The 45,638-nt window shown below is 49.7% G+C and carries 43 protein-coding genes and 3 pseudogenes (1 of these 46 cut by a window edge); 30 read left to right on the top strand and 16 right to left on the bottom strand.

What is annotated here, in order from left to right; genetic code table 11:
• Positions 1 to 734, bottom strand: the 5' portion of a protein-coding gene (gene yedE / locus A372_RS0123365) for a selenium metabolism membrane protein YedE/FdhT (RefSeq protein WP_019423336.1). The gene continues 475 nt to the left of window position 1, outside the view; 734 of the gene's 1,209 nt are visible here — the first part of the coding sequence; it begins with the start codon at positions 732 to 734; the stop codon falls past the left edge of the window.
• Positions 735 to 1,166: 432 nt separating this feature from the next.
• Here yedE and A372_RS0123370 point away from each other — a divergent pair, with 432 nt between their 5' ends.
• Positions 1,167 to 1,874 carry a DNA alkylation repair protein gene (locus tag A372_RS0123370; protein ID WP_019423337.1) on the top strand — a complete coding sequence of 236 codons (708 nt, stop codon included), beginning with the start codon at positions 1,167 to 1,169 and terminating at the stop codon, positions 1,872 to 1,874.
• Positions 1,875 to 1,994: 120 nt separating this feature from the next.
• Here the strand turns inward: A372_RS0123370 and A372_RS0123375 are convergent, their stop codons facing one another.
• Entirely contained in the window at positions 1,995 to 3,134 is a 1,140-nt protein-coding gene (locus A372_RS0123375) for a Fic family protein (RefSeq protein WP_019423338.1), read from the bottom strand.
• A gap of 238 nt (positions 3,135 to 3,372) precedes the next feature.
• On the opposite strand from A372_RS0123375, the gene A372_RS0123380 reads away from it, so the two are divergent.
• Together A372_RS0123380 and A372_RS0123385 are read left to right on the top strand one after the other, a co-directional pair.
• Positions 3,373 to 3,882 carry a DUF6773 family protein gene (locus A372_RS0123380; RefSeq protein ID WP_019423339.1) on the top strand — a complete coding sequence of 170 codons (510 nt, stop codon included), beginning with the start codon at positions 3,373 to 3,375 and terminating at the stop codon, positions 3,880 to 3,882.
• A 35-nt stretch (positions 3,883 to 3,917) separates the two neighbouring features.
• Positions 3,918 to 4,112: a helix-turn-helix transcriptional regulator gene (locus A372_RS0123385; RefSeq protein WP_019423340.1), complete on the top strand. Its 195-nt coding sequence runs from the start codon at positions 3,918 to 3,920 to the stop codon at positions 4,110 to 4,112.
• Positions 4,113 to 4,210: 98 nt separating this feature from the next.
• Here the strand turns inward: A372_RS0123385 and cydC are convergent, their stop codons facing one another.
• From cydC to A372_RS0123405, 4 genes are read right to left on the bottom strand one after another with little or no spacing between them, the layout of a single operon-like run.
• Complete coding sequence (gene cydC, locus A372_RS0123390) at positions 4,211 to 5,974, bottom strand: thiol reductant ABC exporter subunit CydC (RefSeq protein ID WP_019423341.1); 1,764 nt, start codon at positions 5,972 to 5,974, stop codon at positions 4,211 to 4,213.
• A complete protein-coding gene (gene cydD / locus A372_RS0123395; protein WP_019423342.1) occupies positions 5,971 to 7,698 on the bottom strand; it encodes a thiol reductant ABC exporter subunit CydD in 1,728 nt (575 codons plus the stop codon). Before cydD ends, cydC begins: the two co-directional genes overlap by 4 nt.
• Positions 7,698 to 8,714, bottom strand: a complete 1,017-nt coding sequence (gene cydB, locus A372_RS0123400; protein WP_019423343.1) for a cytochrome d ubiquinol oxidase subunit II — start codon at positions 8,712 to 8,714, stop codon at positions 7,698 to 7,700. Before cydB ends, cydD begins: the two co-directional genes overlap by 1 nt.
• The gene (locus A372_RS0123405; protein ID WP_019423344.1) at positions 8,698 to 10,101 is read right to left on the bottom strand and encodes a cytochrome ubiquinol oxidase subunit I; all 1,404 of its coding nucleotides are present in this window, start codon (positions 10,099 to 10,101) and stop codon (positions 8,698 to 8,700) included. The genes cydB and A372_RS0123405 overlap by 17 nt, the downstream gene beginning before the upstream one ends.
• A 417-nt stretch (positions 10,102 to 10,518) precedes the next feature.
• Here A372_RS0123405 and pdxR point away from each other — a divergent pair, with 417 nt between their 5' ends.
• Both pdxR and A372_RS36625 read left to right on the top strand, forming a co-directional pair.
• On the top strand, positions 10,519 to 11,955 hold the full coding sequence (pdxR, locus tag A372_RS0123410; protein WP_019423345.1) for a MocR-like pyridoxine biosynthesis transcription factor PdxR: 1,437 nt from the start codon (positions 10,519 to 10,521) through the stop codon (positions 11,953 to 11,955).
• Positions 11,956 to 12,480: 525 nt separating this feature from the next.
• Positions 12,481 to 12,591 (top strand): annotated as a pseudogene (locus A372_RS36625) (PEP-utilizing enzyme); the annotation flags it as partial.
• Positions 12,592 to 12,600: 9 nt separating this feature from the next.
• On the opposite strand, the gene A372_RS0123415 reads toward A372_RS36625, so the two are convergent.
• Complete coding sequence (locus A372_RS0123415; RefSeq protein WP_019423346.1) at positions 12,601 to 13,800, bottom strand: oxalate decarboxylase family bicupin; 1,200 nt, start codon at positions 13,798 to 13,800, stop codon at positions 12,601 to 12,603.
• Positions 13,801 to 13,974: 174 nt separating this feature from the next.
• Between A372_RS0123415 and A372_RS0123420 the strand changes: the two genes are divergently transcribed.
• The 3 genes from A372_RS0123420 (at position 13,975) to A372_RS0123430 (ending at position 18,529) form a co-directional block, all read left to right on the top strand.
• A complete protein-coding gene (locus A372_RS0123420; RefSeq protein ID WP_026011254.1) occupies positions 13,975 to 14,565 on the top strand; it encodes a TetR/AcrR family transcriptional regulator in 591 nt (196 codons plus the stop codon).
• Positions 14,566 to 14,628: 63 nt separating this feature from the next.
• A complete protein-coding gene (locus tag A372_RS0123425) occupies positions 14,629 to 16,500 on the top strand; it encodes an alpha/beta fold hydrolase (protein ID WP_019423348.1) in 1,872 nt (623 codons plus the stop codon).
• 79 nt (positions 16,501 to 16,579) lie between these two features.
• A complete protein-coding gene (locus tag A372_RS0123430; protein WP_019423349.1) occupies positions 16,580 to 18,529 on the top strand; it encodes a GTP-binding protein in 1,950 nt (649 codons plus the stop codon).
• Between the two features lie 104 nt (positions 18,530 to 18,633).
• On the opposite strand, the gene pepT is transcribed toward A372_RS0123430, so the two are convergent.
• Positions 18,634 to 19,866: a peptidase T gene (gene pepT, locus A372_RS0123435; RefSeq protein ID WP_026011255.1), complete on the bottom strand. Its 1,233-nt coding sequence runs from the start codon at positions 19,864 to 19,866 to the stop codon at positions 18,634 to 18,636.
• 162 nt (positions 19,867 to 20,028) lie between these two features.
• Between pepT and A372_RS0123440 the strand changes: the two genes are divergently transcribed.
• The 10 genes from A372_RS0123440 to pyrH all read left to right on the top strand — a co-directional run bounded on the left by A372_RS0123440 (position 20,029) and on the right by pyrH (position 27,327).
• Positions 20,029 to 20,316, top strand: coding sequence for an alpha/beta-type small acid-soluble spore protein (locus tag A372_RS0123440; protein WP_019423351.1), 288 nt, complete (start codon positions 20,029 to 20,031; stop codon positions 20,314 to 20,316).
• Positions 20,317 to 20,532: 216 nt separating this feature from the next.
• Entirely contained in the window at positions 20,533 to 22,323 is a 1,791-nt protein-coding gene (locus A372_RS0123445; RefSeq protein WP_019423352.1) for an ABC transporter ATP-binding protein, read from the top strand.
• Positions 22,324 to 22,337: 14 nt separating this feature from the next.
• Complete coding sequence (locus A372_RS0123450; RefSeq protein ID WP_026011256.1) at positions 22,338 to 23,015, top strand: response regulator transcription factor; 678 nt, start codon at positions 22,338 to 22,340, stop codon at positions 23,013 to 23,015.
• Complete coding sequence (locus tag A372_RS0123455; protein ID WP_019423354.1) at positions 23,012 to 24,085, top strand: HAMP domain-containing sensor histidine kinase; 1,074 nt, start codon at positions 23,012 to 23,014, stop codon at positions 24,083 to 24,085. The genes A372_RS0123450 and A372_RS0123455 overlap by 4 nt, the downstream gene beginning before the upstream one ends.
• Before the next feature lie 163 nt (positions 24,086 to 24,248).
• Positions 24,249 to 24,629 carry a hypothetical protein gene (locus A372_RS0123460; RefSeq protein ID WP_019423355.1) on the top strand — a complete coding sequence of 127 codons (381 nt, stop codon included), beginning with the start codon at positions 24,249 to 24,251 and terminating at the stop codon, positions 24,627 to 24,629.
• A 30-nt stretch (positions 24,630 to 24,659) separates the two neighbouring features.
• Positions 24,660 to 25,085, top strand: coding sequence for an SRPBCC family protein (locus tag A372_RS0123465; protein WP_019423356.1), 426 nt, complete (start codon positions 24,660 to 24,662; stop codon positions 25,083 to 25,085).
• Between the two features lies 1 nt (position 25,086).
• Positions 25,087 to 25,467, top strand: a complete 381-nt coding sequence (locus tag A372_RS0123470) for an ArsR/SmtB family transcription factor (RefSeq protein ID WP_019423357.1) — start codon at positions 25,087 to 25,089, stop codon at positions 25,465 to 25,467.
• 96 nt (positions 25,468 to 25,563) lie between these two features.
• Positions 25,564 to 25,878, top strand: coding sequence for an MGMT family protein (locus A372_RS0123475; RefSeq protein ID WP_019423358.1), 315 nt, complete (start codon positions 25,564 to 25,566; stop codon positions 25,876 to 25,878).
• A gap of 172 nt (positions 25,879 to 26,050) precedes the next feature.
• Positions 26,051 to 26,272, top strand: coding sequence for a DUF6597 domain-containing transcriptional factor (locus A372_RS0123480; protein ID WP_157259669.1), 222 nt, complete (start codon positions 26,051 to 26,053; stop codon positions 26,270 to 26,272).
• Positions 26,273 to 26,592: 320 nt separating this feature from the next.
• A complete protein-coding gene (gene pyrH, locus A372_RS0123485; RefSeq protein ID WP_026011257.1) occupies positions 26,593 to 27,327 on the top strand; it encodes a UMP kinase in 735 nt (244 codons plus the stop codon).
• 290 nt (positions 27,328 to 27,617) lie between these two features.
• On the opposite strand, the gene A372_RS0123490 is transcribed toward pyrH, so the two are convergent.
• Positions 27,618 to 28,745: an ATP-binding protein gene (locus A372_RS0123490; protein ID WP_019423361.1), complete on the bottom strand. Its 1,128-nt coding sequence runs from the start codon at positions 28,743 to 28,745 to the stop codon at positions 27,618 to 27,620.
• Between the two features lie 157 nt (positions 28,746 to 28,902).
• Between A372_RS0123490 and A372_RS34630 the strand changes: the two are divergent.
• Positions 28,903 to 29,288: pseudogene (locus A372_RS34630) on the top strand (manganese catalase family protein); the annotation flags it as partial.
• Between the two features lie 166 nt (positions 29,289 to 29,454).
• Here the strand turns inward: A372_RS34630 and A372_RS0123500 are convergent.
• Positions 29,455 to 30,096 (bottom strand): NAD(P)-dependent oxidoreductase, encoded by a 642-nt coding sequence (locus tag A372_RS0123500; protein ID WP_019423362.1) that lies wholly within the window; start codon positions 30,094 to 30,096, stop codon positions 29,455 to 29,457.
• 35 nt (positions 30,097 to 30,131) lie between these two features.
• On the bottom strand, positions 30,132 to 30,779 hold the full coding sequence (locus tag A372_RS0123505) for a DsbA family oxidoreductase (protein WP_019423363.1): 648 nt from the start codon (positions 30,777 to 30,779) through the stop codon (positions 30,132 to 30,134).
• Positions 30,780 to 31,129: 350 nt separating this feature from the next.
• On the opposite strand from A372_RS0123505, the gene A372_RS0123510 reads away from it, so the two are divergent.
• The 5 genes from A372_RS0123510 (at position 31,130) to A372_RS0123530 (ending at position 34,911) form a co-directional block, all read left to right on the top strand.
• On the top strand, positions 31,130 to 31,765 hold the full coding sequence (locus A372_RS0123510) for a TVP38/TMEM64 family protein (protein ID WP_019423364.1): 636 nt from the start codon (positions 31,130 to 31,132) through the stop codon (positions 31,763 to 31,765).
• The gene (locus tag A372_RS0123515; RefSeq protein WP_019423365.1) at positions 31,762 to 32,688 is read left to right on the top strand and encodes a helix-turn-helix transcriptional regulator; all 927 of its coding nucleotides are present in this window, start codon (positions 31,762 to 31,764) and stop codon (positions 32,686 to 32,688) included. Before A372_RS0123510 ends, A372_RS0123515 begins: the two co-directional genes overlap by 4 nt.
• A gap of 91 nt (positions 32,689 to 32,779) precedes the next feature.
• On the top strand, positions 32,780 to 33,535 hold the full coding sequence (locus A372_RS0123520; protein WP_019423366.1) for an MBL fold metallo-hydrolase: 756 nt from the start codon (positions 32,780 to 32,782) through the stop codon (positions 33,533 to 33,535).
• A gap of 170 nt (positions 33,536 to 33,705) precedes the next feature.
• Positions 33,706 to 34,464 (top strand): threonine/serine exporter family protein, encoded by a 759-nt coding sequence (locus A372_RS0123525; protein WP_019423367.1) that lies wholly within the window; start codon positions 33,706 to 33,708, stop codon positions 34,462 to 34,464.
• A gap of 18 nt (positions 34,465 to 34,482) precedes the next feature.
• Positions 34,483 to 34,911, top strand: a complete 429-nt coding sequence (locus A372_RS0123530) for a threonine/serine exporter family protein (RefSeq protein WP_019423368.1) — start codon at positions 34,483 to 34,485, stop codon at positions 34,909 to 34,911.
• A gap of 28 nt (positions 34,912 to 34,939) precedes the next feature.
• Here A372_RS0123530 and A372_RS0123535 read toward each other — a convergent pair whose 3' ends face one another.
• Positions 34,940 to 35,845, bottom strand: a complete 906-nt coding sequence (locus A372_RS0123535; protein ID WP_019423369.1) for an SDR family oxidoreductase — start codon at positions 35,843 to 35,845, stop codon at positions 34,940 to 34,942.
• A 149-nt stretch (positions 35,846 to 35,994) separates the two neighbouring features.
• On the opposite strand from A372_RS0123535, the gene A372_RS0123540 reads away from it, so the two are divergent.
• From A372_RS0123540 to A372_RS0123550, 3 genes are all read left to right on the top strand, one after another.
• On the top strand, positions 35,995 to 36,432 hold the full coding sequence (locus A372_RS0123540; protein WP_019423370.1) for an RrF2 family transcriptional regulator: 438 nt from the start codon (positions 35,995 to 35,997) through the stop codon (positions 36,430 to 36,432).
• 218 nt (positions 36,433 to 36,650) lie between these two features.
• Positions 36,651 to 37,304 carry a nitroreductase family protein gene (locus tag A372_RS0123545; RefSeq protein ID WP_019423371.1) on the top strand — a complete coding sequence of 218 codons (654 nt, stop codon included), beginning with the start codon at positions 36,651 to 36,653 and terminating at the stop codon, positions 37,302 to 37,304.
• A gap of 3 nt (positions 37,305 to 37,307) precedes the next feature.
• Positions 37,308 to 38,315: an LLM class flavin-dependent oxidoreductase gene (locus tag A372_RS0123550; protein WP_019423372.1), complete on the top strand. Its 1,008-nt coding sequence runs from the start codon at positions 37,308 to 37,310 to the stop codon at positions 38,313 to 38,315.
• 256 nt (positions 38,316 to 38,571) lie between these two features.
• On the opposite strand, the gene qoxD is transcribed toward A372_RS0123550, so the two are convergent.
• The 4 genes from qoxD to qoxA are packed head-to-tail and all read right to left on the bottom strand — an operon-like array spanning position 38,572 to position 42,411.
• Positions 38,572 to 38,859, bottom strand: coding sequence for a cytochrome aa3 quinol oxidase subunit IV (gene qoxD, locus A372_RS0123555; RefSeq protein ID WP_019423373.1), 288 nt, complete (start codon positions 38,857 to 38,859; stop codon positions 38,572 to 38,574).
• A gap of 1 nt (position 38,860) precedes the next feature.
• Complete coding sequence (gene qoxC / locus A372_RS0123560; protein ID WP_019423374.1) at positions 38,861 to 39,457, bottom strand: cytochrome aa3 quinol oxidase subunit III; 597 nt, start codon at positions 39,455 to 39,457, stop codon at positions 38,861 to 38,863.
• On the bottom strand, positions 39,454 to 41,397 hold the full coding sequence (gene qoxB / locus A372_RS0123565) for a cytochrome aa3 quinol oxidase subunit I (protein ID WP_019423375.1): 1,944 nt from the start codon (positions 41,395 to 41,397) through the stop codon (positions 39,454 to 39,456). Before qoxB ends, qoxC begins: the two co-directional genes overlap by 4 nt.
• Positions 41,398 to 41,424: 27 nt before the next feature.
• Positions 41,425 to 42,411, bottom strand: coding sequence for a cytochrome aa3 quinol oxidase subunit II (gene qoxA / locus A372_RS0123570; protein WP_019423376.1), 987 nt, complete (start codon positions 42,409 to 42,411; stop codon positions 41,425 to 41,427).
• Positions 42,412 to 43,066: 655 nt separating this feature from the next.
• Here qoxA and A372_RS0123575 point away from each other — a divergent pair.
• The 3 genes and pseudogenes from A372_RS0123575 to A372_RS0123585 all read left to right on the top strand — a co-directional run.
• The gene (locus A372_RS0123575) at positions 43,067 to 43,921 is read left to right on the top strand and encodes a sugar phosphate isomerase/epimerase family protein (protein ID WP_019423377.1); all 855 of its coding nucleotides are present in this window, start codon (positions 43,067 to 43,069) and stop codon (positions 43,919 to 43,921) included.
• A gap of 25 nt (positions 43,922 to 43,946) precedes the next feature.
• The gene (locus A372_RS0123580) at positions 43,947 to 45,044 is read left to right on the top strand and encodes a Gfo/Idh/MocA family protein (RefSeq protein ID WP_019423378.1); all 1,098 of its coding nucleotides are present in this window, start codon (positions 43,947 to 43,949) and stop codon (positions 45,042 to 45,044) included.
• Between the two features lie 172 nt (positions 45,045 to 45,216).
• Positions 45,217 to 45,564, top strand: a pseudogene (locus tag A372_RS0123585) (MFS transporter); the annotation flags it as partial.
• Between the last annotated feature and the right edge of the window lie 74 nt (positions 45,565 to 45,638).

The raw sequence follows: 45,638 nt of genomic DNA on the forward strand, positions 1-45,638 counted from the left end.
AGATCGCGGAACGCAGATGTAAAGCAAATTTGCCCTCTTTCAATCAAAATGCCGAATGCGGCCCCGAATAGAGCAGCTACTCCCAACATCGTGCGGCCCGAGATGAAAAAGTAAACGATAAGGCCCGTATACAATAACGCAATGACGGCACCTGCAATGGGTTGAATCTTTCTTGTTTTGGCAGCGCTTTGCGCCATATTGCCTTTTTGCAGGACAGGCTTGCCCTTCCACCATCTTGTATTTACGATTTTAACACCCGCATAAGTACCGATTGCGGTGGCGATCATAAATATCCAAGAATGAAATGAAAATTGAGGCACGCCAGTGAAAAAGGCAGCCAGATTGCAACCTAGAGCCAAACGGGCGCCAACACCCGCGATGAATCCGCCAATCAGCCCTTGCAGCAAGCGGCGCTTTTGTTTCGGAACTCTTATTTTGAAATTATTGCTGATCAAAATCATAATCAAGGCGCCAATGAACATGCCCCACACGATCCAGCCGTCTGTTCGGCTGAATGTGGTTCCGTTCATATGAATCAAGCCATAATAGTCCCAATCTGAAATATCCACGCCGAAAAGCTGTAAAACGTGACCTCCCAAACGAGTGAATTCACCGGTTACGGCCCATACGGTTCCGGTAATTCCGAAATATAGAGCACTCAGAACGCCTGCAATCCCCATCGCGGCATAGGGGCTCCAATAATTGGTGAACAGTTTCCCTAACATGTGTTTCATTTTTCTTACCCCTTCAATCCTTCAAAATGCATTCCTTGATCGGTTTGTATGCGGCAGAACACTCCTTATGTATACGCCAAGTGAAAATGCCATCCTCCATTTTACTACAATCAGCATGTGTATGGGGAAATTCTCTTAAAAGGACTTAACTCTCGATCAGGACAAGGGGAGAGAGACAGCGGTTGAATAAATAACGATGTAACCTTTTTCGATAATTCGGGATCTAATGTATGAAACTATGAACTGAAGAGAGATTCATACGGATGGTTGCACAGAAAGGGGGGACTATGCACCAAACCGAAATCATTGACAGTCAAACCGTATATCATGAGAACGGTGGAGAATAATAAACGCGAAAAAGAGTATATCCCCGAACTTGAGTTTACGATACCGGTGCCGTAATGTTATAGGATAGCGAAAGGGGTGCGGGTGATGACCTTGGAAGAAGTGATGCGCAGGCTGGAAGCGTTGGGTTCGGAGCAGACCAAGCGGACTTTTATCCGTCACGGAGCGATAGAGCCCCTATACGGTGTGAAGATTGGCGACCTGAAAAAGCTGGTTAAAGATGTGAAGAAAGATCAAAATCTTGCACGGGCTCTATACGACACTGGAAATAGCGATGCCATGTATTTGGCAGGTCTATCCGTCAATCCGAGAACGATGCCGAAAGAAACGCTTCAAGACTGGGCGAACAAGGCGAACTGGTCGATGCACACAGAAACTACGGTAGCCGGAGTAGCCGCAGAGAGCCCTTTTGCTCTGGAGCTGGCAAGGGAATGGATGGATTCAAGCGATGAGCTGATTGCCACCTGCGGCTGGAGCACATACGGCAACTACATATCAATCACCCCGGACGAACAATTGGATATCGATGAAATACGCCGTCTGCTGCGCCAAATCGAGACAACGATTCATACGGAAAGAAACCGTGTGCGCTATAAAATGAATGCTTTTGTTATTGCAACAGGCGCCTATATCCGGGCTTTGCATGACGAGGCGCTACGAGTCGCCGATGCCATCGGGAAGGTGCACGTCAACGTGGGGCCTACCGCATGTAAAGTGCCCGAGGCGAGAGCCTATATTGAGAAGGTTGATGCAGCTGGGAAGAGCGGAGTGAAGAAAAAGACTTGTATTTGTTAAAGAGCCAAGCTCTATCCAAGACGAGTCTGTTTCCGTATTTGGGACGAAGCAGAACAAGAGGCACTCCTTCTAGGAATGCCTCATTTTCAAAAGCAATTCTGTTCGTACCGCCCCTGTATATTAATCCACAATTGAAATGATATATTCTCCGCGATTTTCCCCGGGTATAATAACCCCTAAATCTTTGAGTTTCGATATATTTTTTGCAATGCTTGATGGTGAAGCATCCAATGTCTCATCAAACAGTTGTCTGTGGAATATCTCGCCGTCTTCCATCCTGGCTATTAACTCAAACATCGTTTTTGCATGGCCTTTACCAAGCAGCTCTCTAATATGCTTAATTCTATCGTAACGTTGCAGTTCTTTTAGCACCTTAGTAAGCGATGCAATGACACACTCGAGATAGAACACGATGAATGGTTTTAGGTTCCCTTGAGTAGCAGTCATAAGTGTATCATAGTAATCCTCTATTCTTTTATCAAAGTATTCTTCCACACTGAAGGCATCCTTGATCGTGGATAGGTCATTATGAATTAAGCCAACCAATGTAGAAAATGCTCTAGCTGTTCTTCCGTTTCCATCTGGAAAGGGGTGGACATACCCTATTAAATGATGGGTAATTGCGGAAATAATAAGAGGATGCACCTTTTTTTCAGAAACTACGTTGGTCTCGTAGGGATTCGACAATCCTGTCACACTCGTAAAAAGCCAAGAGAAATATGCCCGCATAAGAAGGGGAATTTCATTACATGCTGGAGGTTGATAACTAACTTGCCCGTCACTATCTTGAAGAGCAACAGGAATACTCCTGTATCCATCAGGATAGCCAGTTAAGTTTTGCATGAGTGTCTGTTGAATTTTTTTGAGTACAGGTTCATCCATATCTGAAAAATCTTTGTTGGGATCTAAACTATAAATATATTCATAAGTTTCAAATACGTTTTTTACTTCCAGTTGGGCCTTTTGTTTTATGGTTAGCGGATTCTTTTTATAGCTTTGATAAACTTGCTCGACCTCTTTGAACTCCAACTTATTTTGTTCTATTTTTGTTGTAAAGTGCGCTGTTCTGACTAAAGAATTTCGTAAAATGGTGGGCTTTAAAGGATGGCTTTTTAAGCCAAGCCTGGCTAGTGCGCCTATATTTCTCTCCGCCTCTAATATTAGTTGTTGTATATCGTAATCAAAGAGATTTAGATTAGGACGAAAGACCATTTTATCTTCCTCATATATAAAGTGCTCATAAGAAAAATTATAAGTCATTTTTACACCGCCTATTACACTTAAAAGTTCAGCAAAATCAAGGGTTGCCATTACATTTTATTATATTGAATTACACTTATTATGTACATAAAATAATACTATTAAACCAACTATATGGGCATATGACAAAAAGACATCTATAATCATTTAAATGCAATATATATTTGACATTTAGAATCGTTTATTATACATTATTGGCAGAGTTGCTGAGGGATTCATACTGAGGAGTGGATGGGAAATGAAATGGTTGCAAGGCAAGAATAGGCCGGTGGATGAAAGAATAGTAAATATACGCAACAAAATTTATAAAGAAGCCTACGTATTCGTAGTGCTCATATGTTGTCTGTCCGTAATCGTGAAGTACATCCTTTATGGGCCAAACATAGGTGCTGTCGCAACCGAAATCATCGTTCTATTGTCCTCGTCACTGTACTACGGAATTAGATCGGCGTTCTTGGGTCTGTATTCAGACGAAGTGGAGATGCATGATCGAACGAGCAAGCTGCCATTCAGCTTGAAAAATGTTCTTATCGGTTTAGGATTCGGCTTGGCGCTAGCTTTGTTCTTTGGCATACGAAGCGCAGTCGCTTATGGAGATGGCGGTTCGCAATCTTGGTGGTATTTCACGATCGTGTTTTTCGCCTCGTTGATGATATATATCCCGCTTTTCGTCGGCATTATGGCACTTGGGCATGCATTGGCCAATAAGGCTAGTAAAGCGGCAGCTGCAGAAGATTTAGATGAATAAGAGAAACGGATAGAGGCGGGTGAGGTGATTCGGGGATGAAAAATATAAGATTAAAGCTGGCTAGGGTGGAAAAAGACTTGTCGCAGGAAGAACTGGCCCAGCTTGTGGGAGTGTCGAGACAGACTATAGGATTAATCGAGCTTGGCAAATATAATCCCAGCTTGAGCTTATGCGTTGCGATTTGCAAGGCGCTGTCGAAGACGTTGAATGATTTGTTTTGGGAGGAATAAGCGGCGGGTTTCATGAATTGAACATGGAGCGGAAGATATAATTAAGGCCATCCTATGAAGGGATGGCCTGTTCTGATCACGCCGTAAATAAGTGAGCTCTATACTTGCGATAAGGATGGGACTGCATCAAGAGCATACAACTCGCGGTAGCGCGCACTTTGCTCCATCAGCTGCGTATGTGAACCGGACATAGCGACTCCACCGTTTTCCAGGAAGATTACTTCGTCCATCTGCTCCACACCGGCTAAATGGTGCGTAATCCAAAGTAGCGTCTTGCCTTGAACGGCTTGAAACACGGTCGATAACAGCGCGTTCTCTGTCCGCGGATCCAAGCCGACCGTCGGTTCGTCCAGCACGATGATCGGATTGTCCTGCAGCAGGATGCGTGCGAGAGCTATGCGCTGGCGCTCCCCGCCGGAGAAGCGTTGTCCCATCTCATGGGTCCGTGTATGGTAGCCGTCTGGCAGAGAGGCGATTAATGGATGCAGCTGGGCCTGTGCAGCCGCCGCCTGAACCTGCTGCTCTGAGGCGTCAGGACGCCCCAGACGGATATTGTTGGCCACCGTCGTGTCGAACAAGTGCGGATTCTGATTCAGCACGGAGACCACCTGCGTTAGGTGATGTTCCAGCTCATGAATCTCCGTTCCGTTCGCTGTGATTGTGCCCTGCTCAGGCTGTATAGCTCCTTGGATCAACTTCAGCAGAGTCGATTTTCCTGCGCCGCTGCGGCCGATTATAGCGACCTTTTTCCCTGGGGGAATATCAAGCGAGATGTCTTGCAAGATCCGGTCCTCACTACCCGGATAACGAAAGGACACATGATTGAGCCGCAGGTGAACTTGCCGCCAAGTTGTCGCCACACTCTGTGTCTGCCGATCCGTTATGTCTGCAAGCCCGCTCTCCGATTCGGGATCGTTCCCGACTTCCGCAATGCGCCGCAGCGAGTCTTGATACTTCGGTATTTTCTCTACAGCCTCCGACATTGGAGCGAAAGCGTTCATGATCGTTAGCGAAGACAACACAAACGCTGCAATGACCGTTACGGAAAAATGTTCCGCCGCCGAATGGTGTCCGGTCCATATGATCATCGATACGACGGCTGCGCCTGTCACGCACTGAATGATCAACTCTCGCCATCTCGCCCAGGCATGCACACTTCGTTCCACCTGCGCGAGCTCATTTTCGCTCGTTTCATACGCTTGGATAAATTCAGCCTTTCTCCCGCTCACTAGCCAATCGTTAATGCCGAGCACTGCATCGGTCAGCTTGCGGTATAGACGGTTGCGTCCACGAGTTAAGCGAACGTGCTTCTTGCGAGTCACGGACAGGGAGACGAGGGGCAGCGCAAAAAGGAGCACCGCAGCGTATAGCGCCATAAATATAGCGAACTGCCAATCAAACATGCCTAATGTCAGAATGAACAAGCCATACATAACCATAGAGACGATGCTTGGAAATATCGTGCGCAAGTATACGTCCTGCAGATGTTCGATATCGTCTGACAGCACGCCGAGAATGTCGCCTGTCCGGTAGCGCGAACGAATGAACAGCGCTTGCGGCTCCAATATGTGATATAGGCGCACTCGCATGGCCGAGAGAATCCGCAGCACGGTATCATGTCCGATAAGCCGCTCCAAGTAACGAAAGACCGCTTGACCGATGCTGATGGCACGTACGGCTACGATCGGAACAAAGAGCAGCAAAATATTTTCGGGGCGCAGGGCCGCTTTTGAAATTAAATAACCGGAGATGAACAAAAGCAGCGCAGCAGATAAGACGCCTAGGGTGCCTAACGCGGCGGCAAGCGTTAACCGCCAACGATGCTGCCGTAAATAAGGGCGAAGCCATCCCTCTTTTCTCATCGTATCCCTTCCTTCTGCGACCGAATCAGTTCATAATAGACGCCCTTCTGCCGGATAAGGGATTCATGGGTGCCAATCTCGGCTACCCGTCCTTGATCGAGAACGATAATTTGATCCATGTGCAGCATCCAATGCAGCCGATGCGTAGCCAGGAAGACCAGCTTGTCTTCAAATAACCGGAGCATCGTCTGCTTCAGCTCATATTCGGTTTCGATATCCAGATGGGCCGTAGGTTCATCTAATAAGACGACAGGACGGTCGCTCAAGAAAGCGCGGGCAAGGGCCACACGCTGTTCCTGCCCCCCGCTGAGGGTGCGGCCCCCGTTGCCTATTGTTTCTTCATACTGATGGGGCAGTGAGGCTGCCAACTCTGCAAGACCTGCCGCAGCTGCAGCTCGTGTGACCGCATCCATGCTGGCATCTGGCACGTAGAATCGGATGTTTTCCGCCAAGGTGTCGTTGAAAATATACGGATGTTGAGGAATGTAGGTCGTCTGCTTATGCCATTGCTCCATCACGAGTGATTGGAGTTCAGGCTCATTCCAATGAATTCGGCCATTGGATGGGTGCAGAAACCCTCCCAACACATCGATTAAGGTGGATTTTCCGGCGCCGCTTTCGCCTACGATTCCGACCTTCATTGTGCCTTTAATCTCAAAGGATACATTATGTAGCGAATAGGCAGCTTCCTGCTGGTGCCTAACATCAACACCGTGCAAAGACAGGCTGCTATCCGGTCCCCAGGACGATGAACGGTCCAGTTCAGCCGCTGCTTGTACCGTATCGTAATCCAGTATCGCTTGAATGTTGTCCGCAGCAGTCCTTCCGTTCAGCGTCGCATGGTAATCCGAGCCGACTTCACGTACGGGCAGAAAGTACTCCGGCGCCAAGATAAGCACAGTCAGGGCCGGAGCTAACGCCATGCTTCCTTCCACGAGCCGCAAGCCGAGTCCCACCGCCACACAGGCGACGGATAAGCTGGTGAAAAAGTCGAGCGCAAAGCTCGATAGAAAAGCTACGCGCAGGGTGCGGACCGTCGCAGATCGGTACTGGTCGCTGACGCGGGTGATCGAGGCTTGATGCCGTCGGCTGTGTCCCAGAAATTTCAGGGTCTCCAGCCCGCGCAGCGTGTCCACGAAATGATTCGATAATATACGGTACGAGTGCCACTGCTTATCCATCTGTTTCTGGGCGGCAAGGCCTAACAGAATCATGAATATAATAATAATCGGTACGGTCACAACCAGAATGACGCCCGAGATGGCATCTTGGAAAAAAACATACCCAGCGATAACGAGCGGCAACACAGCGGTGCTCACCATGCGTGGCGGATAAAGCTCCAAAAAGATGCGCAGCTGAGCGATCCCTTCAAGTGCCAAGGTGACCAGCTTGCCCGTTCCTTCGGATCTGGCAAATCTCGGACCCAGCTCGAACAGCTTATCCAGCAACCGCCTTCTCGTCTCGGCGCCAGTCTTCTCTGCAAAACGGTAAGACACCTTCTGCCGCACCCATGTGAGTACGCCTCGGCTGAGAAAGGCGAGCAAGAAGCAAGCAAGGTCCAGATAAAAATCCTCCACAGGCGTCCCGTGAAATAAATCAGAAATAATATGGGCCAACAAGGTTGCCTGGAACAGAATACATATACTTTGCAATAATGAAATGCAGCTTAGCGTCAGATAGAGCGCTTGTATCCCTTTGTATTGAGGCATTCTGCTTTTCTTCATCAATACTCCAGATGTTCTTTATCATCAATTCGTTTGCGGAACACATAATAGCTCCAAATTTGATAGCCCAATACGAACGGAAGAATCGTCAATGAAATATACGTCATCACTTTTAACGAATACGCTCCGGAAGCTGCATTGTAAATCGTCAAGTGAAAGTCGGGACTGATCGAGCTGACCATCACCCGCGGGAACAAGCCGATGAACATGCTGACAACGGACAGGATGATGACCGCGCCCGTCATGGCAAACGCCCAACCGTCGCGTTTTTTCTTGATAAATAGGCCTGCCAGGACAAGCGCTGCGCCTGCGAGAACCGGCAATGCGATCCATTGCGCCCCATGTACGGTGTAAATGTCGGTGCTGAAATAGGTCATTACCGCAAATATGAGCAGGACGGCCGCAACGGCAGGACCTATGTCACGGGCAGCCTTCCGTGCCCGATCCCGCAGCACGCCGTTGGTGCGCAGCGTGATAAACACGAGGCCGTGCAGGATGCATAGCAGAACGACGGCCACTCCCCCGGCGAGAGCGTAGCCGTTCAGCAGGTCGAATACGCTGCCGATCATCTCCTTATGGCTGTCAATCGGCACGCCGCGGATGAGATTCGCGAACACGACTCCGAACAAGAAAGGCGGAAGCAGGCTTCCAATGAAAATGGCGGCATCCCATGTCTTTTTCCAGATTCCGTGATCCATCTTCCCTCTGAATTCAAAGGCAACGCCGCGAGCGATAAGCGCTAGCAGCAGCACGACAAACGGAATGTAAAAGCCGCTGAATAAGGTGGCGTACCATTCCGGAAAAGCGGCGAACATAGCGCCGCCAGCCGTAATGAGCCATACTTCGTTCGCATCCCAATAAGGGCCGATTGTATTGATGAGGATACGGCGCTCTTGGTCGCTCTTGCCTAGAAACCGCGATACGATACCTACGCCGAAATCAAAGCCCTCAAGGAAGAAAAAACCGATAAATAGAACAGAAACGAGAATAAACCATAACTCATTTAGCGAGAGCATGTGCTTCCTCCTTATCAAACGGATCGTGCGAAATGGAATCTTCAACCTCTTCCTGCTCCGCGTCTTTGCGAATCACTTTCACGAACAGACATGCATCGATAATGGCCAGAATCGCATAAATGCTCGTAAAGGCAATAATCGAGAAGAGCAACTCACCTGCGGATACCGTAGGCGAAATGGCATCTTCGGTCCGCATCACTCCGAATACGACCCAAGGCTGGCGTCCCATCTCGGCCATCAGCCACCCCGCCGAATTGGCCAGAAACGGGAATGCAATCGCGCCTACCATCAGCTTCAAAAACCACGGCCGTTGTTCAAGCTTCCGTGTGCGGGCCAGCACGATGCCGTAGATGCCAAGCAAACACATGAGGCCGCCGGCTATAACCATGGTGCGGAAGCTCCAGAAGGTCATTTTTACCGAGGGAATGTAGTCACCCGGCCCGTATTTTTGTTCGTACTGCGCCTGAATCTGGTTCATGCCGTCTAGACTGCCGCTGAACTTGTTGAACGATAAAATGCTCAGCATATAGGGAATTTTGATTTCGGAAGAATTTTCTTTTTCCACCGTATCGATATTGGCATAGAGGGTGAACGGCGCAGGATCCTCGCTCGTGTTCCACAATGCTTCAGCCGCAGCCATCTTCATTGGCTGCGATGTAAGGAGGTGCTGACCTTGCTGATGTCCGATAATCGCAACGAGCAGAGCGGATATCATGGCGACCGTAATCGATACATGGAACGATTTTTTGAACATTTCGAGATTTTGCCGCTTCAGCAGCTTCCATGCGCTGACGCCAGCCATAAAGAACGCACCGGTAGCGAAGGCGGCAAATAAGGTGTGCGGAAATTGCAGCCACAGCTGCGGATTGGTGATAATCGCAAAGAAATCGCTCATTTCCGCCCTTCCGTTCTGGAATACATAGCCGACTGGCGCATGCATGAAGGAATTGGCCGTCAGTATCCAAAAGGCTGACAAGACGGTACCTATCGATACAAGCCAAATGCATGCGAGGTGAACGCGCTTCGATAAGCGGTCCCAGCCGAACACCCACAAGCCAATGAACGTGGACTCCATAAAAAAGGCAAGCAAGCCTTCAATCGCCAGCGAAGGTCCGAATACGTCCCCGACGAAGCGGGAATAGTTCGACCAGTTCATGCCGAACTGGAACTCCTGCAAGATGCCGGTTACGACACCGACTGCAAAATTGATCAGGAACAATTTACTCCAAAATTTAGCGGTTTGTTTATATATTTCTTTGCCTTTCACAACGTAGAGCGTCTCCAATATCGCGATTAAGAACGCTAGCCCAATCGTCATCGGAACGAAGATGTAATGGAATAGCGTAGTGGACGCAAATTGAATGCGCGCGAGAATAACCTGATCCATAATGGCCTCCTTTAGCTGAATGCTGTTCTGTGTGTTTTTAAGGCCCTTCGGCGCCTCATTATGTGAATGGGTTCACGTAATGGTGTGAATGACGATGCGCCGCTTGTACATGATGTGAACGTCACTATACGTAACCTTAACCGTCATTTTTCATTACATTGCCTAGGCGCAGCTCGGTTCGGCACTGCCGTTAAACCGAATTTTTACACAGCGAATCGCTTCAGCATTATCATAGAGCAGAGTGGATGCCATGTCGCCATCCATTTATGTAGAGGTCAATCATCCATGTTCAACACACTGACACATAGTTGACAAGGTTTCGATGAAATCGGCCTGCGCCGACTAATTTAGTGAGATGTTATACTTAAGTCGTGTGATAAAAATCACAGACTAAGTAAATATAAGAGGTGGATTTCTATGTGGCAACCGGATCGTTCTAGCAAACAAGCGCTATATCAGCAGATTGCCGCATATATGGAGCGCAGAATTTTTTATGGGGAGTTTCCGCCCGGCAGCATTCTCCCTTCGGAGCGTAAATTCGCCGAACAAATAAACGTAAATCGGAGTACCGTCGTTCAAGCCTATGAAGAATTGCGAGCATCGGGAATTATCGAAAGCATGGTAGGAAGCGGTACGCGGGTAAGCAAATATAAATGGGGGGCTCCCAAGCAAACACCGGATTGGCTTCAGTATTTAGAAGGCGGCACCGTCGTGCAGCCGAACCAATCCTTCTTGCGGACCATCCGGGAAGAACTCGATACGGGACGTCTGCTCATCGACTTCGCAAGCGGCGAGCTGTCTCCCGACTTATCTCCAAATGAAGCCATTCGGCTGCTCTTGAGCGAGCATTCATTACATGAGGATTTGGGCTATGACAATCCGCAAGGCTATGTTCCGCTGCGGCAAGCGCTGGTCTCTTATTTGCAGCAATATCGCGGCATCCGGGCAACGGAATCCTCGATCCTTATCACCTCGGGATCTCATCAGTCACTGTATTTGATTACCCAGCGGTTATTAAGCCCGGGCGATGCTGTGGCGATCGAAGATCCGTCCTATTACTATTCATTGCCTATGTTTCATTCGGCAGGCCTTCGCTTGTTCCGTCTGCCCGTTGACGAAAAGGGTGTCTGTCCCGAGGGAATTCTATCGTTGTACCGGGAACATAACATACGCATGATCTTTGTGAATCCGAATTACCATAATCCGACCGGCCGCGTGCTTGATCCGTCACGCCGGGAGAGGCTGCTCGATGTGTGCGGACATTTGGGAATTCCCGTAGTGGAGGATGATCCGTTCAGCTTGACTTCATTCGCGGGCAATCCGCCGCCATCGCTCAAGTCGATTGATGTCAACAGCACCGTGCTCTACATCGGTTCGCTCTCCAAAACAGTGGCGTCAGGCTTGCGCATCGGTTGGATGGTCGCCCCGCAATCGGTTGTGAACCGGCTTACGGACGAGAGACAGCAGATGGATTTCGGACTTAGCGTGCTGCCGCAGCGCATTGCTGCGCAATTACTGTCCTCGGACCATTTTGACCGGCATTTGCAACGGCTGCGGCAGGAGCTGTCGCATAAGCGGAATCTGCTCATTGATGCCTTGCAGCGCGAGCTGCCTGGTGAGGTATCCTATACGCTGCCGCAAGGCGGGCTGCATCTGTGGTGCAAAATAAAGCGGCCCGTCGACGATGGCAGACTGCTGGAGGAAGGTATGAAGCGGGGGGTCGTCTTTGTTCCGGGAAGCGTGTACGGTTCGGAATCGGGCTATGTTCGCTTTACATATGCGCGGCCGCAGCCTGATGAGATCGGCCCGGGCATATCCAAATTCGCGCAAGCGTTGCGCGCTGCAGTTAAATGAATCGCTTGGAAGCCTATGGGTTCATACGACTCCATAGGCTTTTTTTGTACGCTGCCTCATCAAGCATCCACAAGCACGCCGGGACGATGAATTCCGTTGCAGCGATCATTCTGGCATGGAATCGCTCCCTGTTGGCCCCTCACCTCATATTTAAAGAAAAAGCAGGGCGGAAGGCTGCTTCGTATCCTCCGCGTCTCATTTTTCATTGGATTTTATGCAGTAGAAATATCTTGCAAATCCCGTTGCGGCATGTTTCATTGGAATTCATCCAATGGTTTGGACTCGTTTCGCCGCAGTCGCTGAAAAACAGCCAAATCCACTGCACTAAATACAGCCAACATGCCACTTGGCCGCTCAATCTGTACATTCCACTGTACATTATCCAATGGGAACTCACACTGACCTACGGAAAACAATGAAGTTCAACTTATATGTGCTACGCCTCAAGGCGTCAGGTAATGGACACACAAAAGGCAATCTCGTTTGACCAGGTTGAATATGGGCATGTTTCACTAAAGCGGAAGTATGGGGATTCCGGCAGTCGTAGGCTGCGGCAACGCCACAACAAGGCTGAAAACGGGAGATAGGGTCATTGTAGATGGCGGACATGGGATCGTGCAGTTATTGGAGCAGTAATGCCCCCTGTCACAACGGCTTGGGCGGCTTGGGCGTCCCCTCGTATTTGACGACAGGCCATTTCTGTTTGCGCAGCGCCTGCATTAGTTCGGGGCTGGCATGGAGGTGATCACGCACGAGTTCGTGAGGGGTGAGCGCCATCCACTGATTCAGCGATACATCGGCGAAGCGGTCGCTCTGGAACATCTCCAGAAACCACAGGCTTTGATTGCCAGTGTTCTGGATGTAGTGACCGAAGGCGAACGGCACATATCCGACATCGCCAGCCCTGAAGTCAAATGTCCGGGCTTCACCCTCCGCTGCGAAAGCTGTCATGCGTGCAGTGCCGGTGAGGTAGTATTGCCACTCGTCGTTGTTCGGATGCCAGTGCATTTCCCGCATGCCCCCGGGCAGAACCTCGACCAACGCTGCCGCGATGCGGGTCGAAATCGGAAAGTTGGTCGAATCAACAATACGTACCGATCCGCCAGGTGTCTTGATCGGAGTCTGGGCGAGCATGCGGTAAGTCAAGGATAGCGGCACCGTTCCATAAGGATCCGGCACTTTCTGGCTATCTAGCGAGCCGGGCACGGTGGATTGGAAAATGTACCGCTGTTCCGTCGGGATCCCGTCAAAGGCGCTTTCGGGTACGCCAAAATTAGATGCCAGCACGTCCTTAGGCGTATGCGCGAACCAATCGGTGATGGAGAACGTGTCGATATCCGAGAAGCTGCCGTCGTCGAATACGAGCAGAAATTCGCAGCCTTCCTCCAATCCTTGAATCGAGTGCGGAATTCCCGGAGGGAAATACCACAGGTCGCCCGGGCCGACATCGGCAATGAAGTTCCGCCCGTTCTGATCGACCGCGGTGATGCGTGCCCGGCCGAGCAGCATGTACGCCCACTCCGCTTGCTTGTGCCAATGCAGCTCTCGCACGCCGCCCGGCGTCAGCCGCATGTTCACCCCTGCAAGGGTCGTTGCGATCGGAAGCTCCCTGGCCGTCACTTCCCGCGACCAGCCGCCATGATTCAACTGCATGTGGGTATCGGAGAACGAGAACTTCAAGTTAGGGACCGTTCCGGCATCGGTGGCCGGCGGCACCAGCAGATCGGGATTCTCCAAATCACGCATGACATCGCGCGGGCCGAGATCGGTTGCGCCTGCCCCGTCTTTCCTGATGGGCTGCGGCACATTTGCATATGCAGGTTGCTGCGGAGGGAGATAATCCATGATGAAACACGCTCCTTTGTCGTAATGTGAGGATCGATACTTCATTTTAGTAATATGACGTGTTCAGCGGGAGTATGTTGGGTGCGCCCATCATAACGGCGGCTCGAATCCTAAGATAGCGGCCTTAAACTAAAGGGATTGATTTATTAAAAATAGTACTGTATAGTTCTAGTTATGAATCGAAAAAGAAACCAACCATCCAATCGCGATCAGGTCATCCAGACGGCAGCGCAGATGTTTCTGATGGGCGGATATGCTTATACAAGCATGGATGATGTGATGCGGAAAAGCCGTGTGTCGAAATCGAATATTTATTATCACTTCAAGAGCAAGGAGGAGTTGCTGCTGGCCGTCGTCGAATTTTGGGCCGATAGGTATGAAGCCCAGTTATTCGCCTCGCTCGGCCAAAACGACCTTACGGTGGAGAAGCGCATCCTGGCCTTCATGGAATCGCTGGCCGCAGGCTTTACGGAACGGAATCACCAAGGGGGTTGCCCGTTCGTGTCGTTATATTTGCAATGTTCGGAGCAGGCTGAGGCCGTTAGAGAGAGAATATTCCGTTTCTTTGCCGAGCTGCATCCGCTTCTGACGAAGCTGTTCGAACAAGGAGTCAAGAAGCAAGAGTTCCGGGAAGGCATCGGGGCCGATGAGGCGGCTTCGCTGTTCATAGCGGCGCTGGAAGGTTCGCTTGTATTGGCCGAAACAACCCGCGATGCCGGGGTCATCAAACGGACGGCTGTTCATTTTTGTAGAATGCTTCATTAAATGAAGCTTCTTTTTTATTCATAAATAGAACTACGTAGTTCTAAATGGTGTGGAGGAATTGAGATGAGTGTTCTGTTTATCACCGGAGGAACCGGGTTTATAGGCAAGGAAGTTGTCAAACAACTCGCAGAAGGCAGGGAGCGCCTGTTGCTCCTGGTTCGTTCGACGGAGAAGGCTTCTGCCATGCTGCAACGCATGGGATTGGGCGAAGACACGCGTATCACGCTGCTGCAAGGAGACTTGTCCGAACCTGGACTTGGATTGCGTTCGGACGATCGCGAACTTGCGTGTATGGCCGACGTGATCATTCATGCGGGAGGGACAATGAGCATTACGCTCGATCCGGCGGCAGCGAAGCAGACCTTTCTCGAAGGCGCCCGCCATGTGGCGGAGCTGGCAGCAGATATACAGCGAACGAAGGGGTTGCGCCATTTCATCCATATCGTCGGGTACATGAGTCCCTTTCATGATGGCAACGTCGATATGGAGACGGATGTTTTCCAATGGGATGGGTTTATGAAAAAGGAAGGCCCATACGAACGAATGAAGTTTTTGTCCGATCTGTACATACGTCAACAAGCAAAGGTGCATGAGTATCCGTTATCCGTCGTGAACCCGTGCACGCTCGTGGGAGCCAAGCCCGCAGGGACGACGGAACAGACGGGGGGACTAGGCATTCTCGTCGAGGCGTTGCGGCGGAAGATGATGCCGGTCATCCCCGGGGGAACATCGCACTGGCTGCCGATCGTTGCCAATGACGATCTGGCCCGCATCATCGCTTATCTGGCGCGCGATGCCGCACCGGGCGGATGCACTTACAACATTCTCGGCGAGAAGGGAAGGGAGCCGAGAATGCGGGAGCTGCTGACCTTAATCGCCCGGGAATTAAGAGTGCCTGCTCCCCGGCTGTCCGTGCCAGTGTCATTGCTGCGAACCGCGATGAAGGCTGGGGGCAGTCGCCTGACCGGTATTCCCGCCGAGTCTCTATCCTTTATAACCGACCGCTCCTTCCGCACCGTGGAGACGAACGAGCTTCTCGAACGCATGGGGGAGGCTCCTTTAAATACAAGCGACATCCTGCCAATGGCGATTGCCGATCTGGATTATCGCCTGACCTATCCGAACCGTAAGGAACCGGCAGGCTATGTGAAGGAGCGGAAAGGGGACCTGGCCGTGCTCGTAAAGGAGGGAAGTGGAATACCGTGGGTGTTGGTGCACGGCATGTTGAGCGGGGCGGATGATTTGGTTCCCCTTGCCGGACAATTGCATGAGCGGACCGGTAATCCGGTATGGATCGTGGATTTGCCCGGATTCGGCAGATCTCCGTCGCTGCGGCAGGGGGATGCACTGCAAGGCAATGTCGAAGCCCTGTGCCGCGCGATAGTGGATCATCCCGGTCCTATTCGCCTTGCAGGGCATTCATTCGGCGCCGTTCTGGCCGCCAAGGCAGCCGCCGCATTACAGGATAAGGTGCAGCAGCTGTACTTGCTGCAGCCGGTTCTCCATTCGCCCCGCAACCGTATGCGCCGATGGCATAGCACATCCATCGAATGGTCGCGCTTCCTGCTGCAACGTCTTAACACTGCTTCGTTAACAAGAATGCTGCTGCGGGAGGAAGGAGCAATGGAACGTAGCGAGCTGCCGGATGGATATGTCGAAGCGGTCATCCAAGGCCTCTCTTCTCCGCGCATCGCGGCAGCGAATGCAGCCATGCTGCATATGGTGCATCATCATCTGCCAGCCTTGTCGCCAACCGCTCTGCCCAACGTGCCCACAACGATTCTTTGGGGAGCGAAGGACAAGGTGTATAAGATGACGAAGCTTTTTCGTCATGATCCTCGCGTGAACGTAATTCCATACGGGCATCAATTTCCCGTCTTTCAATCGCAGGAAACGGCACAGCTGCTAATTGAGCTGGGCAGCTCAACAGAATGAAACCCCCGTGAGCCCCATTCACGTCTGTGCTATCATGGAAGCAGCAGAAAGCTGCTCTTACAAAATACGAGGTGTCGCCATGAACAAGACAATCGGCATGTTCGCCCATGTAGACGCGGGTAAAACGACTTTGGCCGAACAGCTGCTATATCATACCCGAAGCATTCGGAATCGGGGGCGGGTCGATGACAAGGACGCTTTCCTGGATGGCCATGATATTGAGAAGGAACGCGGTATCACGATCTTTGCGGATCAAGCCGTGATGACCTATAAGGATAATACGTATACCTTAATCGACACACCAGGGCACGTCGACTTTTCCTCCGAAATGGAGCGGGCCGTTCAAGTGATGGACTATGCCATCGTTGTCGTCAGTGCGGTCGAAGGCGTGCAAGGCCATACGGAGACCATCTGGCAGCTGCTAAGCAAGCATAGGGTGCCGACGTTCTTCTTTATTAACAAAACGGATCGGGTCGGGGCAGATGTGCAGCGGGTGTACGGGGACATCCGCTTGAACCTGACCCCGGATGTGTGTGATGTGACGTCGAATGATGAGGCAGGCCGCATGAGCGAGGAACTGATCGCTTTCATTGCCGAACGGGATGATCGCCTGCTTGAGCTCTATATGGAAGAGGCTTATGACCATGAAGTCTGGCTGCATGCGATGAAGGCGATGATGAAGGAACATTGGCTGTTTCCTTGCGCATACGGTTCTGCTTTGCAGGATATCGGCATTGTGGAATTTCTGGAACAGCTGGACACTTGGACGATGACTGAATACTCGAACCAAGGCGCATTTGCAGGCCGGGTCTATAAAGTCCGCCACGATGAGAACGGGACCCGCATCACCTATATAAAAGCGTTAAACGGAGCGCTCCATGTAAGGGATGAGGTTAGCTACTGCCTGGGAGCGGATAGGGCAACCGAGAAAGTGACGTCCATTCGAGTGTACAACGGCAATAAGCATCAAAATGTGGATCGTGTGGAGGCAGGACAACTGTTTGCAGTAACTGGGGTATCGGCAGCTTCAACGGGTGACGGTCTGGGCGCTCTGCAGGAACAGGCGGTGTACGACATCGTTCCTACCTTAACGTCGAAAGTCATCTATCCCCCTTCCCTTCATGCAAAAGAGGCGCTAAGATGCTTTCGCCTCTTGGATGTCGAAGACCCTTCGCTTCATGTCATATGGGATGAGCATGTGCAGGAAATTCATATCCATGTGATGGGCGTCATTCAGCTCGAGGTGCTCGAGCAAGTGGTCAAGGAGCGATTTCAGATGGACGTGACGTTTGGGCCTCCTGAAATTTTATACAAAGAAACGGTCGGATCCACAGTTACCGGCTGCGGTCATTTCGAACCGTTGGGACACTATGCCGAAGTTCATGTGAAGCTGGAGCCAGCCGCACGGAACAGCGGGATCACGTTCACAAATGCATGCCATCCTGACGTGTTGACGGTTAATTATCAGCATGTCATCGAGCAGCATCTGATGGAGCGAGATCATCATGGGCTGCTGACTGGATCGCCAGTCACGGACCTCCACATTACGCTGCTGAAAGGCCGGGCGCACAATAAGCATACGAGCGGCGGAGATTTCCGGGAAGCAACGTATCGGGCACTCAGGCAAGGGCTGGAGAATGCGGACAACATGCTGCTTGAACCGTATTACGATGTGAAGATTAAAGTGGATATCGACGATATGGGAAGAGTCATGACAGATATTCAGAAGGCGTACGGCCGGTTCGATCCCCCTAAGTTCGCTGGCGGCAAAGCCGTTATTGCGGGTAAAGTGCCGGTGGCTGCGTTTATGAATTACAGCGCGGAGCTTGCTTCATTTACACAGGGCAAGGGGACGATCCAGCTGATGTTCGGCGGTTACGGGGAATGTCATAATCGAGAAGAAGTCATTGCCAAGAAAGCATACAACAAAGATGCCGATCCGGCATATACGTCTTCGTCCATGTTCTGTTCGAAAGGACAAGCGTACAGCGTGCCGTGGGATGAGGCCGAGCAGCATATGCACGTATGATGGCAGCAGGAAGCGCGATCTTTTTCCGATGAAAAGAAGAAAGGCCATCCGTTCCGGATGGCCTTTAGGCGCCTATTCGTGTGTGCGATACGCTTAAGTAAGTGTTACGCTTTCTGTTCGAATAGCTTGATGACTTCAATGACGACGTCTGTCGCTTTCAACATATTGTCGACTGAGACATATTCGAATTTGCCGTGGTAGTTCTCGCCGCCCGTGAAAATATTCGGTGTAGGCAGCCCCATGTAGGAGAGCTGCGAGCCGTCCGTGCCGCCTCGAATCGGGGTGACGTTCGGTTCGACGCCCACATTTTTCATCGCTTGATAGGCAATGTCGACAATCTCTTTGACCGGTTCAATTTTTTCCTTCATGTTGTAATATTGATCGCTCATTTCCAGGATGATGTTTCCCTGTCCATAAGTCGCTTGCAGGTCTTTCACTATCGTCTCCAAGTTAGCTTTGCGGGCGTTGAAATGATCTCTGTCAAAGTCTCTGATGATGTAGCGCAGCTTGGTCAGCTCCACGTCACCACTGATGGAGATCAGATGATAGAAGCCTTCGTATCCTTCCGTCGATTCCGGGGCTTCTTCTGCTGGCAGTCTTCCGTTCAGCTCCATCGCGATTTTGGCGGCATTCACCATCTTGTTCTTCGCCGTTCCGGGGTGAACGTTCTTCCCTTTAATCGTAATCTTCGCTTGTGCAGCGTTGAAGCTCTCATACTCCAGCTCGCCGAGCGGTCCTCCATCCACGGTATAGGCATACCGGGCGTCGAAGGCGGCTACGTCGAAGCGGTGCGGGCCTCTTCCGATCTCCTCGTCCGGCGTAAAAGCGATCCTTACTTTGCCGTGCTTGATCTCAGGGTGGCGGATGAGATGCGCCATCGCCGTCATGATTTCGGCAATGCCGGCTTTGTTGTCCGCCCCGAGCAGTGTCGTTCCGTCCGTCGTAATTAACGTATGGCCCTTATAGTTGGCCAGCTCCGGGAAGTCCTGCGGCGACAGCACGATGTTCAGCGCTTTATTCAGCACAATCTCGCTTCCGTCATAGTTTTCTACCATTTGCGGATTGACGCCCGCGCCGGTAAAATCAGTCGCCGTATCCATATGGGCCAAAAATCCGATCGTCGGCACTTCTTTCTCCGTATTGGAAGGAAGGGTAGCCATAACGTACCCGTTTTCGTCCATTGTAACGTCTTCCATGCCGATTTCTTTCAATTCGTTAACGAGCATCCGGGCCAGATCAAGCTGTCCCGGCGTGGACGGGCAAGTGTCGCTGTCGTCATTGGATTGCGTGTCCACTTTTACATAGGTCGTAAATCTTTGAATGATTTCGCTTTTCAATCTATCGTCACCCCAACTCATAGTTATATATCTCCATATTAACATGAACGATGCGCCAGTACTCGTCACTTTAGAGTCACTTTTAGAACTTCACATATTATGAACAGGCAGGGGAATGTTATGAATATAAAATGATTTTAGACAAGCAGGAGGTATATTGGTATGGCCAGAAGGAGCCGGCGGAAGCTGCTCGTTACAGGGGCAGAACAAGGTGTCAATGCATTCAAGGCAGAGGTGATGCGGCGCGAGGGCTTCGCTGTCGATCCGAATCGCCCGGATGACGTCAAGTACGAAGTGGCCAAGACGTTGGGAGTGCCCTTGCAGCCAGGCAGCAACGGGGAATTATCTACAGAGTCAGCTGGCCGCGTAGGGGGGCGCATTGGCGGTACGATGGTTCGCGAAATGATCCGTCTCGCGCAGGAAAATTTGGCGAAGCAGCCAAATAAGTAGGGGACGGTCTGCGAAGGAATGTATAGGGGAACACATCAAGGGTGACTGCGTCGATGCAGTCGCCCTTTTTCTCTAGAGATCGACAGCATCCATGATTTCCCGCAGTTCATATTCAGTTCATAATAGATTGATAAGTTAACGACAGAGAGTAATGACAGAAGGCCGTAAGATGAAAAAAAACGGCTAGCATGAAGAAGATAGGGGGAAGAGAAATAGATGAGGGAAGCAAGGGAAGCAAGGGAAGCAAGGGAAGCAAGGGAAGCAAGGGAAGAAAAAACGTCAGGGAATTGGCGGCAGTTCGTTCGTCTAATACAACAGACGAATCCGTCGAAGCTGTTGTTAATCATTGCGCTCTGCATGAGTGTAGCTACGACAGGGGTAGGGTTCGTCGTGCCGTTATTCACGAAAAATCTGGTCGATGGCTTCTCGATGGAGTCCTTGAATCGCTGGCAAATCGGCATGCTGGTCATTGCCTTCGTGATACAAGCTGCAGCGAGCGGCTTGTCCATTTACTTGTTGAATCGGGTAGGGCACAGGGTCGTGGCGAACTTGCGGGATCAATTGTGGAACAAGCTGCTCCGCCTGCCTATTTCGTATTATGACAAGCACGACACTGGAGAAACGCTCAGCCGGGTAACGAATGACACATCGGTTGTGAAAGAACTGATTACCGAGCACTTGGCGGGCTGCCTGACAGGCGTCATTTCGATTATCGGGTCTGTCACGATATTATTATTCCTGGATTGGCAGATGACATTGGTGATGCTGCTGGCCATACCGCTGGCGATGCTCGTGTTGATGCTGCTCGGGAAGAAGATGTTCGCCATCTCGAAGGGGATGCAGGACGAAACGGCACGGTTCACTGCCGTACTCAATCAGGTATTGCCTGAAACCCGTCTCGTCAAGGCTTCCAATGCGGAGCAGATCGAATATGACAGAGGCAAGTCCGGCATTACGAACTTGTTCCGGTTCGGATTGCGCGAAGCGAAAATACAAGCGATTATCAGTCCGTTGATTTCGTTCATTTTAATGGTCGTGCTTGTCGCGATTATCGGTTATGGTGGCGTGCGCGTATCTTCCGGAGCGCTCACGGCTGGAGATATGGTCGCCTTCATCTTATACTTGATTCAGATTATTATGCCGATGACTCAATTAACGATGTTCTTCACCCAATTGCAGAAAGCGATGGGCGCAACGGAGCGCATCATTACCGTGCTTGACCATGAGGAAGAAGATCTGCATGCAGGCAAGCAGCTGACTGAAGTGAATCAACCGATAATCTTGGATCAGGTTGAGTTTGCATATGAAGAAGAGACGATTTTGTCGGAGATGAATTTTACGGTCGAACCTGGCAAAGTCACGGCCATTGTCGGTCCGAGCGGCGGCGGGAAGACGACGCTATTCTCGCTCCTGGAGCGATACTACGCTCCGACGAGCGGCGTCATTAAGCTGGGAAATACACCGATTGATGAGTATTCTCTGCAATCTTGGCGCAGCCAGATCGGTTACGTGGCACAGGAAAGCGCGCTGCTGTCCGGTACCATCCGCGATAATATTGTGTACGGTACCGATAGAAACGTAACGGAGGACGAATTGGAGCGGGCAGCGCAGATGGCCTACGCGGATCAGTTCATATCCGAGCTTCCGGATCAATATGAGACAGAGGTCGGGGAACGGGGCATCAAGCTATCGGGAGGACAACGTCAGCGTATCGCGATCGCACGTGCGCTGCTGCGCGACCCGCAGATCTTAATGCTCGACGAGGCCACTTCGAGTCTGGACAGCAAGTCGGAAATTTACGTGCAGAAGGCGCTCGATAATTTGATGGAGGGAAGAACGACGCTTGTCATTGCGCATCGTCTCTCGACAGTAGTCGATGCCGATAACATTTTATTCGTGGAGAAAGGTCGCATTACCGGAAGCGGCACGCATGAGCAGCTATACCAAACCCATGACATGTACCGGGAATTCGCTGCCCAGCAGCTGCGCATTCAAGAGCGGGAATGAAAGGAATCTGCGCGATGGCTAACCTATTAATTGTAGATGATAATGCACATATTCGAGAACTTGTGCAAGTCTGTTTGCGCAATGAAGGCTTCGACGTGCTTGAAGCGGCGGACGGTGTCGAGGCACTGTCCACGCTCGAATCCGTCAAAGTCGATATGGTCATTATGGATATTATGATGCCGAATATGGACGGGTGGGAGCTATGCCGCGAGGTACGCCGCTATTACGAGGACATGCCGATTCTCATGCTGACGGCCAAGGGCGAGACGACACAAAAGGTCAAAGGCTTCCATCTAGGTACAGATGATTATCTCGTGAAGCCCTTCGATCCAGCCGAGCTGATCGTAAGGGTGAAATCCTTATTAAAGCGGTACCGTATTTCGGTTTCGCAAACGGTCGAAGTTGGCACGATTTTCATGAATCGAGGCACGTATGAGCTGCGCAGTGATGGTGAACCCATGACCTTGCCGTTAAAAGAATTCGAGTTGCTGTACAAACTGGCGAGCTATCCGCAAAAAACATTTTCCAGAGAGCAATTAATTGAAGAAATATGGGGATATGACTACGAGGGCGACGAGCGCACCATCGATGTTCATATTAAGCGGTTGCGCGAGCGGTTCCCGGAAGAGCGATATGGCTTCAAAATTCGCACCATTCGCGGCCTCGGGTATCGATTGGAGATCGGTTCATGAAGAAGGGCGAAGCCATTCTTAAAATAATGGGCGGTGTCTGCCTTGTTGTGGCAGTGGTGACGATAGGAACCTGGATTGCATTCTATGGCACCGAAGCGCTTTATAAGTATATAGGCATACATCTTTACAGCTTCGCTGCCCAATGGATTAATGTGCTGCTCGTCTTTTTTATTTTTGGATGTACGATGTATCTTATTTCGCTCATTGTAGGCAAGAAGCATTATAAGGTATGGGATAAAATCATAGAGGCTTTACGGAAAATCTCCAGGGGAGATTTCAGTGTCAGTCTGGACATCCGTTCTAATGAAAACGACCCGCTTGGCAAAATTGTGAGCACCATCAATCAGATGGCGGTCGAGCTTGGCGAAATGGAAAAAATGAGACAAGACTTCATCTCCAACGTGTCGCATGAAATTCAGTCTCCGCTCACTTCGATTCATGGGTTTGCCAATGTGTTAAAAAGGGCTGACCTGACGCATGAAGAACGTCAACATTATGTCACCATTATCGAGATGGAAAGCAATCGTTTATCAAAAATTAGCGAAAACTTATTAAAGCTCACTTCCTTGGAATCACAGCATCATCCGTTCGAGCCGACACGATATCGGCTGGATAAGCAATTGCGGAACGCCATGCTGGCGTGTGAACCGGCTTGGCTGGAGAAGGACCTGGAGATGGAGCTCGAATGTGAAGCGATTACCGTTACGGCCGACGAAGATTTAATGAGCCAGGTGTGGAATAATCTCATTACGAATAGCGTAAAGTTTACGGCGAATGGCGGAACGATTCGGATACACGTGTATGCACGGAGCGGGAACGCGTTCGTAGCTATATCGGATACAGGAATCGGTATGAACGACGAGGATATGAAGCGTATATTCGAGAGGTTTTACAAAGCGGACAAATCGAGAACCTCTGAAAAAGGAGGAAGCGGCTTGGGGCTGTCCATTGTCAAAAGAATTGTAGAAATGCATGAGGGCAGCATCGCAGTACAGAGTAAAATAGACGCAGGAACCTCATTCGAGGTCGTGCTGCCGTTAGAAGCATCATCACAGTCTTCGTCGAGATAACCCCTCAGGATAGGCAGGGAGATACAAGCTGTCGACCCGAGGGGCTGTTCGTTATGAAGCCTTCGTTTTTATTGAAGCGGCTTCATCATTTGACATGAAACCAAAAGGTGTCATATAATACGAAACGAAACCAAAAGGTGTCATAAAGGAAGGGTATGATCCGATGCAAGCTGAATTATTGAAGAAGCTGCGCTACAAAGCAGGACGAGCTGCCGTGCTGAACGCGCCCGAAGGATATCATCTTGGCGTAGAAGATGGGACGGAAGCAGCGGGAAGGTATGATTTTGTCCAATTGTTCGTGAACGATGCGCAAGAGGTGGATGCATGGATTCCGAAGGTCCTTCCGCTTTTGAATGAAGAAGCAGTGTTCTGGATTACGTATCCGAAGCAAAGCTCAAAAGTCAAAACAGACATAAACCGGGATATTCTGGCTGCGATGGTGCAGAATAGTACAACATATCGAGTTGTCAGCAACGTGGCTGTCGATGAAAAGTGGTCGGCTCTGCGATTGCGCCCGCAGGATAAAGTAAAGAGCAAAACATAAATGTTACAATCAATATTTGGAGGTTTCGTTATGGAACACAACTCGAATAATACATTGCCGGACATTCGTCAGACGTTGGTGCTGAATGCTCCGATTCAGAAGGTATGGGATGCGGTTGCCACATCGGAGGGAATTGCTGCTTGGTTCATGCCCAATAATTTTCAGCCTATTGAGGGATACGAGTTCGAACTGAACGCCGGTCCGTTCGGCATGTCGCCATGCAAAGTGACGGAAATCGCTCCGCCTAACCGCTTGTCTTTCAACTGGGGCAAAGATTGGACCCTCACGTTCGAGTTAGTCGATCTGGACGGAAAAACAGAGTTTACACTCATCCATGCGGGCTGGGATGCTGACAAGGTGACCGAATTCGGGCAATCCCATGCAATGGTGCGCGACAGAATGAATCAGGGATGGACAGGGCTGCAGCAATCGCTGGCTGCCTATGTTGAGGCATGAAATGACGGCATCATTACCGAAGCATGACGTGTTCCAGGCTATCGCCGATCCTACACGCCGCCAATTGCTGGAGCTGTTGAGCGATCAGGAGATGCCCGTCACCGTCATCAGCGGCCACTTTCCGATGAGCCGGACGGCCGTGTCCAAGCATTTGCGCATCTTGGCGGATGCGGGACTCGTCAAGGACCGCAAGGTCGGCCGGGAGACGCGCTACCGCCTTGACCCGGAACCGCTGCTTGAATTAAAGCGATGGCTCGCTTACTACGAGCGGTATTGGGAAAATAAGCTATCCGTGCTCAAGCATCTGGTGGAATCGGACGAGCCGAACGGTGCGGCTCCATTTCCCCCGCTTACCGTCATCGAACGGAAGACAACGGAATAACGGCGATATAAGCAAGAGAGGTGCGTAATCCGGCCTCTCTTGTCCTTTGAAGCCCGACTAGATGATGACACATGCATGAAAGGATAAGAGAGCTGAATGCAACCATTTACAGCAACAGTCATTGAAATTATTCAGGGAATACCAGACGGGAAAGTCATGACGTATGGGCAAATAGCAGGCTTGGCCGGAAGTCCCCGGGCGGCAAGACAAGTCGTTAGAATTCTTCACTCTATGAGCGATAAATATCATCTTCCGTGGCATCGGGTCATCAATTCATTAGGCGAGACTGCGATCAAGAATGATGAAATGAACGCTTTGCAACAGCTGTTTCTTCAGAGTGAAGGCATAGAAATCAGTGTAGATAACCGGATAAATTTGGAATTATATCAGTATCATCCAGAGCGATTCTAGTGGAAGAATTACATGGGCCGGTCAAAGAGGAACGATTGTAACAAAAGCAGGAAAAAAGTCTGGCGTAACCGTAAAACGAACCCTCCAAATTGAGGTACATATTCGACAGGTTCATAATTAAAATCTCGATCACTATATTTGAGTTCTACGTGTCGACATTTGAAATGGAGCGATGAACACGATGCAGGACTATCCCAAAGGTGTTCTGCGTGGAAAAGCGGCGGAGCATAAATTCACTCTGAATCGATATCGTCCGGGGGAGGACACTGGCTTCTTCGTGGAGCGTTATTGGGCTATCAGCTGGGACCTGAGAGGAGAGGAGCCGCACTTGCAGAATAAGCTGCCTTATCCTTGTGTCAATCTGGTCGACAATTCGCAGCATCCATCCTATTAGTAGAAGACGAAACGAACAGGGTCGAGCTTGCCGAAGCATTCATCACCCATATCCTGCCTCAGCAGGATGAAAACGTGCGAGTCATTAAGCAAATTGTCGACAAAACGGATAATCGAGAAGTACAAATTTTGTAGAGTATAAGGGTTGCAATTCATTACCCGATACTATAAAATTGGAAATTAAATGCACATGGAAGGTGGGGGAATATGTTAAAGACCGGGATAAAGCAAACCTTTGATCCGATCGTTCATATTCCTTTTTTCGACACTAAAGCAGTCAATGCTTTAGTGTTTTTTATTTTCTTGGGAGGTGTGGCATCGATGAGGTACAAAAGGGTTCTTATCAAGCTTAGCGGCGGGGCCGTTGCGGGGAGCAGCGAATTTGGGTTCGATCCGGAGAGGCTGGAGCACATTGCGAACGAGATATTGTCCGTCGTTAGCATGGGGGTCGAAGTGTCCATCGTTATCGGAGGAGGCAACATTTTTCGAGGCAATATGGGCGAAGCTTGGGGCATCGAACGAGCGGAGGCCGACAATATCGGAACGTTGGCGACGGTCATCAACAGCTTGATGCTTAGAGGCGTATTGAAGTCGAAGACGAAGACAGAGGTGCGGGTGATGACCGCAATTCCGGTCACGTCTGTGGCTGAGCCTTATATCCGTTTAAGGGCCATTCACCATTTGGAGAAAGGGTACATCGTCATCTTCGCGGGAGGGAACGGTCAACCGTTCGTGACGACCGATTATCCTTCGGTACAGAGAGCCATTGAGGTGAACTGCGAGGCGATATTCGTGGCCAAGCAAGGGGTGGACGGCGTGTACAATCAAGACCCGAAGCGCAATAAGGATGCGCTGCGATACGCCTCGCTACATTATAACGATGTGATTCAACATGACCTGCATGTCATGGACCAGTCCGCATTCATTCTCGCTAGAGATTACAACATCCCGATTCATGTATTCAACTTCGATAAGCCCGGCTGTATGACTGAAATCATGGATGGCAAGAACACGGGGACTATCATCAGCGGTGATTCTGAACTAAGGCTTAGTTAAGTGAACATAATGAACCCCCCTGCATCCGCTTGTTGTGCAGGGGGCGAACCCTTAGAAACAATTCCATTGGAAAACATACAGGCAAATGTGCGAATTTGGTGGCTGAACGGCCTGTGGACTGTATTTTGTGCAGTGGCACTGGCTATTTTTAGCGTCTGATAAGGTATGAGTGACAAACCATTGGATCATTTCCAATCAAACCCGCCGTAAAGAGGAAAACGCACTCGTTTCGCTGTACATAATCCAATGGAGGATGAGACAAGGTCGGATACAATCCTGAAATTAGCTGTCTACCGCCCGTTAAACACACGAATCGCCAACTCAGGGTAAGCTTGCGCTATTTCATTCGCATGCTTCGTTAATACGCCATAATCGAACGGGGAACGGAAAATGTCGCTGTCTGGCAGAAAGGTGACGCTCGTTCCCGTTTCTTTCGTTATGCCTACGGTCATGACACCGGTTTGTGGAATGCCGTGCTTATAATCTTGCCGGAACACAGTTCCTTCCCGCCGGATTTCAACCGAGAGCGCAAGGGAGAGTGCATTGACGACAGACATGCCGATGCCTCTCTCGCCTCCGGGAGCTATGATGGATGCGCTGGCGCTTAAGCGGCCCATATCCGTAAAGACAGACTGAACCTGAGACGTATCGGTGTTCGGCAGAGCCTGCACGGGAATTCCGCGCCCGTTATCGGCCACAGTGATGCTTCCATTATCATGCAAGAATAGGCTTACTTCGCTGCAATACCCAGCTTGATGCTCCAGTATACTGTTCTCTACGACGGCCCACAGCAGATGATGGGGGTCATACTCCTCCTTCGATTGACCCAAGTACGATCCAGCGTTATTTCGGGCTTCGGCCATGTCCATATAGTCAGTCGTATCTAACAAGTCTGAGGCAGCTGCCAGCAGCAGCAGCAGCGGAAGCGCCCGGTGACCGGGAACGGAATAGGATCCACCCCGTTCCTCCTGAACAAGCAGGTCGGCCCCCGACAAGGCTTTGATATGGTGGTAGAGCTGGCCAGTCGTGCCCATATTCAATCGTTCAACCAACTCAGTGCCAGTTAGAGGTTCCCTCAGAACCGAGCGCAGAATGTCCAAGCGCTGCTTATGGCCGAGGGCCGCCAGCACTTTGGCGACCTTGTCGCCGTCCAGCTCCAACAGCTGGCTTACACGCCTTTCTTGGGGCTCCCATCTGAACTGCCCTTTTTCACCACAGTATTGACCCGAATAAAAGACACCGCCAAGTTCTCCTTCTCCATCCTTGTTCTTGAACAGCTCCTGAGTTGCTTCATCTGTCGCCACTCGCGCGTCTTGGGACGCGTTTCCAGCTGTCAGCTGTCTGACAAGCTGCTGCAGCTCCTTCATTTGCACTTTCAGTGCGTCTAATTCCGTTTCCAAATTACGCGATACGGTCACGGGAATCCCTCCAACTTTAATTACTTAAATACGTAATTACGTAACTACGTAAATAATAACACACAGCATTCCGTTTGTAAATCATATCCAATCATTCCTGCTGATGAAATATAATCTGCCAATGAAATGTGTAATTGCTCGATTTCATTTCAAAGTAAATGATATCGGGACAGAGGAATTGGCCCATCTGGAAATGGTTGCGACGATGATATACAAACTGCTTAAGGATGCTACAATTGAGCAGTTGGAGGCGGCTGGGCTAGGTGGATATTATGCCAACCACGGCCGGTCGCTATTTTATCAGAATGCGGAAGGGGTGCCTTGGACCGCGGCTTACATCCAATCGACCGGCGATCCGATTGCAGATTTATGTGAAGATATCGCGCTGGAAGAAAAGGCGCGGGCGATGTATCAATCGCTCATCGATCTGAACGACGATGTCGATCTGCAGGATGGACGGAAATTTTTAAGAGAGCGTGAAATGTGCATTCGCTTCGATTTCGTGAAGCGGTAGAAATTTTGAAGGAAGAAGAGAGCTGTTGAAAATAAACTCCACATTGAATTGGTTGCAGATGTGCCGCCCTTTCAGGGGTGGAGTTTTTGTTTGCTGCCAAAGTAAAAGCCGACTTCTCCTGTAGTCAGGAAAAATCGGCTTTTACTTTTTGGGAATGAGTCTACCGCACTTTAATGCGGTAGGGGTGACTTTCCATTATTCTGCTTCTGCAACCAAAGTAAATCGTTCGTTAACGTGCTGAGGCTGTTCGATCTCGTCCAGAACGGCAATCGCATAGTCCGCGTAGCTCACATAGCTGTTGCCTTTAGCGTTCACCATCAGATTATCATTGCCTTTTTGATAAGAACCGGTTCTTTTGCCTGCTGGGTCAAAGAATGCAGCCGGGCTGATGAAGGTCCATTTGATACCGCTCGACTGTTGCAAATCCTGAAGATTTTTCCCTTGGTTCGATGCGGTTGCCGCATACTCTTGCGGGAACTCTGGCGTATCAATAAGACGGGTCGTCTTGGCTTCATCGACGAACAAGCTGCCGGCGCCGCCCACCACGAGCAATCTGGTGTCAGACGCTCCTTGCAAGGCTTTAATCAATGCTCTTCCTGCTTCCACGTGCAGATGCTCTTGTCCATGTGGTGCTCCAAAGGCGTTCACGACCACATCAAATCCTTTTACATCATCTGGTGTAAGGGAAAATACATCTTTTTCGATAACAGACACGCTGCTGTCCTTCATTTTGGATGCGTCGCGCACAATCGCCGTCACTTCATGTCCTCTGTCTACAGCTTCTTTTACAATCAAGCTTCCCGCTTTACCGCTTGCTCCGATAACTCCGATTTTCATAATTCCATTACCTCCATGCAATTGTAGTTATATGTTTAGCAGTGTCCATCTAAATCGCATTGCAAACCCTCGGATACAGGCACGCTATCTTCAATTTGTTGAGAGAGAACCTTCTCGAACATTTCTTTGCTTGCTACGCCCTGAACACGCTCGTTGCCGATTACAAAGGTGGGCACCCCCGTAATGCGGGCTTCCTCATACGCATGTTGAAGGGCTTGTTGTTGCGCTTCCTTATACGTTCCTGTTTCCAGCGCATCTCTAAAAGCCTGCTCATCCAGCCCTAATTCGCCGGCAATCTTCGTTAACACTTCGATTTCGCCAATGTTTTGTTCTTCTTGGAAAAATGCCTTGAATACGCGGTTCATGTATTCGTTGCCTTTGCCCTGTTCTTTGGCGTAATGATATCCTTCAAACGCAACACCTGTATAAGGATGCGGAGACACCCGGGGCAATCTCATGTCGACGCCCAACTTGTTGGCGGTCGGCGTAATATATGATTCCCAGCCTTGCAATTTGGATGAATCGTTCCAAGGATCAAGTTTAGGCGCTGGACTTGGGCGCAGTTCGAATGGCATCCACTCGACTTCGACGTCTTTGCCTTTGATTGCTTCCTCGAAGGGCGCTTTACCCAAGAAACAGAACGGGCAGACAAAATCAGAGTACACTTTGATTTGTAAGGTCATGGTTCGTGTTCACCTCTTAATAGATTGAGTGTAACCATTATTGTTACAACTAGATTTAAAAAATAGGACAAGCGGAAGGGGGTCGCGCTTTCCTGCAGGCAATCATATTGTTTTGCTTTGTTGTAATCATTATAGTTACAACGGGATTGGTTTGTCAACTTTAATTTTGCGGACATGTCCGATCAGCTTTGTAAGATTGCTTCACTTAACCTTACAATCCGTTAGTGCCATCACGAAAATGACATGTTAGGCAATCGAATTATAGACAATTTATGTTATGCTAGGGCGAGGATGCTAGTTAATGTAAAGGTAAAGTGGGTGCATGCGAAGAGATGGAGTTATCGAATGTGATGTCTTATCTTACAGAAGACAATTTACTGGAATTGCTGGAGAAATATCGATCCTTCGGACCATTTCCCGGCATTTTGTTAACGTTTATGAAATCATTCGTTCCTCCGCTGCCGACGCTTGTCATCGTTGGCGTTAACGCGGCCGTGTACGGATTGTGGCTCGGATTCCTATACTCCTGGATCGGCTTGGTAAGCGGTTGCTTGGTGACGTTCCTCATCGTCCGCAAAATTGCCGGACATCCGTACTTGGAACGCTGGGCGCAAAAGCCTAAAGTGAAAAAAGGCATGCTCTGGGTCCGCCGCAATGCGTTCAGCTATGTGTTTCTGCTGAGCATCTTTCCGGTTGGTCCATTCGTTATTATCAATATGGTAGCGGGAATGGCCCGCATGCCGTTGCGTTCCTTCTTAATCGCCGTCGCGGGCGGGAAGGCGCTCATGGTGCTCTCGGTCTCCTATATCGGACATAATATATCGAGCATCATTCAAGATCCGGTTCAAATTTTATATGTCGTATTGTTTCTCGCCGTGTCGTTATGGGTTAGCAAAAAAATCGAGGCTCGCTTCACTATAGAGACGCTGGATGAGGATCACCTGAACGGGCATGGACTCGATCGGAAAGATTCGATGGGCTCATGAGAGTCGAACGATTGCTTTCGATGCTGCTTATTATTTCGCAGAAAGGGACGGTTACGGGGAAAGAGCTGGCGGAACATTTTGAAGTGTCGCTGCGGACCATTTACCGGGATATTGAGAAGCTGGGCGAGGCGGGCGTCCCCATCGCAGCCATTGGCGGCAAAGGCGGGGGTTACTACATTATGGAGCAGTACAATGTGGACAACCTCTTCCTGAATGAAGAAGAAGCCCATACATTCATGGCGGTTATGGATAACTTGAACGTTCTGTTCGGGAAGAACAAGCTGTTCAATGACGTCGTCCTGAAGTTCGGTCAGACATACAAGCAAGAACGCAGAGCATCGGATAAATGGAGCATCAACATGTCTCACTTCAGTATGGAAGACGAGCTGAAGGAATACCTGGTCTTGATGAACGCAGCCATTGAAGAGTCGAAGCTGCTTGTATTTGATTACATTAACCGCAGGCTGGAGGTTTCCGAACGAACGGTGGAGCCGATGCAATTCGCTTTTTCCAGAGGTGAATGGTATCTGGTCGCTTTCTGCAGAAGCAGGCAGGATTACCGGCGGTTCAAGCTGGTGCGGATTCACAATCTCAAGCTCGGCAGCCGCTTCGAGCCAAGGGAATCGGTGTCGAAGGAGCGAATGAACCAGATCTTCGAAGAAGGCTACTATCGCCGCAGCATGAAGGTGACGTTGCGATTTACGCCGCGCATAGGGATGCAACTGACGGAGCACTTTCCCAGAGAGAAGATGAAGGAGACGGAAGATGGCCATTATATCGTCGAGGATTATTTTCCGCATGAGGAAGGCCTGATGAAATATATATTAAGCTTCGGCAAGGATTGCGAGGTTGTTGATCCGCCCGTGTTGCGGGAAGAAATGAAAAAATACGTTGCCAAAATATTAATTTCGTACAATGACTGACATATAGATGTCAGTCATTGTGTTTTATAGTGGGGGTATCGGATGCATACGATGTGAAAAAATGAAAATAAAGATAGTATGGGGGAGTCCTATGTTGAAGCAAGAAATAGCCGAAGGAATCATTCTGTACATGTTCGATCCAAGACCTGATCGGCATTACGGATACAACATTACCGCATTAATTGACGGTGCGCAGGCGATTCTCATTGACACTGCATTTGAGGAGCACGCACAACAGGTCGTTGAGGATCTGGCTGAGTGCGGGATTCGGATAGAAGGGGTCATCCTTACGCATTTCCACGATGACCATATGTATGGATTGAAGGTATTGCCGGAGGTTCCGGTCTACGGAAGCGCGCACTATCAGACGACACTGGATATGTGGACAGAGCCGAAGGAACACCCCTATTTCACGCCGGACATCGTGTTCGAGCACTCGCTGCAAATCACGTTCGGCCGGCATGAACTGACGTTGATGTCATTTCCGGGGCATGCGCATTGCAGCAGCTTGATTATGATTAATGAGCAGTTCGTGCACATCGGTGACGAACTTATGTTCTCGAATGACGGACAGCCGATTTTGCCATCTGTCGATTACAACCAATACGTTCGCAGACACCGGGATTCTCTGGCCAAATTACGTGATTACAGCCACTGTACGCTCATCCCCAGTCACGGAACAGTTATTAGCGGACAGCAGCGCATCGACCGGGACATCGCGAATCGGATCGCCTATTTCGATGCCATTTTGGGCAGCAGCACGGAAATCTCCTATGAAGAAGCGACGCAACAATGCGATTGTATGTTCTTGCATCAGGAGTGGCACAAGAATGCGTATCGATTCTAGCAAAAAGTAATGATGGATACAGCATTGGGGGCATAGACTAAACCCGGGGGCGTCGGTTACACTATAGGCATAAATAGGAGGGCGCAGGCTCTCCTTTTTGTTAATGTATGTTGCGGTCTCGACCGATTACATAAAACCCCACTACAAGCCATTCACAGGAGAGACAGGGAATGAGCGCACAGTCGAATGAAAGTTACGAAGTTACCCAAATATGCTTGCTGGCGGGCAAAATCATGCTGCAAAGCGGCGGAGAGACGTATCGTGTCGAGGATACGATGATGCGCATCGCCGCTTCCTACGGATACGAGAACTGTCACAGCTTCGTGACGCCGACAGGCATTATATTCGCTATCGACGGATCGGCTCCGACAACGAGACTGTTCCGCATTTCCGATCGGTCCACCGATTTGGAGAAGGTTACGCTCGTTAATGATATCTCCCGAAGAATCAGCAGCGGGAGCTTATCTGGGGCCGAAGCTTTTCGGATGCTGCAAAAGATAGATAAGGCGAATTTGGCTTATCCGGTATGGATCCAGATCGCTGCCGCTTCCGTATCAAGCGGATGCTTCGCCATCATGTTCCGGGGCAGCTGGCCGGAATTCATTCCCGCGCTGCTGGCGGGCGGAATCGGATTCTCGCTCCTGCTATACGTCCACCGCTTGGTCCGCATCAAGTTTTTTGCCGAGTTTCTGGCTTCGGTGGCGATCGGAACGGTATCGTACTTATGTATCAAGAACGGACTGGGGCGGGATTTGGACAAAATCATTATCGGTTCCGTCATGCCGCTCGTGCCCGGATTGCTTATCACCAATGCGGTGCGGGATTTGATGGCGGGTCATCTTGTATCCGGGATTTCGAAGGGCGCGGAAGCGTTACTGACTGCGTTCGCGATTGGAGCGGGCATAGCCTGCGTCATTTCTTTCAGCTAGAACAAGAGGGGGAAGTCTATGATCATCGAGCAGCTTGTCACCAGCTTCATCGCTTCCGCCGCCTTCGGCATCATCTTTAACGTCCCGAAAAAAACCTTGCTGCAGTGCGGCTCCGTCGGAATGATCGGATGGCTCGTCTATTTGTCCTTCACCCTAAATGACGTTGATCCGATTCCGGCAAGCTTGGTTGCTTCGTTCGCGGTGGCAATGGTTAGCCATCTATTCGCCAAGGCTTATAGAACACCGATTATCGTGTTTAACGTGTCTGGCATTATCCCGCTTGTACCGGGCGGCATGGCCTATGATTCGATGAGAAATATGGTCGAGAATGAATATGAGATCGCGATACCGCTTGCTTTCAAGGCGTCTATGATATCGGGCGCGATTGCAATCGGGCTTGTATTTTCGGAGGTCGTCTATCAATTGCTGCGAAGAAGAGCGGCATGATGGACAGAGAACCGGCTATTTCCATGCCTCAAGAGGTGATGAAGCTGCCGCCATTGACATGCATCGTCTCGCCCGTCACATAGCGGGAATCGTCGCTGGCGAGATATACGTAAGCCGGAGCGAGCTCAAATGGCTGGCCGGCCCGATGCATCGGCGTATCTGTGCCGAAGGTGGCCACGCGCTCAGCGGAGTAGCTGGCCGGAATGAGCGGCGTCCATGTCGGACCGGGAGCAACGGCATTGACGCGTATGCCTTGATCGACCACGGACAGCGCCAGCGAGCGGGTGAACGAGACGACTGCTCCTTTGGTGGCGGAATAGTCGATTAATGTCTTCTCTCCCCGGTAGGCGGTAACCGAAGCCGTGTTGATAATCGAACTCCCTGGACGCAGGCAAGGCAGTGCGGCTTGCGTGACGAAGAAGAAGGAAAATATATTGGTGCGGAACGTCTGCTCCAGCTGCTGCTCCGTAATGTCCAGCAAGCTGTGCTGCGGATATTGGACGCCAATGTTGTTGACCAGCACATCCAGCTTGCCGAAGTGGTGCAGCGTCTGTTCGACGATAGCGGTGCAGGCTGCCTTGGTGCGCAGATCGGCGCGAAGCGGCAAGCATCGTCTGCCCAATTGCTCGATGCGCGTGCGCGTTTCCTGCGCGTCCTGTTCTTCATATAAATAGGCGAACGCCACATCCGCCCCTTCCTTAGCGAACGCTACCGCCGTTGCGCGGCCGATGCCGCTGTCTCCTCCTGTAATGAGAGCCACGCGGTTCTGCAGCTTGCAGCTGCCGACATAGGAAGGATTGTCATATAACGGCCTTGGGGACATGACATATTCCAACCCGGGCTGCTGGTCTTGATGCTGCGGCGGAAAGGAAAGCGGCTTCTCCTCGCACTTTGTCTCTTTCCCGTAATAGGGGTACATCGGGTACGGATTCATTTCTCTACCTCCAAATCATGATATTCGCCTAGAAACACCTTATTCGGGAAGAGTCTAACGTGTTACACTGCGACTGTGCCGTATTGATCAATTTCCGCGGTTTTGCTACAATGCACACAGAGTATGTGACCGGAGGGAAGTGACTAGCATTGAAAAAAGAAAAATACACCTGTCATCTCCACTCTAAATCGTTTGGATTGGCTCTACAGGCGTTGACGGTAATATCCCAATATCCGAATCGTTGTCCTAGCGGGGAAATCGCTGAGCATGTTCAGTCGGAAGCGACCTTAATTCGGCGGATTCTCGCTAAGCTGGCCCAGGAAAATATATTGGAGACGCGTGAGGGACGCGACGGCGGATACCGGCTGAAGAGAGCACCGGAACTTATTACATGCGCCGACATCCTAACGGCTCTACAGAAAGATGAATCGTTCCATACCAGTTTACTCGAATCGACGGGTGACCATCCGTTCGGGCTGTGCATGAAAGCCACATTTTCCGATATGATGGCGGAACTGGATCAAAGCGTGCTGGCCGTGCTGCAAAAGTACACCATTGCTGACCTAGCGGATCAATCCTTAGTGTAGGAAGGGATGATTGACAATGGTCTTGAAGGGGATTATACTGTGCATATAATTTCACAGTTGCAACAGTGTTAACTGTGCATGTTTTTACACAGTAACATTCTGCAATATGATGTGATGAGTAGCGGGAATTTTTTTATGTTTAACTGTGTATTAATTTACACAGTATAATGTTAGCCAATTCGCATCTTTAACTCGAACAAAATCGGAGGCTGGATAGGATGGAGACAAAAGTAGAGCAAAAGCGTGATTTTTTTACCGTGTTACGTGATCGGCATTCGGTGCGCCATTATGACCCAACCGTGACCATTTCGCAGGCAGAGCTGCATGACATGCTGAAGGAGGCCACGCTTGCTCCCTCGAGCGCAAATCTTCAGCCTTGGCGATTCCTTGTCATTACCGACCAAGCGCTAAAGGAAAAGCTGCTTCCGATAGCCAATCATCAACAGCAAGTTGTGGATGCGTCAGCCGTCATCGCCATACTGGGTGATCTGGAAGGCTACAAACAGGCGGAGCGCATCTATGAACAAGCGGTTGAATCGGGCTACATGGATGAGGAACTAAAAGAGTCATTCGTGACCAGAATTACGAATGGTTATGCAAACATGAGCGCGGAGAAAATTAACAATATTGTGCTCGTCGATGGCGGATTGATTGCGATGCAATTGATGCTAATTGCAAAAGCTAAAGGATATGACACTGTGCCAATGGGCGGGTTTCATGCCCAGCAGTTCAAGGAGGCTTTTGGAATCTCGGAGCGCTATGTCCCCGTGATGTTACTGCCTGTAGGCAAAGCCTCTGAACCGGCGCATTCTTCACCTCGTGTGCCTGTGGATGAGGTGACGTTCTGGAATAAGATGACCGAGGGTGAGTGACCTATGATTCAACTTAGCATATTGGACCAATCTCCGATACCCGAAGGCAGCACAGCGAGCGAGACGCTGGCCGAGACGGCTCGGTTGGCGCAAGCAGCAGAACAACTGGGTTACCACCGTTTTTGGGTGTCGGAGCATCATTTCGCTTCCAACCTCGCAGGTTCAAGCCCGGAGGTGCTAATATCGCATTTGGCGGCCGTAACGTCCCGTATTCGTGTCGGTTCAGGCGGAGTTATGCTGCCCCATTATAGTGCTTACAAAGTCGCGGAAAACTTCCGTCTGCTGGAAGCACTGTACCCGGACCGGATTGATGTGGGACTGGGAAGGGCACCCGGCGGCATGCCGCTGGCCACCAGAGCTTTGATGGATGGGAGAGCGCCGGTCGATCGCTATCCGGAGCAGGTGTCTGATCTGATGCACTATCTTCACGATTCGCTCCCGGACGATCACCGCTATAGCGGACTCCGGGCCACTCCGGTTATTCCGACTGCTCCGGAAATGTGGCTGCTTGGATCGAGCGGCGAAAGCGCAAGGATCGCTGCCCAACAGGGAACGGCATTCGCCTTTGCCCACTTTATTAACAGCTACGGGGGACCAGAAGCGATGCGCTGGTATCAGCAGCATTTTCAGCCATCCGCAGCAGGGGAGCGTCCTCAATCCATACTCGCCGTATTTGTCGTCTGCGCCGAAACCGATGAGGAAGCGGAGCGCTTGGCTTCCAGCCTGGAGCTGACCTTTCTGTTTCTGGAGCAGGGCATCCATCGGCCGGGCGTTCCTTCTGTGGAGACGGCCGCGTCTTATCCTTATACGCCATTCGACTTGAGCCGTATCCAAGAAAATCGCAAGCGGATGGTTGTCGGCAGCCCTGAGCGGGTGAAGCAAGAGCTGCTCCGGTACAGCGAGCAATACAATACGGAAGAGATCATGATCGTGACCATAATGCATGATTTCGAGGCAAGGCTGACCTCCTACCGTCTGTTGGCAGAAGCATTTCAACTGACTCGCTCGTGAGCTTCAGAATGATGGCCATGATATGGTAACGTGAAGTCCAATGACCAATCGAAGAAAAAGGACTCTCATGCATCGGAGGGTCCTTTTTCTTCGATGTAAGCTCAAGTAAACCGATAACCTGGTGTGACTAACGCCTGCGCGTGGTTGCCGTTCGTTCTTCGCGGTCGAAGTAAACCCCATGCAATAAGCAAAAAAGGCTATCCCGAAGTCGTTGACTTCAAGGATAGCCTTTCAATTGTAATATCTGCTTATTCTCTTACAAGTAACCCCAGATCATCGTGAACAGTGTACCGAACACCGTTACTAGACCTACGAACAGCGCATAGGCGATATTCGTGTAGTTCGAGGCCTTGTTGGACTTGTCCTCGTCAATATGCATGAACATAATCAACTGCACGCCTGCTTGAATCGCTGCACAGACTAGCAGGATCGTAAGGCCTGTTGCGAAGGACATATCCCAGACAATGACGGCTAGCGCAACCAAGGAAAGGATGAGAGAAAAGACATATCCCATCACATGACGTATCGGGAATAGTTGTTTCATGTCACATCAATCCTTTCAAGTATACAAAGCTGAAGATAAAGATCCAGACGACGTCCAGGAAGTGCCAGTACAGCGAGAAGATGAACGACTTGTTCGCCGTATCCCGCGTGAAGCCTTCACGCTTAATCTGAATCATCAGGCCTGATCCCCAGAGGAGACCGAGCGTTACGTGCGCACCGTGCGTACCCAGCAGGACGAACAAGCTGGATAGGAATGCAGATGTCTGAAGCGTTGCGCCTTCATGCACATAAGTGACGAATTCATAGATCTCGATGCCTAGGAACCCGAGACCTAGCAGCAACGTAATGGCGAAGAAGATCAATGCTGGCTTCTTCAGGCTGAGACGCATGCTGTGAATCGCGAGACCGCAGGTGAAGCTGCTCGTCAGGAGCAGGAACGTTTCCAGCAGTACTGGTTTAATCTGAAATATTTCTTGAGCCGTCGGGCCATTGCCCGACCGAGTCCATAGTGTAAAGTAGACGGCAAAGAGTGTAGAGAAGAGCACAATCTCCGCACCAAGGAACAACCAGAAGCCGAATATACGGTTGCTGTTCTCTTCCGTCTGGTATTCTAGCGGCAGCGTGTTATCGATCTTCATGCTTTATCACCCCGCAATTGTTGTTCCGTCTTGTTAATTTCCTTCACCGGAATATGGTGTCCATGATCGCGCTCGAAGGAACGCACGGCAAGCATAATCACAATCGCAATACCCGATATGATAGCCGGTGTCCACCAGCTGAATATCATGAAGAATCCGAAGAAGAAGAAGATAACGCCAAGCACGAACGGCTGTCCGTTGTTGTTAGGCATATGAATCTCTTCGATCTTGCCCTCGAACAATGGTTGTTTGTTTTTCTTCCAGAACCAGAATGCATCCAGGCTCTTCACGTTAGGTGTAATGGCAAAGTTATATTCCGGTACCGGGCTGTGCGTTGCCCATTCGAGCGTGCGCGCATCCCACGGATCGCTTGTTGTATCTCTTGGTTGATAACGGAAGCTCCAATAAATGTTGTATACGAGAATGGCGAAGCCGATAGCAAGGGCTGCCGAGCCTATCGTAGCAATCAGGTTCAGCGGACCGAAGCCGGTGCTCTCAGAATAAGTATACATACGGCGTGTCATGCCTTTCAGCCCCAAGAAGAACAATGGCAAGAACGTCACGTTAAAGGAGATCGCGATAATCCAGAAGCTAAGCTTGCCAAGACGTTCGTTGAGCCGGAAGCCGAACAGTTTCGGGAACCAGTAGTACATACCGGCGATAACCGCGAATACTGTACCCGGAATCAACACGTAGTGGAAGTGAGCGACCAAGAACATCGTATTGTGATACTGATAATCGGCGCTCGCCATCGCGAGCATAACGCCGGTTACGCCACCGATAGTGAAGATCGGAATAAAGGCGAGCGAATACAGCATCGGTGTCGTGAACTCGATCCTGCCCTTCTGCAAGGTGAAGAGCCAGTTGAATATTTTAACCCCTGTCGGAACCGCGATTGCCATCGTGGTAATGGAAAAGAATCCGTTAACCATGGCGCCGTGACCCATCGTATAGAAGTGATGCGCCCATACGAGGAAGGACAAGAGTGAAATAGCTATCATACTGACGACCATCGATTTGTAGCCATACAGATTTTTGCGAGAGAAGGTCGAGATGATTTCGCTATAAATACCGAACGCCGGCAAAACAACGATATATACCTCAGGGTGCCCCCATACCCAGAACAGGTTGGCCCATAGCATATCCATACCGCCGTCGGCCATCGTGAAGAACTGGGAGCCGAACATGCGGTCGAACATCATAAGCGCTAATGCTACCGTCAAGACCGGGAAGGCGAAAATGATGATGACACATGTAATAAGTACAGACCACGTAAACATTGGCATACGCATCAGCGTCATGCCAGGCGCACGCATCTTCAGAATCGTCACAATAAAGTTGACGCCTGTCATCAGCGTACCGATACCGGCAATCTGCAAGGCAATGGAGTAGAAGTTATTGCCCACGGATGGGCTCAGCTCGATGCCCGCCAACGGGAAGTAAGCGGTCCAGCCTGCATCGGGAGATCCCCCGATAACAAACGAAATGTTAAACAGCATTGCTCCGGCGAAGAACAGCCAGAAGCTGACTGCATTCAACCGCGGGAATGCGACGTCGCGCGCCCCGATCTGGAGCGGAATCACGACGTTCATCAAGCCGATAATAAACGGCATCGCCATAAATAAAATCATAATGACACCGTGAGTCGTAAATACTTCATTATAATGCTGCGCGTCCAAGAACTTCATGTCTGGTCCGGCAAGCTGTGTACGCATCATCAGCGCATCTACACCGCCGCGGAACAGCATAATCAACGCACTGAGGATGTACATAATACCGATTTTTTTATGGTCAACGGTAGTTAGCCATTCACGCCATAGATAGCCCCATTTTTTAAAATAGGTCAAGCAGAAGAGGATGGCTAGCGACACGAGGACGATACTGGCCATAGCGCCGTAGATCATCGGTTCACCGGTAACGAAAAATTCGTCCCATTTCATACTCAAAGAACTCCTTTCTGGTTCGTTCTAGTTGCCATGCTGAGAATGGTCGGCCTCTTGATTTTCCATCTCGGAGTGGTCCATGTTGGAATGGTCCATAGTCGAGTGATCCATCTTAGAATGATCCATCTCTTTATCCGTTCCTTCATTGGAGCCAGCGGCAGGAGCTCCATGGTTATGTCCTCCATGTTCTCCCTCTGGCGCCGGTCTGAATGTCAAGTGTGTGGAAGTATACGTCTTCCGGCCCACATGATCTGCTTCCAGCAAGGAATTAAACTCTTGTTCGGTCAATTCGGAAGCTGTCTGCTTCACTTCATCGATCCATTTCGTGTAGCCGGCAGGTGACATCGCCAATACTTCGAATTCCATGTGGGCAAAGCCTTTACCCGAGAAGTTCGAGTTCTTGCCTACAAATGATCCTTCGTGTTCAGCTACGAGATGGAGCCTCGTCACCATATCGCTCATGGCGTACTTCTGACCACCTAGCTGAGGAACCCAGAAGCTAGTAATCGGTCCGAAGGAATACAAGCGGAACTCTACTGGACGGTGCGTCGGAATGTTGACGTAATTGACCGTCTCAATGCCTTCCTCCGGATAACTGAAGTGCCACTTCCAGTTAGAGGATGCAGCGTAAATAATGAGCGGCTTATCGCTTTCATAGCCTTCAGGCGTCTTCTCGACAGCGTAGGTGCTGCGAACCGTGACCACGGACAAAATAATGACGATAATGACCGGAATCAGAGTCCATGTAATCTCCAGCCATTTGCTGCCCTCCATATGCGGCGGCTCGTAATCCGGTGCCGCTTTGGAAGCGCGGTACTTCGTTAACATGTAAATATAAAGGACGTAGACGACGAGCAATACCACAGCCATAACAATCATGGAAAAAATAATGACGTCAGACTGTGTCTTGGCCACTGGACCTTTCGGGTTCAGAACAGCTATTGAATTACACCCGGTCAAGAGGACAAGAAGAGCTGCAAACAAACTGATTAACAACCCTTTCTTCTTCATAACGTACCCCTTTCTCTCTAAGATGTGCTTTAGATGAGCTATGAAAATGACAAATGTCGTATAAACTTGATCACATCTATATTAGTGAGAAGTTATTTTGGAAACAGCACATAAAGTGCACCATATTTACCATGAAAAACCATTCTTTTTAGATCGACCCGGGTGTTCCATGGCATTTATCTCTCAATTAAGCTCGTTTTCTCGTAAATTCTTGCGATTACGGCGACTTTTCATTTTGTTCATAATTGGTGCTGCAAGACCCCCACTTCGCAATATTGTAACAATTAAACCGCCTTCATGTGACTTTTTTCACTAAAAAAGACCCGGGCTTAGGGTATATGCGTTCGTATCTGGAGGAACACAGATGGAGCCTCAGTTTGACCACTTACCGCACGTTATGAACCGTTTGTTGATAACTCCGTTTTTTTCCAAACAATCATAGGCACCCCGTTTCTGACCCCAATTCAGTTCGTTCTCCCAAAAAGCATTGACCAATAAAAAAGTGTAATATAGAATGAAATCACATAAATGTAATCCGTTACATTAATAAATAAATCTAATATAAAGCAAAATAATTATTTTTATGTAATCTGTTACATTTTCATTTATTATTGTCCTTTTACATTTGTGAATTCACTTTATGGGAGGACTATTTATGAGTGTGGAATTTGGACTACAGCTCTATTCAGTACGGGATGAATTGACTAAGGATTTCAAAGGAACATTGGAAAGAGTTGCTGAGATAGGATATAAAAATGTGGAGTTATTTTTCCATGATGCCAACAATATTGGGGGGACTGTTGGCGGCTTGAACCCTGCTGAGCTGAAAAAGGAATTCGGCCGCGTTGGATTGAAAGCTGTTTCCGCCCATATCGATTTGGGATTTTTAGTTCAGGAAAATGCAGAACAAATCATAGCCTATGCCAGAGAAGTCGGGTTTACTTCAGTAGTGATTGCAATCGCTTTCTTTAGCAATAAACAAGAAGTTCTTGATCTGTGCGCGAAATTAAATCAGGCCGGTGAGTTGTTTAAGAAAAACGGACTTCAGCTGTATTACCATAATCATTTTGAAGAGTTCCAGAAGTTTGACAATCAATATGTACTAGACATCATCTTGGAAAATACGGCTGAAGATCTTGTAAAAGTTGAATTTGATACGTATTGGGCATTGAGAGGCGGAGTTGATCCTATTGAATATTTGCAGAAGCTGGGGGACCGCTGCGACCTTCTTCATCAAAAAGACTTGCCTGCTGATGTGAAGCCGGTGAATTTATTTGAAGTAATCGGTTACGATGCCAATATCGATATGGAATTGATGGTCAAGCTGCACAAAATAGATTATTTCACGGAGGCCGGGCAGGGCATCATGGACATTCCCGCGATTGTGGAAGCGTTTAAAAGTAAACCGGAAGCCAGATACCTGTTTATTGAGCAAGATTGGACGAAAAAGAACCAGCTAGAAAGTGTCGAGATCAGCTATAAATATATTTCTATTCTATTCCAATCTTAAAGCTGTAAGAAACGGGAGGACGAGAATGAGCACATTAAAAATAGGGATTATAGGCTGCGGTGGAATCGCCCATGCAAAGCATTTGCCAGCCTTGGCCAAATTGACAGATCTTGCAGAAATGATAGCATTTTGCGACATCATTGAAGAACGTGCCGAAATTGCTGCCAAGCAATATGGTGTTCCAGGGGCGAAGACATATACGGATTATAAACAATTGATACAAGATGACACCATTGACGTGATTCACGTGTTAACACCGAACAGCTCTCATTCAACCATTACAGTCGATGCTCTTGAGGCAGGTAAGCATGTGATGTGCGAGAAGCCGATGGCCATTAATTCGCAGGAAGCCAAAATCATGCTCGATGCCGCCGAACGAACAAGAAAAAAGCTAACCATTGCCTATCAAAATCGGTTTCGTGATGATGCTTTGATGCTGAAAGAAGCCTGTAACGATGGATACTTGGGTGATATCTATCTTGCCAAAGCCCATGCAGTCCGCCGTCGGGCAGTTCCGACATGGGGCGTGTTCATGGATAAAGAAAAGCAAGGAGGAGGGCCGTTAATTGATATCGGAACGCATGCTCTCGATCTTACGCTGTGGTACATGAACAATTATAAAGTGAAATCCGTGTCTGGTTCGGCATTTCACAAGCTAAAAGATCAAAACAGAGCCAATATGTTCGGAAAGTGGAATCCTGACGAATTTGAAGTGGAAGACGCCGCTGTTGGATTTATTAAGATGGAAAATGAGGCAACGATATTTCTCGAGTCTTCATGGGCCCTAAATACGCTAGACGTCCGCGAAGCAATGACGACACTTTGCGGAACAAAGGGCGGGGCGGAAATGCGCCCTCATCCCATTGAAGGGAAACCGGCTTTGCATTTAAACAGTGAGATGTATGGAAAGCTCGTCGAAATCAAGCCTGAAATGAATTCCTCGATTCCATACTACGGCTCCCAAGAGGTAACCGAGGCGGACCGTGAAGCCAGACAATGGCTCGAGGCTATTATTGAAGATAAAGAACCACTGGTAAAGCCTGAAGAGGCCTACGTCGTGACAACGATTCTGGAGGCTATTTATGAATCTGCCAGAACAGGCAAAGAAGTAATACTGAATTAATTAAAATGATCTCGTCCTCTACTTGTATAAGTATAGGGCGGGATATTCTATCATGCAGAGGCTGCACAATCCTATCCCTATAATCACAAATGTAAGGGGTTACATCTTATATGAAATCCGGTTTTAAGAAGCCATGCAATTACGGTAGGGATTAATGAAGGAGGTTCACCTCATGGGAAACCAGGTTTCATGGAAAGAACGAATTAGTTACGGCCTCGGGGATACGGCTTCCAACCTCGTCTTTCAGATGATTACGATGAACTTGATGTTCTTCTATACAGATGTGTACGGATTGAATGTGGCAGCAGTCGGCACATTGTTCTTAGTGGCGCGGATAATCGATGCCTTCGATAGTCCGATCATCGGGGTGCTAATCGACCGCACCAATACGAAGTGGGGCAAATCGAGGCCTTATTTTCTCTGGCTCGCGGTACCGTTCGCCGTCGTTGCGGTGCTGACATTCATGACACCGGACTTCGGCGATACGGGCAAACTTGTATACGCTTACGTCACTTACATTACAGAAATTAGCTAAGAAAGCCCTTGCCTTTAGGCTTGGGATGAATTGTCCTACAGTTTTCCATGTTTTTGTTG

The sequence above is a fragment of the Paenibacillus sp. OSY-SE genome (genome assembly GCF_000283315.1).
GTDB classification, from domain to species: Bacteria; Bacillota; Bacilli; order Paenibacillales; family Paenibacillaceae; genus Paenibacillus_B; species Paenibacillus_B profundus.

What these genes read in the sequence shown, in the direction of transcription:
- qoxB (WP_019423375.1), bottom strand. Translation starts at nt 41,397, where the DNA reads ATGAAATGGGACGAATTTTTCGTTACCGGTGAACCGATGATCTACGGC.
- A372_RS0123375 (WP_019423338.1), bottom strand. Translation starts at nt 3,134, where the DNA reads ATGACTTATAATTTTTCTTATGAGCACTTTATATATGAGGAAGATAAA.
- A372_RS0123515 (WP_019423365.1), top strand. Translation starts at nt 31,762, where the DNA reads ATGAGAGTCGAACGATTGCTTTCGATGCTGCTTATTATTTCGCAGAAA.
- A372_RS0123380 (WP_019423339.1), top strand. Translation starts at nt 3,373, where the DNA reads ATGAAATGGTTGCAAGGCAAGAATAGGCCGGTGGATGAAAGAATAGTA.
- A372_RS0123450 (WP_026011256.1), top strand. Translation starts at nt 22,338, where the DNA reads ATGGCTAACCTATTAATTGTAGATGATAATGCACATATTCGAGAACTT.
- A372_RS0123505 (WP_019423363.1), bottom strand. Translation starts at nt 30,779, where the DNA reads ATGACCTTACAAATCAAAGTGTACTCTGATTTTGTCTGCCCGTTCTGT.
- A372_RS0123525 (WP_019423367.1), top strand. Translation starts at nt 33,706, where the DNA reads ATGAGCGCACAGTCGAATGAAAGTTACGAAGTTACCCAAATATGCTTG.
- A372_RS0123430 (WP_019423349.1), top strand. Translation starts at nt 16,580, where the DNA reads ATGAACAAGACAATCGGCATGTTCGCCCATGTAGACGCGGGTAAAACG.
- A372_RS0123475 (WP_019423358.1), top strand. Translation starts at nt 25,564, where the DNA reads ATGCAACCATTTACAGCAACAGTCATTGAAATTATTCAGGGAATACCA.
- A372_RS0123530 (WP_019423368.1), top strand. Translation starts at nt 34,483, where the DNA reads ATGATCATCGAGCAGCTTGTCACCAGCTTCATCGCTTCCGCCGCCTTC.
- cydD (WP_019423342.1), bottom strand. Translation starts at nt 7,698, where the DNA reads ATGAAGAAAAGCAGAATGCCTCAATACAAAGGGATACAAGCGCTCTAT.
- A372_RS0123385 (WP_019423340.1), top strand. Translation starts at nt 3,918, where the DNA reads ATGAAAAATATAAGATTAAAGCTGGCTAGGGTGGAAAAAGACTTGTCG.
- A372_RS0123520 (WP_019423366.1), top strand. Translation starts at nt 32,780, where the DNA reads ATGTTGAAGCAAGAAATAGCCGAAGGAATCATTCTGTACATGTTCGAT.
- A372_RS0123510 (WP_019423364.1), top strand. Translation starts at nt 31,130, where the DNA reads ATGTCTTATCTTACAGAAGACAATTTACTGGAATTGCTGGAGAAATAT.
- A372_RS0123460 (WP_019423355.1), top strand. Translation starts at nt 24,249, where the DNA reads ATGCAAGCTGAATTATTGAAGAAGCTGCGCTACAAAGCAGGACGAGCT.
- pyrH (WP_026011257.1), top strand. Translation starts at nt 26,593, where the DNA reads ATGAGGTACAAAAGGGTTCTTATCAAGCTTAGCGGCGGGGCCGTTGCG.
- A372_RS0123405 (WP_019423344.1), bottom strand. Translation starts at nt 10,101, where the DNA reads ATGGATCAGGTTATTCTCGCGCGCATTCAATTTGCGTCCACTACGCTA.
- A372_RS0123465 (WP_019423356.1), top strand. Translation starts at nt 24,660, where the DNA reads ATGGAACACAACTCGAATAATACATTGCCGGACATTCGTCAGACGTTG.
- A372_RS0123575 (WP_019423377.1), top strand. Translation starts at nt 43,067, where the DNA reads ATGAGTGTGGAATTTGGACTACAGCTCTATTCAGTACGGGATGAATTG.
- A372_RS0123545 (WP_019423371.1), top strand. Translation starts at nt 36,651, where the DNA reads ATGGAGACAAAAGTAGAGCAAAAGCGTGATTTTTTTACCGTGTTACGT.
- A372_RS0123415 (WP_019423346.1), bottom strand. Translation starts at nt 13,800, where the DNA reads ATGGATTATCTCCCTCCGCAGCAACCTGCATATGCAAATGTGCCGCAG.
- A372_RS0123445 (WP_019423352.1), top strand. Translation starts at nt 20,533, where the DNA reads ATGAGGGAAGCAAGGGAAGCAAGGGAAGCAAGGGAAGCAAGGGAAGCA.
- A372_RS0123580 (WP_019423378.1), top strand. Translation starts at nt 43,947, where the DNA reads ATGAGCACATTAAAAATAGGGATTATAGGCTGCGGTGGAATCGCCCAT.
- cydB (WP_019423343.1), bottom strand. Translation starts at nt 8,714, where the DNA reads ATGCTCTCGCTAAATGAGTTATGGTTTATTCTCGTTTCTGTTCTATTT.
- A372_RS0123370 (WP_019423337.1), top strand. Translation starts at nt 1,167, where the DNA reads ATGACCTTGGAAGAAGTGATGCGCAGGCTGGAAGCGTTGGGTTCGGAG.
- qoxD (WP_019423373.1), bottom strand. Translation starts at nt 38,859, where the DNA reads ATGAAACAACTATTCCCGATACGTCATGTGATGGGATATGTCTTTTCT.
- cydC (WP_019423341.1), bottom strand. Translation starts at nt 5,974, where the DNA reads ATGAGAAAAGAGGGATGGCTTCGCCCTTATTTACGGCAGCATCGTTGG.
- A372_RS0123455 (WP_019423354.1), top strand. Translation starts at nt 23,012, where the DNA reads ATGAAGAAGGGCGAAGCCATTCTTAAAATAATGGGCGGTGTCTGCCTT.
- A372_RS0123550 (WP_019423372.1), top strand. Translation starts at nt 37,308, where the DNA reads ATGATTCAACTTAGCATATTGGACCAATCTCCGATACCCGAAGGCAGC.
- A372_RS0123470 (WP_019423357.1), top strand. Translation starts at nt 25,087, where the DNA reads ATGACGGCATCATTACCGAAGCATGACGTGTTCCAGGCTATCGCCGAT.
- A372_RS0123440 (WP_019423351.1), top strand. Translation starts at nt 20,029, where the DNA reads ATGGCCAGAAGGAGCCGGCGGAAGCTGCTCGTTACAGGGGCAGAACAA.
- A372_RS0123425 (WP_019423348.1), top strand. Translation starts at nt 14,629, where the DNA reads ATGAGTGTTCTGTTTATCACCGGAGGAACCGGGTTTATAGGCAAGGAA.
- A372_RS0123535 (WP_019423369.1), bottom strand. Translation starts at nt 35,845, where the DNA reads ATGAATCCGTACCCGATGTACCCCTATTACGGGAAAGAGACAAAGTGC.
- A372_RS0123500 (WP_019423362.1), bottom strand. Translation starts at nt 30,096, where the DNA reads ATGAAAATCGGAGTTATCGGAGCAAGCGGTAAAGCGGGAAGCTTGATT.
- pdxR (WP_019423345.1), top strand. Translation starts at nt 10,519, where the DNA reads ATGTGGCAACCGGATCGTTCTAGCAAACAAGCGCTATATCAGCAGATT.
- A372_RS0123480 (WP_157259669.1), top strand. Translation starts at nt 26,051, where the DNA reads ATGAACACGATGCAGGACTATCCCAAAGGTGTTCTGCGTGGAAAAGCG.
- qoxA (WP_019423376.1), bottom strand. Translation starts at nt 42,411, where the DNA reads ATGAAGAAGAAAGGGTTGTTAATCAGTTTGTTTGCAGCTCTTCTTGTC.
- A372_RS0123420 (WP_026011254.1), top strand. Translation starts at nt 13,975, where the DNA reads ATGAATCGAAAAAGAAACCAACCATCCAATCGCGATCAGGTCATCCAG.
- qoxC (WP_019423374.1), bottom strand. Translation starts at nt 39,457, where the DNA reads ATGAAGATCGATAACACGCTGCCGCTAGAATACCAGACGGAAGAGAAC.